Consider the following 56,746-nt stretch of genomic DNA (forward strand, 5'->3'; position numbering starts at 1 on the left):
GAAAAAGTTTTTGATAAAGTTCCTGTCCAGCTTTATTAAGACTAATATTGTTATCTTTACGGGTAAACAATGTATAACCAATTTGCTCCTCCAGCGCGGCAATACTTTTGCCGAACGGCGACGCCGTCATATGTATTTTCTCTGCTGCCCGGGCAATATTATTAGTTTGCGCTAATAAAATAAAATTGCGCATCTTTTTTGAAATAAAAATATCCATACCCTCTCCCCAAACATCACTGTCCGCTTAACCGTTTCAGTTATTCAATCTTTGATGAAATCGCGTGCAAAGATAGGTGATTGCATCATGGTTTTACAGAAAATTACAGAAAAAGGAGGCGATATCAGGTGAAGACATTAGCCCGACAAAGGCGTCGGGCTAAAAGTATTATTGTGCGGTAGGTGTTTTTGCAGGTTGCTGATCAACAGGTTCTAACTGGAAGACCACATCAACCTGATCATCAAACTGAATAGCAGCCTGCTCGTAAGTTTCCTGAGTGGAAACCGGCGCGGCATCAGCTTTCATCATTCGAACCATCGGGCTGGGCTGATAGTTGGAAACATGGTAGCGCACGCTATATACCGGACCCAACTTGCGATTAAAGCCGTTCGCCAGCTCCTGTGCCTGATGAATCGCATTATCAATCGCCGCCTTACGCGCTTTATCTTTATAGGCATCAGGTTGCGCCACACCCAAGGAAACAGAACGAATTTCGTTAAGCCCGGCCTTCAGCGCGCCATCCAGCAAAGAATTCAGTTTGTCTAACTGACGAAGCGTTACTTCCACCGTTCTCACCGCCCGGTAGCCTTTCAGAATACTTTTACCATCCTGGTAATCGTAATCAGGCTGGGTGCGTAAATTTGCAGAGCTGATATCTTTTTTCGCGATCTGATTGAGTTCAAGGAAAGAGATATATTGCGCCACACGCTCATCCGCCTGCTTCTTGGCGGTCGCGGCATCCTTCGCTGCCACGTTGACTTCAATCGCAAGGGTGGCAATGTCTGGCACCGCATCCACGCTTGCTGTTCCTGAAGTGACAATATGCGGACCATCCGGTAGTTCATTGGCCTGTACTGCCATTCCGCTGAAACCCATCAATGCCGCCAGGGCGATAACTTTGAACTTCACGTTAGTCTCTCCGTGTTAATTGACTTGCCCAAAATTCAGGACCTCTGGAGGCAAGCTTAGCGTCTCTGTTTTAATTTTCCATCAGATAGCACCTAACTGAGCAAGGCTTGTGCATGGGCAATCCCCTCTTTCGCCAGTTGTAGAGCGATAAACCACATCACGCAGCCCACCACGAAATTGATAATGCGCTGCGCTTTGGCGGTACGCAAACGCGGTGCCAGCCAGGCGGCTAATAACGCCAGGCCAAAAAACCACAGGAAAGAGGCGCTAATCGTCCCGAATGCAAACCAACGTTTTGGGTCAGGATCAAGTTGACCGCCCAGGCTGCCCAGTACCACAAAGGTATCCAGATAGACATGCGGATTCAGCCAGGTCACCGCCAGCATGGTGGCGATAATTTTCCATCGCCCCTGTTTCATCACTTCGGCACTCGCCAGTTCAATATTACTGCCCATCGCAGTTTTAAAAGCGCCAAAGCCATACCACAACAAAAAGGCAACACCACCCCAAGTCACTAATGCCAATAACCACGGAGACTGCATCAGTAACGCGCTACCGCCAAAAATCCCGGCGCAAATCAGGACTAAATCGCTGATTGCACAAAGTAAGGCAATCATTATGTGGTACTGACGGCGAATGCCCTGATTCATCACAAAAGCATTTTGCGGACCGAGCGGCAGAATCATAGCCGCACCAAGCGCAAGACCTTGAAAATAATAAGAAAACACGTTAAAAATTCCGAGTTAATTACCTGATGCAGAGACTATAGCGCGGGATTGTTATTAGATAAAATTGATAATTCTAATAGCATATAAATAATTTTAATATTAATTTAAATAATTCTACTCGGTGACTGATTTTAGAATAACAATCTCAACATTCCTCATGGCGTAAACGACGTTATGGCTCGCTTCCCTGCTCGCGTTGTAAAGGACTAACACAATGCAATCATATGATCTCACTCTGCTCCCCTACCCTATCCGCGAAAATATGCCGCAACAACAAGGTTGGTGCTTTGGACTACCACCAGGCATAACACCCGAACAGTGGCCGCTGGATCCAAATAATGGTTTCCCATTGAATCATGGATTTACCCTACTATTGCCAGAGGACTATCGGATTTATGGACCAGAGGTTGTCGCGTTATCTTTCTTTGCAGTTGCGCCAGAACACAACGATGGCGGAACTCCGTGTACAGAAGAAATATTGGATGTGTTTGAAAATTTTGAATCCTGCACGCCCCCAGAAGATCCAAATCTTTATGTTTTTTGGCTGGCAGAAAAGCAACGACATCCACGGCTATTTCGGATGGCAGATATATTAGGTTGTTCTTATGCGGTAATTTTACTAACCCAGTACGAGTTCAACGGCCCATTTTGCGAGCCACCTGAACTTATACCTGACCACTATCGCGACCAGCAAGATACGCCAGAATGGATGACTATTGGCAGTGCATTTAGTTATTTTCAGGCTAACGTCAGACCAAAAGATACGCCTGAAAGCAATTTTATTTACCGTAAATTGGGCACCATTCCTGAGCAGTCGCTGGCGTTCAATCTGGCGATTTCATGCGAGCCGCGCGCTTTTGATCCTAATGCGGGAATTAGCCCCTCAGAAAGAAATGATACGGAATATCAGTCCATTCATTATTTTTCTAAAGATGCAGAGGGAAAGAGTAAATGTGAACCTCTCCAGTGGCATAGCGCACATCTGCCCGATCATCTCGGTGGTTCGATGGCGCTCGTGCAGCCTATACCAGACGGAATGTCGCCTTATTATATTGAGTTTGAAGAGTATTTCGGCGGGTATAATTTTGGCACAGGTAATGCCTGGCTGGACTTTAAAAATATGAAGTTTGATTTTAGTTGTTAAAGTTCACTGCTTTTAATATTAACGACGATCAACAAAATTACAGAAGGAACTGATATGACATTCAAACACTTTTTATTTTCTCTGATATCAGGGTTACTTCTGGTATCTTTCCCCAACATTGCTGCTGAAAAAATACTTCGCTATACCGATCATGAACCTTATGGTGGAATGCGTACACAACTCATTAAAGAGGTATTATTTGCAGAAATTGGAAAAGAGTCACAAGGACGTTTGAAAATTGAACCTCACTGGAACGGTGAAATCGCCATCAGCTATGACGCACTGGCGACGATAAGTGATGGCAGCAAAGCTGATATGGGTATAGTGGTGCCAGAATACACAGCGAAACAATTACCGCTTCATCAAATATTCAAGAGCTTTGCTATTGGCCCGGAGCATGGAGCCAGTCAGGTAGAATTCTTTCGTCGCGTATATGCAGAAATTCCCGAACTTAACGCTGAAATTGAGCGTAACAATGTCGTGAACTTACAATTTTTCCTTGGCTATCCGGTAGGCTTTTTTTCTACCAAACCCATTATGAAATTAACCGCTCTTCAGGGAACTTCCTGGCGAACAGCCAGTTTCTGGCATCGGGCTTATTTAGTTAATACAGGAGCAAAAACCGTAACCTTACCGTGGAATGAGCAAATTACGACAGCACTCCGCGACGGGAAACTCGATGGCTTAATGGTCAATCTCGATAGTGGGTATGACATCCATGCTGAACGTGCTGCGCCGAATGTGTTGCTCTCTCCTTCGCTCTGGCTCGGCCATGTTTATCTTTTGACGATGAATAAACACACCTGGGAAAGCCTCAGTACTCAAGATCGCGAGGCGATTCAGCGAGCTGCTATTACAACCCAGAAGGCGCTGGGCCAGGCATTAGATAACAATCTGATCAACATGGTAAAAACGCTTGAACAGGAAGGCACACATGTTCGCTATCTGACAAAAGCAGAACTGGAGGCCTGGCGGAAAGCGATTGGTTATCAGCAAGAACAAGCTCAGTGGGTAGCAAAGCAGAAAGCTGAAGGTATAGACAATGCCAGGGAAGTGATGCAAAAAGTTGCCAATCTTCTTGATAGAACAATCCATTGAATTGTTAGTGCGCCCATGAATCTTATGGGCGCTTTACATGATTAACGCGTTACCGCATCGCTCTCTTTATTCTCTTTCACCCGCTTGAAGTTCACATCCATTTGCGGATATGGGAAGCTGATACCAGCAGCATCAAACTCGCGTTTAATACGTTCCAGCACGTCCCAGTACACGTTTTGCAGATCACCGCTGTTGCTCCAGGCACGAACGATAAAATTAACCGAGGATGCGCCAAGTTCATGCAGACGCACGGTAATTTCACGATCTTTTAAAATACGATCTTCGGACTGAATAATATCAGTCAGGATCTGCTTAACCTGATCGATATCAGAATCATACGCCACGCCAATGATAAATTCGTTACGGCGCGCCGGCTCGCGAGAGAAGTTAATAATATTACCGGCAATAATTTTACCGTTCGGAATAACGATAATTTTACCGTCTGCGGTGCGCATAGTCGTAGAGAAAATCTGCACGCTCTGCACAGTACCGGCAACACCGCCGAGGTCAACATATTCACCGGCACGGAACGGGCGGAACATTACCAGCAACACGCCAGCGGCCAGGTTAGACAGCGAACCCTGCAACGCCAAACCTACAGCTAAACCTGCGGCACCCAGTACGGCGATAACCGATGCGGTTTGTACGCCCACGCGACCCAGCGCAGCAATTAGCGTAAAGGCAATAACTGCGTAACGGACTAATGCAGAAAGAAAATCAGCAACGGTGGCATCAATTTTACGGGAGATCATCAGGCGATTCACCGCATTGGAAATCATCCGCGCGACAATCAAACCAATGATGATAATCGCGAGAGCCGCCACGATGTTTACAGCATAACTCAGCAACAGCGCCTGATTATTCACCAACCAGGAACCTGCACCGTGTATGCTATCGACAACATTCAAATCTTCCATTCAATATTCCTTTTCAACTGACTCAAAATGGAGAAATACACTCCGCCGCCTTATGACGGGCAGTCTGACAAGGGTAAACAATAAAGTATAATTTTGCCAAATAGATCACAAATTTCTTAAGTACATCACCTTGCTTTTGGCGAAAAAAAGCCCCGCAGAGTGGGGCTCAGACATATGACAATGTGCGCTTTGTCATGCCGGATGCGGCGTGAACGCCTTACCCGGCCAACAAAAACCTGCAAATTCAATATATTGCAGGATACGTGTAGGCCTGATAAGCGTAGCGCATCAGGCAATTTTGCTTTTGGCGAAAAAAAGACCCGCAGAGCGGGCCTTGAGATAAGCAGAAAGGAATATCTTACAGAACGTCGATTGCGTTCAGTTCCTGGAATGCTTTTTCCAGACGAGCGATCATCGAAGTCTGACCAGCACGCAGCCATACGCGCGGATCGTAGTATTTCTTGTTCGGCTGATCTTCGCCTTTCGGGTTGCCCAATTGACCCTGCAGGTAAGCTTCGTTTTCTTTGTAGTAGTTCAGAACACCTTCCCAGGTTGCCCATTGGGTATCGGTATCGATGTTCATTTTCACTACGCCGTAGCTTACGGAGTCTTTGATTTCCTGAGCAGTAGAACCGGAACCGCCGTGGAATACGAAGTTCAGGCTGTTGTGCGGCAGGTTGTGTTTCTTAGAAACATATTCCTGAGAATCACGCAGGATAGTCGGGGTCAGAACCACGTTACCCGGCTTGTAAACGCCGTGTACGTTACCGAAGGAAGCCGCGATGGTGAAACGCGGGCTGATTTTGCTCAGCTCGGTGTATGCGTAATCAACGTCTTCCGGCTGGGTGTACAGTGCAGAAGCGTCCATGTGGCTGTTGTCCACACCGTCTTCTTCACCACCAGTGCAACCCAGTTCGATTTCCAGAGTCATACCGATTTTGGACATGCGCTCCAGGTATTTAGAGCAGATTTCGATGTTCTCTTGCAGAGATTCTTCAGACAGGTCGATCATGTGAGAAGAGAACAGCGGCTTACCGGTAGCTGCGAAGTGTTTTTCACCTGCGTCCAGCAGACCGTCGATCCACGGCAGCAGTTTCTTCGCGCAGTGGTCAGTGTGCAGGATTACAGGAACACCGTAGTGTTCAGCCATCTGGTGTACGTGATGCGCACCAGAGATAGCGCCCAGGATTGCAGCCCCCTGCGGAACATCAGATTTCACGCCTTTACCAGCGATAAAGGAAGCACCGCCGTTGGAGAACTGAACGATAACCGGCGCTTTAACTTTAGCAGCGGTTTCCAGTACGGCGTTGATGGAGTCAGTACCGACGCAGTTTACTGCTGGCAGTGCGAAGTTATTTTCTTTTGCTACCTGGAAAACTTTCTGTACGTCATCACCAGTGATTACGCCAGGTTTTACGAAATCAAAAATCTTAGACATGTTTCTTTGTCCTGTATCGTCGGGCTTGAGAAAAAGTGCGTGCTACATGAGCGCGCTGAAACAAGGGCAGGTTTCCCTGCCCTGTGATTTTTTACTTCTTAGCGCGCTCTTCGAGCATCGCTACTGCAGGCAGTACTTTACCTTCTACGAATTCAAGGAATGCGCCGCCACCAGTGGAGATGTAGGAGATTTTGTCAGCAATGCCGAACAGGTCGATTGCTGCCAGAGTGTCGCCGCCGCCAGCGATGGAGAACGCTTCGCTATCTGCGATAGCGTTAGCCACGATTTCAGTACCTTTGCGGAAGTTCGGGAATTCGAACACGCCAACCGGGCCGTTCCACAGAATAGTTTTCGCATTCTTCAGGATTTCAGCCAGTTCCTGTGCGGAAGCATCACCGATATCCAGGATCTGCTCGTCAGCTTTCACGTCGTTAACAGATTTCAGGGTAGCCGGAGCAGTTTCAGAGAACTCAGTTGCTACGCGAACATCAGACGGAACCGGGATGTTGCAGGTGGTCAGCAGACGTTTTGCTTCGTCAACCAGGTCTGCTTCGTACAGAGATTTACCTACATCGTGGCCTTGTGCCGCGATAAAGGTGTTTGCGATACCACCACCAACGATCAACTGGTCAGCGATTTTAGACAGGGAATCCAGAACGGTCAGTTTGGTAGAAACTTTAGAACCACCAACGATAGCCACCATCGGACGAGCAGGTTCTTTCAGTGCTTTACCCAGCGCGTCAAGTTCAGCCGCCAGCAGCGGGCCTGCGCACGCAACGTCAGCAAATTTACCGATACCATGAGTAGAAGCCTGCGCGCGGTGAGCAGTACCGAATGCGTCCATTACGAATACGTCACACAGTGCAGCATATTTTTTGGACAGGGTTTCGTCGTCTTTCTTCTCGCCTTTGTTGAAGCGAACGTTTTCCAGAACAACCAGTTCACCTTCAGCAACGTCAACGCCGTCGAGGTAATCTTTAACCAGACGAACCGGGTTAGACAGTTTGTCTTTCAGGTAGTTAACAACCGGCAGCAGAGAGAATTCTTCGTTGTACTCGCCTTCGGTAGGACGACCCAGGTGGGAAGTTACCATCACTTTCGCGCCTTGTTTCAGGGCCAGTTCAATGGTCGGCAGAGAAGCACGGATACGTGCGTCGCTGGTTACTTTCCCGTCTTTTACTGGTACGTTCAGATCCGCACGGATAAATACACGTTTCCCAGCAAGATCCAGATCGGTCATCTTAATTACAGACATGGTGAATCCTCTCGTTGATTCTAAAAGTTTTGCAGACGCTGCTTGCGTCTTACCTGAAAGCAACAGCGGCCATCGCTAACGTCGTGTCGATCATTCGGTTAGCAAAGCCCCATTCGTTATCGCACCAGACCAACGTTTTGATCAGGTGTGCGCCACTGACCCGGGTTTGGGTGCCATCGACAATGGCACTGTGCGGGTCGTGGTTAAAATCTACAGAGACCAACGGCAATTCCGTATAGTCAACTATACCATGAAATGCACCTTGTGCTGCCTTTTGCAACAACTGGTTGACTTCATTGGCTTTTACAGGTTTCTTCACCGTCACGCTCAGGTCGATTGCCGTCACATTAATGGTTGGCACACGTACCGCAATCGCTTCAAAGCGATCGTTAAACTGCGGGAAAAAACGCGTGATACCGGCGGCCAGTTTAGTATCGACCGGGATGATCGACTGACTGGCGGCCCGAGTGCGGCGCAGGTCGGGATGGTACGCATCAATAACCTGCTGATCGTGCATGGCGGAGTGAATTGTGGTCACAGTGCCGGACTCAATGCCGTACGCATCATCTAACAATTTGATGACGGGAATTATGCAATTCGTGGTACAGGAAGCGTTAGAAACAATGCGGTGTTCCGCGCGAAGTTGATCCTGATTGACGCCATAAACAATAGTTGCGTCGAGATCGTTGCTGCCAGGATGTGAAAAGAGCACTTTTTGGGCCCCGGCGGCAATATGCGCTTCGCCATGCTCGCGGGTGCCATACACGCCGGTGCAATCGAGCACCACATCGACGCCAAGTTCACGCCAGGGGAGCGATTGCAGTGAACGTTCATGCAATACGCGGATGGCGTCATCACCAACAAAAAGTTGATCGCGTTCCTGACGCACTTCCCATGCAAAACGGCCATGACTGGTGTCATATTTCAACAAATGCGCCATGCCCGCAGCATCCGCCAGTTCGTTGATTGCCACCACGGTGATTTCCGCCCGGCGTCCGGATTCATACACAGCACGAACCACATTACGCCCGATGCGACCGAAGCCATTTATCGCTACGCGTACGGTCATAGGTCTCCTGCAAGGCTTTCTCAAAGCAAATTTGCCAGACAGAGTAGTCCAGCAAATCGTTCGGGAAAACCTTACCTGTCGCAAATTGCGACTGATTGGTTAATTGTCGAACATTTAATCGACTGAAACGCTTCAGCTAGGATAAGCGAAACGCGGAATAAAAGGAATGATTGTCCAGTCAAAGAAGACAATTATCTGACTTACGTCACGTTTTTGGCCATGGTATGCCAGGAATTATTCCACTTTGCAGAATCACGAATAAGCGTAGCAAAATCTTTTCGCTGTGCCGTCATAAACCCTGATTTATATCAGAATATGACTGATGTCGCGTCGATATCATCCGCAATACGTCCGAGTTTCGGAGTACTTCAATGATGACATTGCCCCACCTTTATTCTTCAACTGCGCGCTTTTACGCGCTGCGCCTGCTTCCCGATCAGGAAGTTTTCTCTCAATTACGCGCCTTCGCGCGACAGCAACAACTTCACGCCGCGTGGATTGCGGGTTGTACCGGCAGTCTGACTGACGTCGCCTTACGCTATGCCGGGCAAGAAAACACCACTCATCTTCGCGGTAAGTTTGAAGTAATCGCACTGAACGGCACACTGGAACAGACAGGTGAACATCTTCATCTCTGCATTTCAGACCCACACGGCGCAATGCTCGGCGGTCATATGATGCCTGGCTGTACCGTGCGCACCACCCTTGAACTGGTGATCGGTAGCCTGGAAGAACTGGCATTCAGTCGCCAGCCTTGCGCGCTTTCTGGTTACGACGAGTTGCATATTTCCCCTGTTAAATAACACCCTTTAGAGAGGTTTTCTTATGGCGCGTCGCCACTTTTCCAGTCAGGCTTTGGTGCTGATCGTTATCTCTATCGCCATCAATATGATCGGCGGTCAACTGGCCAGCATAGTCAAATTGCCTATTTTTCTCGACTCCATCGGCACGCTTATTAGCGCGGTACTGCTTGGTCCAGTGATCGGTATGCTGACCGGCTTACTGACCAATTTACTCTGGGGGTTACTGACTGACCCGATCGCCGCCGCTTTTGCCCCCGTGGCGATGGTCATCGGTCTGGTCGCGGGTTGGCTGGCACGAGCGGGTTGGTTCCGTACTCTGCCGAAAGTCATTGTCAGCGGAGTGATTATTACTCTTGCGGTGACAATTGTTGCCGTGCCGCTGCGTACAGCCTTGTTTGGCGGAGTAACCGGTAGCGGAGCGGATTTGTTCGTCGCCTGGATACATTCAATGGGGCAAAACCTGGTGGAATCAGTGGCGATTACGGTGATAGGCGCTAACCTGGTCGATAAAATTCTCACGGCGGTGATTGTCTGGCTTTTACTGCGACAACTACCGATTCGCACCACACGCCATTTTCCAATGATGGCCGCCGTGCGCTAAATGCATCCGTTTACCTCATTAACATTGTGGGCGCTGGCTGCCTGCACCACGCTTATCCTGCCCGCGCAGACCATTTTGCCGATCTATAGCGCGGCGACCTTTTTCTGCCTTATCGCGCTAAAGGCCACGCGGCGGCGGGCAAAATATGTCACCTGGCTGATGTTTTCGCTGGGCGTCGGTCTGTGGCTGGTGCACGGTGGCTGGCTGACAGAATGGATAAGTGACGCGCCACGCTCTCCAGAACGGTGGGCACATGCCATTACGCTCTGGTTGCGTATTCTGGCTATTGTTTCAACTTCACAGTTGTGGATGCAATTCGTCCCCGTGCAAGGTTTTATCCGCGCTTTGTTTGCTTCTCGCCTGCCGCCGGGCGTCGCTTATCTGTTTGCCGGGCCGTTATTGGTCGTTGAGCAGTTAAAACGACAATTAGCGATTATTTATGAAGCACAACGCGCTCGCGGCGTGCCGCTGGATGAAGGCTGGTATCAACGTTTACGTGCGATGCCCGCGTTAATTATTCCGCTAACTCATAATGCGCTTAACGATCTGGCGATCCGCGGCGCGGCGCTGGATATGCGGGCATTTCGACTCCACAACCGGCGCACTACGCTGTGGGCACCACCTGACAGTAACCTGGAAAAAGTGGCGCGTTACACCATGATCTTGCTGATGCTGGCAGAATTCGGAGCGTGGATATGGTTACGTTAGAACAGTTTCGCTATTGCCCGACACACTCAACAATTCCTCCGTTCTGTTATGACTTTTACTATGACGAACCGGGGATGATCGCCATCTTTGGGGACAACGGCAGTGGCAAAAGCACGCTGGCGCAACTGATGGCGGGTTGGTATCCCGACTTCTTGCCGGGTGACATAGCTGGTACGGGAATGCTCCTCGATACGCCCATTGGGCAACGCTCACTCAACGAACAATCTGCGACCATTCAACTCGTCCAGCAATCCCCCTACTTGCAGCTTTCTGGCTGTACCTTCAACGTGGAAGAAGAAGTCGCGTTTGGGCCAGAAAATCTGTGTCTTGCTGAAGCAGAGATTATGGCGCGTATTGACGCCGCTCTGACTCTGACCGGGTGCCAGCCATTGCGTCATCGCCATCCGGCAACACTCTCCGGCGGGGAAACCCAACGCGTGGTCATCGCTTGTGCTATCGCGATGCAACCTAAGATTTTAATTCTCGACGAAGCCTTTAGCCGACTGACGTCGCAGGCCAGCGAAATGCTGTTGCAGCGCTTACAACACTGGGCGTTGAAACGTGATTCGCTGATTATTCTTTTTGAACGCCATCAAACACCTTTCCTGAACTACTGCCAGCAAGCGTGGCAACTGCAAAACGGAGCACTCCAGCCATTATGTTAACGTTAAATCAGGTAACTTATCGCTGGCCTGACGCAGCAACGGATTGTCTTTGCAACATTTCTCTACAACTCAAAAAAGGTGAATGGCTGGCGCTGACCGGCGACAATGGCGCGGGAAAATCGACCCTGTTGCGTATCATGGCGGGTCTTCTACCCCCTTCGTCCGGCACGGTAATGTTGCAACATCTGGCGCTACATACACTCAAGAACCGCCAACGCGCGACAAACATTGGTGTGCTGTTTCAGGAAGCGGAAAACCAGTTATTTCACAGTACCGTCGCGGAAGAGATCGCATTTGGTTTGAAACTGCAAAAATGCCCAACTGATGAAATTGCTCAACGCACCGACGCTGTCCTGCAATGCTGTCAGTTAACAGATGTTGCCAGCGCTCATCCGTTAGATCTGCATAGCGCCCAGCGACGGATGGTGGCCGTCGCCTGCCTGGAAGCTCTCGCCCCGCCGCTGTTATTACTTGACGAACCGAGCCGGGATTTTGATGCCCAATGGCTGGCAGTATTTGAAAGCTGGCTGGAAAAGTGCCGCCTTCGTGGCACGAGTGTGGTGGCAATCAGTCATGACGCCGCATTTACCCGGCGTCATTTTTCTCGCGTCATGCGACTGGAAGGTGGTGTAGTGAGGGAGGTCAATCTGCCAGACAGTATTCACCGTTAGGCGTCATCATTAAGGTCAAATTTGCAGGCCGACTCTGTTCCAGCACCCGACGAACATTCGGCCCGTCGGTACGTTCATAAAAAGCTTCAGCATCTGCCTGCGATAATCCCCCCGCCAACTTGCGCCCCACCAGTCGTTCCCGTAACGCAGATGCGGACGCGTTGATAAATATCGAGAAATCACAAAATTGCGCTAACGTGCGCCACTGCTCGTCATCCAGCAATAGCCAGTTTCCTTCGACGATGACCAGCGGCGCGGTAACGTGCAACGCATCTTCTACCGGATCATGTTTTTGTCGATCATACTGCGGCCACGTACAGTCGCCTTGCACGGCCTGACGCAGATTTTCCGCCAGTTTCGCCACGTCAAACGTTTGCGGCGCGCCTTTATAAGGGCGAAGCTGATGCTCATCCAGCCAGATGTTGTAATGGTGAAAACCATCCATCGGGAGCGTCTGAATAGCGGGTAATTCGGGATCTTGTTGTGCGAGATATTCCCAGAAGGTAGTTAAGGTAGATTTACCCGTCCCTGGTGGAGCACTCAGAAATACCACCGTACGCCGCTGCGGGTTTACCGCCTGTAAGGCCGCCAGCATACGCAGTAGCGGTTTATGTACATTTTCAATTTCATCATCAGAGTACTGCGCCTGTACCTTTAGTCCATTCACCGTCAGTTCGATTTTCACGGCGTTAATTCCTTTAAAGTTGTCGTTACTGCCAGCGTCAGCGCCGTTTTGACCATTCCGCTAAAACGCGCCTCTGACCAGACCGCGAAATCAGCGAACTTCATCGCTTTCAACGCATCATAGAGGGAAGTATTACGGGTTATGCTATTAACGTTGCTGATAAAATCCCAGGTAATGTCATCGACAAATCCGGGCGTTTCATTCTGCTCGTTCAGGTAATGCCAGAATTGAGAAAAGTGCGTAATATCGGCGTACAGCCATTTATCCATTTTCCCCAGCGCATAAATCAAACGCAGCGCAACATCAATATCGTCAAGCGGGCCGCTTTGGGCGAGCAACGGCTTCACTGCATATTCCACGATCTCTTCATCGTTATCGACAAACAGCGACGGCAGAAACTGGCGTATCCCCTGGAGCAAAATGGCATGCGCAGTTTTCATAAATGACAATAAATTGTCCTGTGCATCCAGTTGCTCAAGCACATCATCTTCTGTCAGCGTCGCCATTCGTCTTCCGATAGATCACCATCAATGCAGGGAGTCTATTATATTACACGTTTGGTCTGCGCCACCGATCAGTAATGTCTGCGTCCGCACCCCATTCGCCATCTGTTGTATACCGTTCACCAGCTCTCCGCCCGTCACACCCGTGGCGCTAAAGAGGATATTTTTATCTCTCACCAGTTCGTCGAGCGAGTACACACGGTTGACCTCAACCCCCATTTCCTTGCAACGCTGGCGCTCCTGTTGTGCAATCTGCCGATTTTCCGTGTAATCACCTTTGGCCTGACAAAAATCAATAAGCTCTGCCTGCATATCTCCACCTAACGCTTTGACTGCACAGGCAGAAATAACGCCTTCTGGCGCACCACCGATGGTGTACATCACGTCGTAAGGATTATCCTGCCAGCAAGTCAGCACACTGGCAGCAACATCGCCATCCGGCAGGGCGAATACTTTCACGCCCAGTTGCGTCGCTTCTTCAATCGCGGCATGAAGACGGGGTTTATCCAGCGTAACCATGCGTAATCGATCCAATGGTTTGCCCAATGCTTTTGCCACATTGCGCAAGTTATCCGTCAGGGGCAAAGACAGATTAATCACTCCTGCAGCCAGTCGGTTAACGACCAGTTTTTTCATATACATATCGGGCGCGTGTAACAGGCTATCTCGTGGGGCGAAGGCCATTACTGCCAGGGCATTACTCTGCCCCATCGCCACCATCCGGGTGCCTTCAATCGGATCAACCGCGATATCGACTTCTGGCCCATCACCTTTGCCAACCTCTTCGCCAATCCACAGCATCGGCGCATGGTCAATTTCCCCCTCACCGATAACCACTCTCCCACGAAAAGCGACGTCGTTTAATGCCTGACGCATCGCGGTAACCGCCAGGCCATCAATTTTATTTTTGTCGCCACATCCGGTTTGCGGCCAGGCAGCCAACGCGGCCTGTTCAGTAACGCGAAATAATGGCCACGCAAGGGACATCATTGCGCGGCCTCCCCGATATCAACGCCAAATTGTGCCAGCAGATATTTCTCGGCCTGTTCATTCCAGATGCCGTGCGTTTCCTCAACCCGTCGCGCCAACTCTTTAAACAGCGGATCTGTTTTCCCTTTTTCGGCAAAATCGGCAATGGCGGTCAGCGGCATGGTGACGCCGTTATAAATGAGTTTTTTACCGCCGGGAATATCCGGCAAATTGAGTACGGTTTCTGGCACCGCATCCAGGCCACCAATATGGGTCACCATAAACGACGGCTGCAACTGCCCCGTGGCGCTAAGGGCAATCGCCTCTTTCATATCATCCGTAGAACCACCGGACGTCCCAACGACGTGAGTGCTGTTGTAATGCACGTTGTAAAAGTTAAACGGCACTTTGAAGTTTTTATCCGTTGGCCCGGCAAAGAAGTTCAGACAACCATCTTCCGCCAGCAATTCATCAGCCATCTCAACGACCGAAGGCACCGCCGCATAGACAAAAACATCATCGAACCCGACATCTCCTGTCAGCGACCGCAGCATCTGTACCGGATCGCTCATCCCTTTGGTATTCACGTATACCAGCTCAATCCCTTTGCTGGCCGCCATCTCCACCGGCAGCAGCTTCTGTACTTGTGCCAGCCGTTTTTCATCGATGTCGACCACTACCACCCGTGATGGTTGAATGCCGCCGTTAATGGCGTAATCGATAGCGCCAATTCCCATCGGGCCAGCACACGCCAGTAGCGCAATATTGCCGCCAGATTTGACGCCCATTCGATGCTCATAAACATATTGCGTAGTGTGATAATTAGCATGATAAGCGCCAATAATGCAGCACATCGGCTCCGCCAGCGACGCCGCAGCAAAATAAGAGCCGTGATACGGTAATACGCAGCCTAAATTAATCGCGATTTCAGGAATAATCATATAGGTGGCATTACCACCAAAATATTCGTAGCTGTATCCCGCAGAATATCCGCTGGGTAACCCCATCGCAGGCTGTAAAACAAATCGCTGACCTTTTTTATATTTGTCGGTAAGATTTTTACCCACTTCAACAATGACTCCGGCACATTCATGCCCGGTGATCGCCGGGTGATTTTCTAAATCGTCCCGCACCCGTTTATGTTCGCTACCAAGCAACGCTGCTTTCCAGGTGGATAAACAAACACTATCAGAAATTACACTGACCAGCAGTTCATTATCAGTAATTTCGGGTAACTCAAATTCACGCAGACGGATATCCCGCTTGCCATAAATAGCAGCAACTTTGGTTTTCATTTTTACCTCTGCAATCAGTTTTTATGTTCGGCGGTTAATTGATTAAATAAAGTGTCGAGTTTTGGATCGCCAATGTAGTTATTAATCAATATCAGCGGTTTATCCGTCACACGTTTCACTCGTCCTTCCAGACTGGCGTGAGTGACGACGATATCAGCATCCGAAGGCACGTTTTCTATGGCGTAATGTTTTACTTCAATGGTCAGTCCGGCTTTTTCCAGACGTTTGCGGAAGGTGGTTGCCCCCATTGCGCTGGAGCCCATTCCCGCATCACAAACAAAGGCAATACGTTTCACACGACTTAATGAAAATGCACCTTCCTGCTTCATAGCTTTTACCGCATTGGCTGACTCGGTGAACTCATCTTCGCTCTCCGTTTCCACCGTTTTTTCCATCTTCAGTATCAGGGATGTGATGACAAAGGACACCAGAGTACCGACCGTAACACCGGCAATTGTCGCCAGGAACGAGCCTTTCGGCGTCAGTGCCAGATAAGCAAAAATAGAACCCGGGCTAGGACCTGCCACCAGGCCGCCATCCAGCAAATTGAACATCCAGGTGCCAGACATACCGCCTGCAATCATGGCGATAATGGTCAACGGCTTCATCAATACATACGGAAAATACAGCTCGTGGATGCCACCGAGGAAGTGAATAATCATCGCACCAGGCGCAGAGCGTTTGCTCATCCCTTTACCAAACAGAGTGAATGCCAGCAGCAAGCCTAAACCCGGCCCAGGATTGGACGCCACCATAAAGAAGATAGATTTACCGTTAACCGATGCCTGCTGCATTCCCAACGGGTAATAGACGCCCTGATCGATCGCATTATTAAGGAAAAGCACTTTTGCCGGTTCATTGATGACTGACAGCAGAGGTAGATAACCCGCATGTACCAGCGCCTCAATACACTCTTTGACGAAAGTATTGGCAATTAACACTGCCGGACCGATGACTTCAAAGCCCAACAGGCAGAGGATCATCCCGGCAATACCTAATGAGAAGTTATTGATAACCATCTCAAAACCAGCAGGTATGCGTTTTTCCAGTGCTTTATCGACATATTTTATGACCAGACCACCTAACGGCCCCATGATCATCGAACCGAGAAACATCGGAATATCCGCACCGACGATCACACCAATCGTCCCTATTCCCCCCATGACCGCACCGCGTTTACCGCCGACCAGATGACCACCGGTAGAACCAATCATCACGGGCAATAAATAGGTAATCATGGGGCCAACAATTTTGGCGAAGTGTTCGTTAGGCATCCAACCCGTAGGAATAAATAAAGCAGTAATAAAACCCCAGGCAATGAAAGCACCGATATTGGGGATGACCATTGCAGTCAAAAAGCCACCAAAAGCCTGGACCTTTGCACGAGCAGACTTGTTTTCCATAATATTATCCTGTAGAGGAGAGAGTAATTATCCGCGGCTGATAATGTCCGCTAATTGTTTTTTTGATGTTGCTGTTAATAGTTGTTCGAGTATTTCTTCTTCGCACAGTAATTCACTTAACGCCTGAATAGCACCAATGTGCGAATCAGCATCGGCAGCAGAAAGCCCGATGAGTAATTTGATCGGTTCATCACTTCCGGGGAAACAAACTGGCTGTTCGAGTAATGTCAGTGACATCCCGGTTTTAAGCGCCCCACATTCCGGTCGTGCATGGGGCATTGCTACGCCCGGCGCGAGAATATAATAAGGCCCGTTGCGGGTAGTTGAGTCTTTAATAGACTGAATGTAATTCTCGTTGATATAATTTTTTGCTAACAATGACGCCATCGAAAAATCGATAACATCCTGCCAGTCTTTTGCTGAAGATATAACTGAGATTGATGATTCCGGGAAATAATCAATAAGCCGCATAAATTATCCTTATTTTATTTTTAGGGTGCTGTCCGGCGGTAAAAATAAAATACTCGTGCGACTTAATGAAAGCAATTGTGCACGTGAAAACACAAACTCCACGAGCCAAAATAGCAAAGCATTAAATAACAATGACATAAAAATAATTTTACGCAAGTCAACTATATATTTGATATGTATGTCACATAATAGATATTTTATACGTTATTACATTCGTGATGCATATCACCATTTGTTTATTGAATGTTCGAAAACATACTTATTTCATTCGTTGGTTTTCCGCCATTCCCCCTTTATAGATTCTGAATTCTCGACTGTTGGCTGTTTTCTTCTCACCTCATGTGACATATTTCCACACTTCACTCAAGGAAGACTCACATGAAAGCACCTGTTTCAATAACCTCATTCCGCCCACAAAAATCGCTTGCCATCGCCATTGGCGTACTTGCCGTTATTGTGCTGCCATTTCTGTCGTATTACACCGTGAATGAAGGTGAACGTGGTATTTTGTTGCGCTATGGAAAAATAGTAAAAGTTGCCGATCCGGGGCTGGGTTTTAAGATCCCGTTTATGGAAAGCGTAGAGAAAATTTCCACGCGTAATCAGGCTGTTGTCTATCAGGGATTACAGGCATACAGCCGCGACCAGCAACCCGCACAAATGACTGTGTCAGTCAGTTTCCATATTAAGCCTTCGGAAGCAGGCGCGGTTTATACCACCTACAACACCATTGAAGCATTAAAAGATCGCCTGATTGTTCGCCAGTTGCCAACCCAACTGGAGAACGTTTTCGGTCAATATACGGCCATCAGCGCTGTACAGGATCGCACGAAACTGGTTCAGGATCTGCAAAATGCAATGCGCAAAGCCGTTGTTGGTCCGGTGGTGATTGACGGGGTCCAGATTGAAAATATTGATTTTTCGGACGCTTATGAAAAATCAATTGAAGATCGTATGAAAGCGGAAGTCGCCATTGCCACACGGAAACAAAATCTGGAAACAGAGAAAATCCAGGCACAAATTGCGGTAACTCAGGCGCAGGCAGAAGCAGACAGTAAACTGGCGGCAGCCAAAGCAGAAGCAGAGACGATTCGCGTAAGAGGCGCGGCAGAAGCAGAAACTATTCGTTTAAAAAGTGGGGCTGAAGCAGAAGCTATCCGCCTGCGCGGTGAAGCTCTGCGAGATAACCCAGGGCTTGTTGCCCTTACCACTGCCGAACGCTGGGACGGAAAACTGCCCGATACCATGATCCCTGGCAGTACCGTTCCGTTTATCTCAACCAAATAAAAAAGAGCCGCATTTGCGGCTCTTCACACACCATAGTGTTAATTACAGCAGTTCTTTTGCTTTCGCTACCACGTTTTCAACGGTGAAGCCGAACTCTTCGAACAGTTGCTCTGCCGGAGCAGATTCACCAAAGGTGGTCATACCGACGATAGCACCGTTCAGGCCAACATACTTGTACCAGTAGTCAGCAATACCTGCTTCCACTGCAACGCGTGCGGTGACGGCTTTCGGCAGTACGGATTCACGGTAAGCCGCGTCCTGTTTGTCGAACACGTCGGTAGACGGCATGGAAACTACGCGCGCTTTCACGCCTTCAGCAGTCAGTTTTTCGTATGCTGCAACCGCCAGCTCGACTTCAGAACCGGTGGCGATGAAGATCAGTTCCGGTTGACCGGCACAATCTTTCAGCACGTAACCACCGCGCGCGATGTTTGCCAGTTGCTCTTCCGTACGTTCCTGCTGCGCCAGGTTCTGACGGGAGAGGATCAGCGCGGTCGGGCCGTCCTGACGCTCAACGCCATATTTCCACGCAACGGCGGATTCAACCTGGTCACACGGACGCCATGTAGACATGTTCGGGGTCACGCGCAGAGAAGCAACCTGCTCAACCGGCTGGTGAGTCGGGCCGTCTTCGCCCAGACCGATGGAGTCGTGGGTATAAACCATCACCTGACGCTGTTTCATCAGTGCAGCCATACGTACAGCGTTACGTGCGTATTCCACGAACATCAGGAAGGTGGAGGTGTACGGCAGGAAGCCACCGTGCAGGGAGATACCGTTGGCAATCGCGGTCATACCAAATTCGCGAACACCATAATGGATGTAGTTACCAGCAGCATCTTCGTTGATTGCCTTAGAGCCAGACCACAGGGTCAGGTTAGACGGAGCCAGGTCAGCGGAGCCGCCAAGGAATTCCGGCAACAGCGGACCGAATGCTTCGATGGCATTCTGAGACGCTTTACGGCTGGCAATTTTAGCCGGATTAGCCTGCAGTTTAGCAATGAACTCTTTCGCTTTCGCGTCGAAGTCAGACGGCATTTCACCTTTCATACGACGGGTAAATTCAGCCGCTTCTTGCGGGTAAGCTTTCGCGTAAGCCGCAAACTTCTCGTTCCATGCAGACTCTTTCGCCTGACCGGCTTCTTTCGCATCCCACTGAGCATAGATTTCAGACGGGATTTCGAACGGCGCGTATTTCCAGCCTAGCTGCTCACGAGTCAGTGCAATTTCCGCATCGCCCAGCGGCGCGCCGTGGGAGTCATGCGTACCGGCTTTGTTCGGGGAACCGAAACCAATGATAGTTTTGCACATCAGCAGAGACGGTTTGTCAGTCACTGCTCGCGCTTCTTCTACTGCGCGTTTAATAGCGGCAGCGTCGTGACCGTCAATACCGCGGATTACGTGCCAGCCGTAAGCTTCGAAACGCATTGCAGTGTCATCGGTGAACCAGCCTTCAACATGGCCATCGATAGAGATACCGTTGTCATCGTAGAACGCAATCAGTTTACCCAGCTTCAGCGTACCCGCCAGAGAGCAAACCTCGTGGGAAATGCCTTCCATCATGCAGCCGTCGCCCATGAAGGCGTAGGTGTAGTGGTCGACAATGTCGTGACCTGGACGGTTAAACTGCGCCGCCAGCGTTTTTTCTGCAATCGCCATACCGACTGCGTTAGCAATACCCTGACCCAACGGACCGGTGGTGGTTTCTACACCTGCGGTGTAGCCCACTTCCGGGTGGCCCGGAGTTTTGGAGTGCAACTGACGGAAGTTCTTCAGCTCTTCCATTGGCAGATCATAACCAGTGAGGTGCAGCAGGCTGTAGATCAGCATGGAGCCGTGGCCGTTGGACAGCACGAAGCGGTCACGGTCAGCCCAGGACGGATTCTGCGGGTTGTGTTTCAGGAAATCACGCCACAGGACTTCGGCAATGTCAGCCATACCCATCGGGGCGCCCGGGTGACCGGATTTGGCTTTCTGTACTGCGTCCATGCTCAGCGCACGAATAGCATTGGCAAGCTCTTTACGTGAGGACATTTTGACTCCAGATCGGATGATGAAGGGCACGCCCTTAACGACTTGACGACAGCGCGTTTTGGGCTACGCCGGAAAATTTGCCAACAATTTACCGCAAGCCACGCGTCATGTACATGGAACATCCTTTTGCCGGTTCAGAAATCTCTGGATCATGCTCGCATGTTGCGCAATCTGCTCGCCCGTCCGCTGCGCTTTTCCTTATACTTAGACTGAGCGTCGATTCACCTGCAAACGGCGCATTTTTAGAATAATCCTGACTTTGTGCGGAAGAGAAAACATGAAAATTCGCGCCTTATTGATAGCAATGAGCGTGGCAACGGTATTGACCGGTTGCCAGAATATGGACTCCAGTGGGCTGCTCTCATCAGGAGCGGAAGCTTTTCAGGCTTACACTCTGAGTGATGCGCAGGTCAAAGCCCTGAGCGATCAGGCATGTCAGGAGATGGACAGTAAGGCGACGATTGCGCCAGCCAGTAGCGAATATGCTAAACGTCTGGCCACTATTGCCAACGCGCTGGGCAACAATATCAACGGTCAGCCGGTAAATTACAAAGTGTATATGGCAAAGGATGTGAACGCCTTTGCGATGGCCAACGGCTGCATCCGTGTTTATAGCGGACTGATGGATATGATGACTGATAACGAAGTCGAAGCGGTGATCGGTCACGAAATGGGACACGTGGCGTTAGGCCATGTGAAGAAAGGGATGCAGGTCGCGCTTGGAACAAACGCAGTGCGAGTAGCTGCGGCATCGGCGGGCGGGATTGTCGGTAGTTTATCTCAATCACAACTAGGCGATCTGGGCGAGAAATTAGTCAATTCGCAATTCTCCCAGCGTCAGGAAGCTGAGGCGGACGATTACTCCTATGACTTGCTGCGCCAACGCGGCATCAGTCCGGCAGGCCTTGCCACCAGCTTTGAAAAACTGGCGAAGCTGGAAGAAGGCCGTCAAAGCTCAATGTTTGACGACCATCCAGCATCCGCGGAGCGCGCCCAGCATATTCGCGACCGTATGAGCGCTGATGGGGTTAAGTAAGACCTGGTGGTGCCGAACGTAGGTCAGATAAGGCGTTTAGGCCGCATCTGACATATATGGCCAGAGCACATCGCCGGATGCGATGCTGGCGCATCTTATCCGGCCTACGGATGGCATCACATCCGGCGCTTACTCGCCCTTTTTCGCTGCCTGAATATACAGCATCTCCAGCGCCAGCGTTGCCGCTGCCAGAGCAGTGATTTCCGACTGATCGTATGCCGGAGCCACTTCCACTACGTCCATCCCAACGATGTTGAGATCTTTCAGGCCGCGTACCAGTTTAATGGCGCGATCGGAGGTCAGGCCGCCAATTACCGGCGTACCCGTTCCCGGCGCAAACGCAGGATCCAGGCAATCGATATCAAAAGTCAGGTAGACCGGCATATCACCAACAATCTGCTTCACCTGGGCGATAACGTCATCCACGCTGCGATCGTTCACCTGGCAGGCGTCCAGCACGGTAAAGCCGTTGTCTTTATCGAACTCAGTACGAATACCAATTTGCACGGAATGATTCGGGTCAATCAGACCTTCTTTCGGCGCGGTATAAAACATAGTGCCGTGGTCAAATTCACAACCGTTCGCGTAGGTATCGGTGTGGGCGTCAAAGTGTACCAGCGCCATTTTGCCAAAATGTTTAGCATGAGCACGCAGCAGCGGCAGCGTAACAAAGTGGTCACCACCGAAGGAGAGCATACGCTTACCGGCAGCCAGCAGCTTCTCAGCGTGCGCCTGCAGTTTCTCGCTCATTTCACGGGCATCACCGAAGGCATATACCAGATCACCACAGTCGACGACATTCAGACGTTCACGCATGTCGAAATTCCACGGGAAGCGGTTGTGTTCCCAGGCCAGATTAGTCGAAACCTGGCGAATAGCTGCCGGACCGTGACGCCCCCCCGCACGACCAGAAGTAGCCATATCGAACGGCACGCCGGTAATTACCCAGTCAGCATCGCTGTCATACGGCTGGAAGTTCATCGGCAGGCGTAAAAAACCAAAGGCGTTGGAAACCAGTGAGTTATCGTATTGATGACCTAAGGTGCTCATGGATGGACTCCTTTTACAAAGTCGATATAAAAAAACCCTTCCGCGTCGTTAGGCCCGACGAGGAAGGGTTGGATTTGCGAAACACAAGTTTGTGCTAATTATCACCCTAAATGGGTGAAGCATCAAGCGGGGTTGCTATTTACGACACGGTGGTGGCGCATAGCCATTGTTGTCTGCCGGAAAGGCTTGCCCAGAGCACGGCGGTAGCGCATTTTTCGCTGAGCCTTGTAATTCAAAAGCGGCAAAACCAATCACCCCTGTGTTACGTACATCGCCTTGCGCCGAATTGGCGGCGTAGGAATCAGCAACGTTGGCAAACTGAAAAGCAGCTTCGGTATGTTTATCTTTACGGAAACCTTTAATCGCTAACGAATCACCGGCATTCACAATATAGCCATTGTTATTCAGCGAACCTTGCTTGCCGTTCAGAACATCCAGCCCATCAACTGTGGCAACGATCTCATAGTTAGTGTTACGGCTATAGTTACGAACATATAATTGATAATTCATTCCCACTCTGGCATGAACAATATATCGAGGTTTATTATTCGATGAATCATATACCCGCGTAATAGGAAGCGAATTAAAATTAGCATCGCGAATAGCATATTCCAGTTCGTTAATCCGAATGCTATAAACGCGGTCGTATCCGGAAGGAATGTTAGTCGAATAACTAATAACGATCATCTCTGCCGGATCGCGCCAGGCGCGTTCAGCAGATACGCCTTGAACCGTTGAGTGCACATCCCCGCCCCAGGCAGTGCCGACATTGCCAGATGCACTACTATTATACTGCGCATTACTGGAACAACCTGCCAGCAGTACGAACAATCCCACCAGCGCAACGCGTACTTTCCATTTTTTCATAACCGATCCCTCTGCATTTAATTAATGCAGCGATTGTAGGGAGATTATATTAGAAGGAAAGTAACCAGATTATTTTTAAGAATATATAAATAAAAAGCGGGCCGAATTAATCAATTAAATCGGCCCGCCAGCAGAATAATCTTAATTATTCATCTTCAAGGTAGGTATAACCGTACAAACCTGCCTCGAACTCTTCAAGGAACTGTTGTTGCAGTTCGGCATCAAGATCGGTTTTCTTCACCTGGTCACGGAACTGGGTTAACAACGTTTTTGGATCGAGCTGCACATATTGCAGCATATCCGCAACGGTATCGCCCTCGTCAGACAGCTCCACTTCTACGCTGCCGTCAGGGAAGACGAACACGTCAACCGCTTCGGTATCACCAAACAGATTGTGCATGTTGCCGAGGATCTCCTGATAGGCACCGACCATAAAGAAACCGAGCATCGGCGGATTCTCCGGATCGTACTCCGGCATTGGCATTGTCGTAGCAATGCCGTCACCATCGATATAGTGGTCGATAGCTCCATCAGAGTCACAGGTGATATCCAGCAGCACAGCGCGGCGTTCCGGCACTTGATCCAGCCCTTCCAGCGGCAGAACCGGGAACAACTGGTCGATACCCCATGCATCCGGCATCGACTGGAATAGCGAGAAGTTGACGTACATTTTGTCCGCCATACGCTCCTGTAATTCGTCGATAATCGGGCGATGGGCGCGGTTTTGCGGATCCAGTTGCTTCTGCACTTCATGACACATGCTCAAATAGAGCTGTTCTGCCCATGCACGTTCTTGCAGATTGTAAGTACCAGAAGAATAACCAATATGGATATCGTGCAGATCCATCTGGCTATCATGCAGCCATTCACGCAGAGAGCGGCGAGTTCCCGGTTCGTGCATCTCCTTCCAGGTTTCCCACATGCTTTGCAGTGCGCGCGGCGCATCCTCTGCTGGTGCGGTTGGAACGGTGTATTCGTTACGTTCCACACCGATAATATTGGAAACCAGCACAGTGTGATGCGCAGTCACCGCACGACCCGATTCGGTGATCACCGTCGGATGTGGCAGACCATTCTCTTCACAGGCATCGCCAATTGCCCAGATAATGTTATTAGCGTATTCATTGAGGCCGTAGTTCACCGAACAATCGGATTGCGAACGGGTGCCTTCATAATCCACGCCCAGACCACCGCCAACGTCAAAGCACTGAATGTTGACGCCCAGCTTATGCAGCTCAACATAGAAGCGCGCAGATTCACGAACGCCTGTCGCGATATCGCGAATATTCGCCATCTGCGAACCGAGGTGGAAGTGCAGCAGTTGCAGGCTATCGAGACGTCCGGCTTCACGCAGTGTCTCAACCAGTTGCAGTACCTGGGTTGCCGCCAGACCGAACTTCGATTTTTCACCACCGGAAGACTGCCATTTACCAGACCCCTGCGAGGCCAGACGCGCACGTACGCCAAGACGAGGGATCACGTTCAGACGTTCCGCTTCATCCAGCACAATGGCGATTTCAGACATCTTCTCGATAACCAGATAAACCTTATGGCCCATCTTCTCGCCAATCAGCGCCAGGCGGATATATTCGCGGTCTTTATAGCCGTTACAGACGATGACGCTGCGGGTCATGCCAGCATGCGCCAGCACCGCCATCAACTCAGCTTTTGAACCTGCTTCCAGCCCCAGCGGTTCACCAGAATGAATCAAGGACTCAATCACGCGGCGGTGCTGGTTAACCTTGATCGGGTAAACGAGGAAGTAGTCACCGTTATAGCCATAGGATTCCCGCGCACGTTTAAACGCGGCGTTAATAGAACGCAAACGGTGCTGCAGGATCTGCGGAAAGCAGAACAGTGCAGGCAGGCGCTGGCCCTGCGCTTCGCGGGTCTTCACTAACTGCGCGAGATCAACGCGAGCTTCCGGGACGTCCGGGTCAGGGCACACGCTAATGTGACCCAGCTCGTTAACGTCATAGTAGTTATTGCCCCACCAGGCAATATTGTAAGTACGCAGCATCTTGCTGGCTTCCTGGGAGCTCATTGCAACCTCCTGCATGGAGCGTAGTACACCGTGTTCGCCCGCTGACGAAGGCAAACTCATAGACATGTCGTCAGACATAGCGAACCTCAAATTATTTTATTAAGTGTAAAACAGTTAACCACTATCGCAGCCTGAAACTGCGATAACAACCCATAAGCACACGGATTTTCCAGCAGCGTATGCTGACGCTCCGACTGCGCAACCGGTTTCTTTTTCATAACATTATTAAGCACATAACCGAACGTAAGTGTGACAGTCCGGCGAAACCACGAGAAAACTCTTGTATTTACAAGAGCGCCCTTGTTCAGTCATCAGTAACTGTTGCCAGCTCTTGAATCCTGAGAAGCGCCGAGATGGGTATAACATCGGCAGGTATGCAATGCAGAGATGCAGAGTGCGGGGAACGAATCTACACCAGAACGGTGCGACAGATTAAGCAGCAGACAACGATTCATTATTTCGTATCACCTCCACGGCCGCCTGCGAAGACGAACCAACAAGCTAAAACACTGATTTCAACCCGGCTGGAAGTGGCAACACGAAAGGAACGTCGTGTGCTTTTTATTTAAGCCGCGCGCCGCGTTTTATACCCCACAATGGCAGAAAATTGCAAAAGATAAATACACAGAATGCCAGCATTGTCAGGAAAAATTTCCAGCTACGTTTTTAACGGAATGAGATACGCTTCAAAAAAAAGTGGAAATCGGATGACGTCTTGACCTAAAATAGCCATCCAGATGTTAATCCATCCATACTGATTAACACTCAGACTGCCAGTGTTTTTAACCTGCAGAGTCGTGGAAGGAGCCACTACCACAGAAAATCCACACAACAGTTTGAGCTAACTAAATTCTCTTTAGGTGATATTAAATATGGCAAAACACCTTTTTACGTCCGAGTCCGTCTCTGAAGGGCATCCTGACAAAATTGCTGACCAAATCTCTGATGCCGTTTTAGATGCGATCCTCGAACAGGATCCGAAAGCACGTGTTGCTTGCGAAACCTACGTAAAAACCGGCATGGTTTTAGTTGGCGGTGAAATCACCACCAGCGCCTGGGTGGACATTGAAGAGATCACCCGTAACACCGTTCGCGAAATTGGCTATGTGCATTCCGACATGGGCTTTGACGCTAACTCTTGTGCGGTTCTGAGCGCTATCGGCAAACAGTCCCCTGACATTAACCAGGGCGTTGATCGTGCTGATCCGCTGGAACAAGGCGCTGGCGACCAGGGTCTGATGTTTGGCTATGCCACCAACGAAACCGATGTGCTGATGCCTGCGCCAATCACCTATGCACACCGTCTGGTACAACGTCAGGCTGAAGTGCGTAAAAACGGCACTCTGCCGTGGCTGCGCCCGGACGCAAAAAGCCAGGTTACTTTCCAGTATGACGACGGCAAAATCGTTGGCATCGATGCAGTAGTGCTTTCCACCCAGCACTCTGAAGATATCGATCAGAAATCCCTGCAAGAAGCGGTAATGGAAGAGATCATTAAGCCGATCCTGCCAGCAGAATGGCTGACTTCCGCAACCAAATTCTTCATCAACCCGACCGGACGTTTTGTTATCGGCGGCCCGATGGGTGACTGCGGTCTGACGGGGCGTAAAATTATCGTTGATACCTACGGCGGCATGGCTCGTCACGGTGGCGGCGCGTTTTCTGGTAAAGATCCATCCAAAGTGGACCGTTCCGCAGCTTACGCAGCACGCTATGTTGCGAAAAACATCGTGGCAGCGGGTCTGGCTGACCGTTGTGAAATTCAGGTTTCCTACGCGATCGGCGTGGCTGAACCGACTTCCATCATGGTAGAAACTTTCGGTACTGAGAAAGTCCCTACTGAACAACTGACCCTGCTGGTGCGCGAGTTCTTCGACCTGCGTCCATACGGTCTGATTAAGATGCTGGATCTGCTGCACCCAATCTATAAAGATACCGCTGCATATGGTCACTTTGGTCGCGAGCATTTCCCGTGGGAAAAAACCGACAAAGCGCAGCTACTGCGCGATGCCGCCGGTCTGAAATAATCTTTCATCCCCGCTTTCTAAGGCCAGCCTCGCACTGGCCTTTTTCTTTTCTAAAAAATGCCCAATGCGCTACGCTTACCAGGCCTACAACCATTGCTACATGTAGGCTGGCTAAAACGTTCACGCCGCATCCGGCAAAAGCCGCCCACACGATAGCAACATTCCGTTGCTGAACACGTTTATCCGTAGTTCATCACAACAACTGAAACCGATTACACCAACCATAGCAACCCAGTATTTATAATATTTTCATCATATTATTCAGTTTTCATGATTGTTACATTTCTTTTCAGCAAAGTCTTAATTGCAGATAACTTCGCTTAATCTATGATGTTATAACTCAATTGTTTTCATGTACTTAAATTATAACCACTATAAATGTTAGTGTAAGCGATTACACTGATGTGACATGCTTCACATCTTTTTGCGTCGTACTCACCTATCTTAATTCACAATAAAAAATAACATATTGGAGGGCATCATGCCTGACGCTAAAAAACAGGGGCGGTCAAACAAGGCAATGACGTTTTTCGTCTGCTTCCTTGCCGCTCTGGCGGGATTACTCTTTGGCCTGGATATCGGTGTAATTGCTGGCGCACTGCCGTTTATTGCAGATGAATTCCAGATTACCTCGCACACGCAAGAATGGGTCGTAAGCTCCATGATGTTTGGTGCGGCAGTCGGTGCGGTGGGTAGCGGCTGGCTCTCTTTTAAACTCGGACGTAAAAAGAGCCTGATGATCGGCGCTATTCTGTTTGTTGCTGGTTCGCTGTTCTCAGCCGCAGCGCCAAACGTTGAAGTACTGATTCTTTCTCGCGTTCTGCTGGGTCTGGCGGTGGGTGTTGCTTCCTATACCGCGCCACTATACCTCTCCGAAATTGCGCCAGAGAAAATTCGTGGCAGTATGATCTCGATGTATCAGTTGATGATTACCATCGGCATTCTCGGCGCTTATCTTTCTGATACCGCCTTCAGCTACACCGGCGCATGGCGCTGGATGCTGGGTGTGATTATCATCCCGGCAATTCTGCTACTGATTGGTGTTTTCTTCCTGCCAGACAGCCCACGTTGGTTTGCCGCCAAACGCCGTTTTGTTGATGCCGAACGCGTGCTGCTGCGCCTGCGCGACACCAGCGCGGAAGCGAAACGCGAACTGGATGAAATCCGTGAAAGTTTGCAGGTCAAACAGAGCGGTTGGGCACTGTTTAAAGAAAACAGCAACTTCCGTCGTGCGGTATTCCTTGGCGTGCTGTTACAGGTGATGCAGCAATTCACCGGGATGAACGTCATCATGTATTACGCGCCCAAAATCTTCGAACTGGCGGGTTATACCAATACTACTGAGCAAATGTGGGGGACAGTGATCGTTGGTCTGACCAACGTACTCGCCACCTTTATCGCTATTGGTCTGGTTGACCGCTGGGGACGGAAACCGACGCTGACGCTGGGCTTCATGGTAATGGCTGCTGGCATGGGCATACTGGGTACGATGATGCATATCGGTATCCACTCACCGTCGGCGCAGTATTTTGCCATTGCCATGCTGCTGATGTTTATTGTCGGTTTTGCCATGAGCGCAGGTCCGTTGATTTGGGTACTGTGTTCTGAAATTCAGCCGCTGAAAGGCCGCGATTTTGGCATCACCTGCTCCACCGCCACCAACTGGATTGCCAACATGATCGTCGGCGCAACGTTCCTGACTATGCTCAACACGCTGGGCAACGCCAACACCTTCTGGGTGTATGCGGCTCTGAACGTGTTGTTTATCCTGCTGACATTGTGGCTGGTACCGGAAACCAAACACGTTTCGCTGGAACACATTGAACGTAATCTGATGAAGGGTCGTAAACTGCGCGAAATCGGCGCTCACGATTAATCGTCTCTGGCTTCCTCCCGTCGCGGAGGAAGCCACCTCTTGCAGTCATCTTTTCTTCGCTTTATCCTCAGCCGCTATGAAAACGCCCCGTCTCCCTATCGCCATCCAACAGGCCGTTATGCGTCGTCTGCGGGAAAAACTCGCCCAGGCCAACCTGAAGCTGGAGCGTAATTACCCGGAGCCAAAAATCGCTTACACCCAGCGTGGTACATCCGCCGGTACTGCCTGGCTGGACAGCTATGAAATTCGTCTCAATCCGGTGCTGTTGATGGAAAACAGCGAAGCTTTTATAGAAGAAGTCGTACCGCACGAGCTGGCGCATTTACTGGTGTGGAAACACTTTGGTCGCGTGGCACCGCATGGCAAAGAGTGGAAATGGATGATGGAAAGTGTGCTGGGTGTTCCCGCCCGCCGCACGCATCAATTTGAGCTACAATCCGTACGCCGCAACACCTTCCCCTACCGCTGTAAATGCCAGGAGCATCAGCTTACCGTGCGCCGCCATAACCGTGTGGTGCGTGGAGAGGCCGTCTATCGCTGCGTTCATTGCGGCGAACAACTGGTTGCGAAATAACCACCTGAACTATCAGGAACTTTCCTGATCTGGCTGATTGCATAGTAAAACAACTTTCGCTACGTTGCTGGCTCGTTTTAACACGGAGTAAATGATGTACCGTTATTTGTCTGTTGCTGCGGTGATACTGAGCGCAGCATTTTCCGGCCAGGTATTGGCCGAAGGCATCAATAGTTTTTCCCAGGCGAAAAATGCGGCAGTAAAAGTCTATGCTGACGCACCGGGAACATTTTACTGCGGCTGTAAAATCAACTGGCAGGGTAAAAAAGGCGTTGTGGATCTGGAGTCATGCGGATATCAGGTACGCAAAAATGAAAATCGCGCCAGTCGTGTGGAGTGGGAACACGTGGTTCCCGCCTGGCAGTTCGGCCACCAGCGTCAATGCTGGCAAGACGGCGGACGTAAAAACTGCGCCAAAGATCCGGTTTATCGCAAAATGGAAAGCGATATGCATAACCTGCAGCCCTCGATAGGCGAAGTGAACGGCGATCGCGGCAACTTTATGTACAGTCAGTGGAATGGTGGCGAGGGTCAGTATGGACAGTGCGCCATGAAGGTGGATTTCAAAGAAAAAGTGGCGGAACCACCAGCTCATACGCGAGGCATCATTGCCAGAACTTATTTCTATATGCGTGACCAGTACAACCTGACACTCTCACGCCAGCAAACGCAACTGTTTAACGCCTGGAACAAGATGTATCCGGTCACCGATTGGGAGTGCGAGCGCGACGAACGCATTGCAAAGGTGCAAGGCAATCATAACCCGTATGTGCAACGCGCTTGCCAGGCGCAAAAGAGCTAACCTACACTAGCGGGATTCTTTTTGTTAAACCCCTACCCCACGCAGGCAACTGCGTGGGGAGACGACGCGGATTTTTAACCATGCGTATCCCCCGCATTTATCATCCTGAACCATTAATCAGCAACTCGCACATTGCTCTTTGCGAAGATGCCGCTAACCATATCGGCCGTGTACTGCGTATGGGGCCTGGTCAGGCGTTACAGTTATTTGACGGTAGCAACCAGGTCTTTGACGCAGAGATTACCAGCGCCAGCAAAAAAAGCGTGGAAGTTAACGTGCTGGAAGGTCAGCTCGACGATCGTGAATCGCCTCTGCATATTCATCTCGGTCAGGTAATGTCACGCGGTGAAAAAATGGAATTCACTATCCAGAAATCGATCGAACTTGGAGTAAGCCTCATTACGCCACTTTTTTCTGAACGCTGCGGCGTTAAACTGGATAGCGAACGTCTGAACAAGAAGCTCCAGCAGTGGCAGAAAATTGCGATTGCCGCCTGCGAGCAGTGTGGTCGTAACCGGGTGCCGGAGATCCGTCCGGCAATGGATCTGGAAGCCTGGTGTGCAGAGCAAGATGAAGGACTGAAACTGAATCTTCACCCGCGCGCCAGTAACAGCATTAACACGCTGCCGTTGCCGGTCGAACGCATCCGCCTGCTGATTGGCCCGGAAGGCGGATTATCAGCAGATGAAATTGCCATGACTGCCCGCTATCAATTTACTGATATCCTGCTGGGACCTCGCGTTTTGCGTACAGAGACAACTGCGCTCACCGCCATAACTGCGCTACAAGTACGTTTTGGTGATCTGGGCTAACGGAGAAAAATAATGATCAAGCTCGGCATCGTGATGGACCCCATCGCAAGCATCAACATCAAGAAAGATTCCAGTTTCGCTATGTTGCTGGAAGCACAACGTCGTGGTTACGAACTTCACTATATGGAGATGGGCGATCTCTATTTGATCAATGGTGAGGCTCGCGCTCGTACCCGTACTTTGAGCGTCGAACAGAACTACGATAAATGGTACGAGTTCACGGGTGAGCAGGATCTGCAACTGGCCGATCTCGACGTGATCCTGATGCGTAAAGATCCGCCGTTTGATACCGAGTTTATCTACGCCACTTATATTCTGGAACGTGCTGAAGAGAAAGGAACGTTGATCGTTAACAAGCCACAGAGCCTGCGCGACTGTAACGAAAAACTGTTTACCGCCTGGTTCTCTGACTTAACACCAGAAACGCTGGTCACGCGTAATAAAGTACAGTTGAAAGCGTTCTGGGAAAAGCACACCGACATTATCCTTAAACCGCTGGACGGCATGGGTGGCGCGTCGATTTTCCGCGTGAAAGAAGGCGATCCGAACCTCGGCGTGATTGCCGAAACCCTGACTGAGCACGGTACTCGCTACTGTATGGCGCAAAATTACCTGCCTGCCATTAAAGATGGCGACAAACGCGTTCTGGTGGTGGATGGCGAGCCCGTACCGTACTGCCTGGCGCGTATTCCGCAGGGTGGCGAAACCCGTGGCAATCTGGCTGCCGGTGGTCGCGGCGAACCTCGTCCGCTAACTGAAAGTGACTGGAAAATCGCCCGCCAGGTAGGGCCGACGCTGAAAGAAAAAGGGCTAATTTTTGTTGGCCTGGATATTATCGGAGACCGCCTGACTGAAATTAACGTCACCAGCCCAACCTGTATTCGTGAGATTGAAGCAGAGTTTCCGGTCTCGATCACCGGAATGCTAATGGATGCCATCGAAGCACGTTTACAGCAACGATAACCCAGCTTAACGAGAGGGATCTCGTTGAGACTATGAGTGACAGCGCCCGTCTTTCCACGCATACTGGGCGCTGTTGCTTTTTTGAACCAGGAAACAGAACCTCTGACAATGAATTTACAGCATCACTTTCTTATTGCCATGCCTGCTCTCCAGGATCCGATTTTCCGTCGTTCGGTGGTCTACATTTGCGAACATAATCCAGAGGGTGCAATGGGGATTATCATTAACAAGCCTCTGGAAAATCTTAAAATTGAAGGGATTCTGGAAAAATTAAAGATCACGCCGGAGCCGCGTGATGAGTCAATCCGTCTGGACAAGCCTGTTATGCTCGGTGGCCCACTGGCTGAAGATCGTGGGTTTATTTTGCATACTCCACCATCAAATTTTACTTCCAGTATTCGCATTTCAGACAACACGGTGATGACCACTTCCCGTGATGTGCTGGAAACGCTCGGCACCGATAAACAACCCTCTGACGTGATGGTTGCGTTGGGTTACTCCTCCTGGGATAAAGGCCAACTGGAACAAGAAATTCTCGACAACGCCTGGCTAACCGCTCCGGCAGATCTGAATATTCTGTTCAAAACACCGATAGCCGACCGCTGGCGCGATGCGGCAAGGCTGATTGGTGTTGATATTCTTACCATGCCTGATGTGGCGGGACACGCCTGATGAGCGGGACTTTACTTGCCTTCGACTTCGGCACCAAAAGCATTGGCGTAGCGGTTGGTCAACGCATTACTGGCACCGCTCGCCCTTTGCCTGCGATTAAAGCGCAGGACGGTACGCCGGACTGGAATATTATCGAGCGTTTGTTGAAAGAGTGGCAGCCAGACGAAATCATCGTCGGTTTGCCGCTGAACATGGACGGCACCGAACAACCGCTAACCGCCCGGGCGCGTAAATTCGCCAACCGTATTCATGGTCGTTTCGGTGTTGAAGTAAAGCTACATGACGAACGTCTTAGCACCGTGGAAGCGCGTTCCGGCCTGTTTGAACAGGGCGGTTATCGGGCGCTCAACAAAGGCAAAGTCGACTCTGCCTCTGCGGTTATCATTCTCGAAAGTTATTTTGAGCAGGGATATTAAGGCGATTTGCAAGCCTGGCAAATTGTAGATAGCGTCATCGCCCGTCTTGCCGGATGCGGCGTAAACGCCTTATCCGGCCTACATTTGGCAGCGATTGTAGGTCTGATAAGACGCGTCAGCGTCGCATCAGGCATATTTACGATGCTAATCAGCCGCTTTAGCCTCACAAGCGCCCTTCTTTCACCCGCTGCTGATAACTCTGCTGAAAAGTTAACATCCCCACCTGCTGCCCGGTTTGAATAACATGTGGCAACTGGTGGGTTTTCCCTTCGCGTATCAAATTCCCCACCGCTGGCGTGTTAATCAACAATTCAAACAGCGCCACGCGCCCTTCCTGCTTATCCACTTCCAGCTTTTGTGACAACACCGCCCGCAAACTACCGGCCAGTTGATTACGCACGGGATCTTTTTCCTGTGCCGGAAATGAATCTACCAGCCGCTCGACCGCCTGCGCTGCACCGCGCGTATGTAAGGTTGCCAGCACCAGATGCCCGGTTTCTGCCGCCGTCAGCGCCAGACGGATTGTCTCGCTATCACGCAGCTCTCCGAGCAATATCACATCGGGATCTTCCCGCAATGCCGCACGTAATCCCGATGCAAACGTCATACAGTGCAAACCAATCTCTCGCTGCTGGATCAAGCATCGCTGGCTGGCATAGAGATATTCAACAGGATCTTCCAGCGTCAGAATATGCGCATCGGCATGTTGATTGAGATAACCAACCATCGCCGCCAGTGTGGTCGATTTGCCGCTCCCCGTCGCTCCCGTCACCAGAATCAGGCCATTCTCGCTATTGAGTAATTCCGGCAATACCGGCGGCGCGCCAAGTTGTTCGAGCTGCGGGCAATGCGCAGGTAACAACCGTAACGCCAGAGAAATGCCTTGCCGCTGCGCAAACGCACTGCCTCGTAGCCGCTGGTTTTCAGCCAGCGATACCGCAAAATCAAGCTGGCCATTCTCAAGCAATATCGCCCGTTGATCGTCATCCAGCCACTCCCGCAACAACTCTTCGACGTCTGGCGCGTCAAACGGCGCGACCTCCATTCTCCCTCGAATGCGCCATCGTGCTGGCCAGGCGCTGCACAGGTGTAGATCCGAGACGTTATGCTTTACACTAAGGGTCACAATTTCTTCCATATTCATACTAAGATCCTCGGAAAATGAACGATATTGCGCATAACCTGGCACAGGTTCGGGACAAAATCTCAACGGCTGCAACGCGTTGCGGCCGTTCTCCAGAAGAAATTACGCTGCTTGCAGTCAGTAAAACAAAACCTGCGAGCGCCATCGCAGAAGCCATCGACGCCGGGCAGCGTCAATTTGGTGAAAACTATGTTCAGGAAGGGGTAGATAAAATTCGCCACTTTCAGGAACTGGGCGTAACAGGATTAGAGTGGCATTTTATTGGCCCGTTGCAGTCTAATAAAAGCCGCCTGGTGGCAGAGCATTTCGACTGGTGTCATACCATCGACCGTTTGCGTATCGCCACCCGTCTTAACGATCAGCGTCCGGCAGAACTTCTCCCTCTTAACGTACTGATTCAAATCAACATTAGCGATGAAAACAGTAAGTCAGGCATTCAACTGGCAGAGCTGGACGAGCTGGCAGCAGCGGTCGCAGAACTACCGCGTTTACGCCTGCGCGGGCTAATGGCGATCCCCGCGCCAGAGTCAGAATATGTAAGGCAGTTTGAAGTTGCACGCCAAATGGCTGTAGCATTTGCCGGACTGAAAACGAGCTACCCGCATGTCGACACCCTCTCTCTGGGGATGTCAGATGATATGGAAGCCGCCATTGCGGCAGGTAGCACGATGGTTCGCATCGGCACTGCTATCTTTGGTGCACGTGATTACTCTAAAAAATAAGGAATTAAAGGAACGCCATGAATACGTTGACTTTCCTGCTTTCAACGGTCATTGAGCTGTATACCATGGTGCTGTTATTACGCATCTGGATGCAGTGGGCTCATTGTGATTTTTATAACCCCTTCTCACAGTTTGTGGTGAAGGTGACGCAGCCGATTATCGGGCCACTGCGCCGCGTTATTCCGGCAATGGGGCCGATTGACAGCGCCTCACTGCTGGTGGCGTACATTTTGAGTTTCATCAAAGCCATCGTCCTGTTCAAAGTCGTAACCTTCCTGCCGATCATCTGGATTGCCGGTTTGCTGATTCTGCTGAAAACTATCGGCCTGCTGATCTTCTGGGTACTGCTGGTGATGGCGATAATGAGCTGGGTAAGTCAGGGTCGCAGCCCAATTGAATATGTGCTGATCCAGCTTGCCGATCCGCTACTGCGTCCGATTCGCCGCCTGCTACCGGCAATGGGAGGGATTGATTTCTCACCAATGATCCTCGTACTGCTGCTGTATGTCATCAATATGGGTGTCGCAGAAGTATTACAGGCAACCGGAAACATGCTGCTGCCGGGGCTGTGGATGGCGTTATGAGTGCCGTAACAGTAAACGATGACGGTCTGGTATTACGGCTTTATATCCAGCCGAAAGCCAGCCGTGATTCTATTGTCGGTTTACATGGCGACGAAGTAAAAGTCGCCATTACCGCACCGCCGGTCGACGGCCAGGCCAACAACCATCTGGTGAAGTTTCTCGGTAAGCAGTTCCGGGTCGCGAAAAGCCAGGTGGTGATTGAAAAAGGCGAACTTGGCCGCCACAAACAAATTAAAATCATTAATCCGCAACAAATCCCGCCAGAAATCGCGGCGTTAATTAATTAGGTATCCTATGCAAAAAGTTGTCCTCGCAACCGGCAATGCCGGTAAAGTGCGTGAGCTGGCGTCGCTGCTTAGCGACTTCGGTCTTGATATCGTGGCCCAAACGGAACTTGGCGTCGATTCCGCCGAAGAGACCGGCCTGACCTTTATCGAAAACGCGATCCTGAAAGCGCGCCACGCTGCAAAAGCGACCGGTTTACCGGCGATTGCCGACGATTCCGGTCTGGCGGTTGATGCGCTTGGCGGAGCGCCGGGTATTTACTCCGCTCGTTATTCCGGTGAAGACGCAACCGATCAAAAGAATCTGCAAAAACTGCTGGAAACCCTGAAAGACGTACCGGACGACCAACGTCAGGCACGTTTCCACTGCGTGCTGGTGTATCTGCGTCATGCGGAAGATCCGACTCCGCTGGTGTGCCACGGTTGCTGGCCTGGCGTGATTACCCGTGAACCTGCTGGTACTGGTGGCTTTGGTTATGATCCGATTTTCTTCGTGCCTTCTGAAGGCAAAACCGCTGCCGAACTGACTCGCGAAGAGAAGAGTGCCATTTCCCACCGTGGTCAGGCGTTGAAACTGCTGCTGGACGCGCTACGTAATGGTTAAGTTACCGCCGCTCAGTCTCTACATTCACATCCCGTGGTGTGTGCAGAAATGCCCGTACTGCGATTTCAACTCTCACGCGTTGAAAGGAGAAGTGCCGCACGACGATTATGTTCAGCATCTGCTTAACGATCTGGACAATGATGTGGCTTATGCTCAGGGGCGTGAAGTGCAGACAATATTTATTGGCGGTGGTACGCCGAGCCTGCTTTCTGGCCCGGCGATGCAAACGCTGCTGGACGGCGTGCGTGCGCGTTTGCCGCTGGCAGCGGATGCAGAAATTACTATGGAAGCGAATCCTGGTACGGTAGAAGCCGATCGCTTTGTTGATTATCAGCGTGCCGGTGTGAACCGCATCTCTATTGGTGTGCAGAGTTTTAGCGAAGAAAAGCTGAAACGACTTGGACGCATTCATGGCCCGCAAGAAGCGAAACGGGCAGCGAATCTGGCAAGCGGGCTGGGGCTGCGTAGTTTTAATCTTGATTTGATGCACGGGTTGCCTGATCAATCACTGGAAGAGGCGCTTGGCGATCTGCGCCAGGCCATTGAACTGAATCCGCCGCATCTTTCCTGGTATCAGTTGACCATCGAACCCAATACGTTGTTTGGTTCGCGGCCACCGGTGCTACCGGACGACGACGCACTGTGGGATATTTTCGAACAGGGGCATCAGTTATTAACCGCAGCGGGTTATCAGCAATATGAAACCTCCGCTTACGCCAAACCGGGTTATCAATGCCAACACAATCTCAACTACTGGCGATTTGGTGACTACCTCGGCATCGGCTGCGGCGCGCATGGCAAAGTGACCTTCCCGGACGGGCGCATTCTGCGTACCACCAAAACGCGTCACCCGCGTGGTTTTATGCAGGGGCGTTATCTGGAAAGCCAGCGTGATGTAGAAGCCGCTGATAAGCCGTTCGAGTTCTTTATGAATCGCTTCCGTTTGCTGGAGGCCGCGCCACGCGTGGAGTTTAGCCAGTATACCGGCCTTTGCGAAGAAGTGATTCGCTCTCAGTTAGACGAGGCTATCGCTCAGGGTTATCTCACCGAATGTGCGGATTACTGGCAGATAACGGAACATGGGAAGTTGTTTTTAAATTCACTGCTGGAACTGTTTCTGGCCGAGTAAACTTGTTCTGCCGGATGCGGCGTAAACGCCACATCCGGCTACAAGCCATGCATCATCGCAAAAATTACTTAATCACCCCATTACGCCGCAGTTGTTCGGTATCTTTTTTCCAGCGTTCATTAGCCTGGTTGATATCGTCAATCTTCATCAAAATCGCGACTTTTTTACTGTTTATTTCCGAAACTTTCATCGTTAACGGATATTGCCCTTTTTCAAGCTTTATCCAGTCATCCTGCAATTTACGGCTGAGTTTTTGTGATTGCAGAAAAGTCTGTCGCCGCTGCTCGTTGATATCAAAATCCCGTTTCTGCTGAATCGGCACTTCATAACACTCTTCACTCTGTTTATGACATGCCGCAATCGCCGGTTGATAGACCTCTTTGTCATATTTAGCCGCGAACACCTCGCTATCATTCTGTTTATTAAACGCATCCCGTTGCTGGTGTATTTTTTTAAAAGCGTCTTCACGAGTCATTTGCTTGCCATCTGCCCCTTTTCCCCAATAAGCATTCGCCGCTTTCTGTGCCGCAACCATTTGCTTATCAAGCTCTTTCACTTCCTTTTCCAGCCCCGAAATCGAATTCATCTGCACATTCAGCGCTGACTCAAGCTGACTAAAGCGATAATTGAAATCTTCGCTATTCACAATCAGGTACTTATTATTCGTTTTGATATCATCAACAAACCGCCCACTATCGCTGGCTGCTGCCTGAAAAGAGTAAAAATTCACCGTCCAGCCAGACGCGGGCGTTCCTTTACTGGTTAACATCGCTGAGAATTTTACGGGTTTATCTTTCACCCAGGTCTGTTCCAGAAGTTGATAATCTGCCAACTGACCGATCCAGGTATAGAGATCATCGTTAGAAGAGACATCACCTTCCGCAGACCAGGTGGCCTGATTCCCCTTCGCATCAAGGTTTTTTAAATTGATGGTATCCAGTTTGAGAATGCCGTGATATTGCTTTTTGAATTGATCTTTTAAGACATTTTCAGTTGGCGGTTCACCATCGGCCCAGCCATAACCTGACATCAACACAAACAACGCCGTACCTACAATCCATTGTTTTTTCACAGTGAAAGTCTCGCGTGGAATAATTTATTCATGTGATTATCATCATGATAATTATGATTGACAATGGACGTGAGTCTGAAGTGAGAAAGCCCCGGCACGATACCGGGGCGAGGCGATTAGTACTGATTGAAAATCTGCTGGATCTGCTGTGGATCTTTAGTTTGCGTCAGCGCCAGTTGCAGCAGAACGCGCGCTTTTTGCGGGTTCAGCGTACCAGAGGCGACGAAACCGTATTTCGCATCATCCACTTCGGCATCCTGAGTGGTTGCGCCCGTCGGTACGCGAGAAGAACGCACTACCGCAGTGCCGTTTTTCGCCGCGGTTGCCAGGGTGTCGAATACGGTTTTATACAGGTTACCGTTACCCACACCGGCGCTAACGATGCCGTCATAGCCCGCATCTACCAGTGCTTTTGCCGGAAGATCGGATGCGTTAGCATAGTTATAAACGATACCAACTTTCGGCAGTTCATTCAGCTTAGAGACATCAAACGGCGTATCGCTGGTGTGCTTACGCGCCGGAGTACGCTGATAGTCGATTTTACCGTTGTGAATGTAACCCAGTGGACCGAAGTTAACAGACTTGAAGGTCGCTACATCGGTAGTGTTGGTTTTGGTCACGTCACGACCATCCAGCACGGTGTCGTTCATCACTACCAGCACGCCACGGTTAGCGGAGGCTTTATCTGCTGCGGTCACTACCGCGTTATACAGGTTGAATGGACCGTCTGCGCTCATGGAGGTGGACGGACGCATTGCGCCGACCATCACTACTGGCTTATCACATTTTACGGTCAGATCGAGGAAGTAAGCGGTTTCTTCCATCGTGTCTGTACCGTGAGTAATGACGAAGCCGTCAGTTTTATCGCAGTCGGTATTAATTTTTTTCGCCAGTGTCAGCCAGACATTATCATTCATGTCCTGGGAGCCGATGTTAACGACCTGCTCGCCTTTAACGTTCGCAATGTCCTTCAATTGCGGCACCGCATTGACCAGGTTTTCTACGCCAACTTTACCCGCTGTGTAGTTAGATTTGGTTGCGGAGTCACCACCACCGGCAATCGTCCCGCCGGTCGCTAAAATGGTGATATTCGGTAATGCTAATGCTGCACCACTAAAACCCATAACCAGTGCGGCAAGTGCCGTCTTTCTGAAAAACTCCATTTCATTCCTCCAGTTACGTGAACGCTACGTATTATCCCTTAGCTTTGTATAGGAAATTTGACGTTAAACAATTTACAACGTGAATGGATTTTGGAGATCTATAAAGTTAGAGGCAGGTAACAAAACGAAGAATTAAACGGCATAAAAAAGTATTATGCCGTCTTAAAATAGAGGATTATTTCAAATTCCCAACCAGGGCTTTGCGGCTATCTTCCAGGGTCACCACACGGCTACAGACATCTTTGCCAAACTGCTGGAAATCTTTTTCCTGCTTTTTCCACTCGGTTTGGATGGAGGATTGCAAACCGCCCAGGCTTCCCAGCACATTCTGTAACGGATTACCGCCGCTTTTCAGTACCGCTTTCGCGCCCATTTCATTAATGCTGTCCTGCAAAATTCCACCCATCGCCTGATTCACTAGTTGCTGGCCTTCGGCGCGAACCTGATCAATGGCTTTATAGTGGAACGTCAGGCCATCGCTGCGCGTTTCAATAATGCGATTCATCTGTTCTTTCAACTGCGCATCGAGCTTGGTCAGACGGCTGCGCATTTTACTGCTTTCACCCATCTCCTGAACGATAATTTTATCCAGTGCGACGCGGGCTTTCTCAACGCGGCTCTTAGTCCCTTCATCAATCCACGGCAACGTGCTGCGCAGTTCTGCCTGATAATCCTTCGCCTGCTCGCGCTGGGCGGCACTCAGAGAATATTGCTTGCCGTTGTACATCACATTGCCGTCTGGCGTGATCACCAGATTGCCGTTTTCGCCCTTCACCTGTACGGTTTGCGGGCTGACAATCACATCGTCACGCGGTGTGACGCTGCACTGGTAGTCGGCGTGAGCAGTCATTGCCGTTACTGAAAGTGCTGCCGCCAGCAGCATTTTGCGCATCATAATCTTCCCTCAAGAACAAATCAGGCCAGCATTTGCTGGCCCGGATTGATAACAAAGTGCGCATTGTCCATGCCGGATGCGGCGTAAATGCCTTATCCGGCCTACTCAATCGTGCAACCTCAATATATTGCATACCCATTGTAGGCCTGATAAGCGTAGCGCATCAGGCAGTTTTGCGTTTGTCATCGCCCGTATGCTTTCTTAGTCCCACCAAACGTCGAAAAGTTCGCTGGTGCGTACCTCATCCAGTTTGCGCTCTTCCAGCCACTTACGCACAATCGCCTGATGTTCTTCGGTACATTTGCCAATTTCCTGCATGCAGATCAGACCTTCCCAGGCCAGATAACCGCTGCCGTCAAAAGCCAGCTTGTTCGGTTCGACAACCTCGTTAATAAAGTCATCAACGGTTTTATCAATCTGTTCTTCCGATGTACCTTCCGGGAATCGCCATGCCACCGAAAATCCTAATTCCTGGAATTCGTCGATGTGCATTTTTTTACGCAGACGACGGCTACGGTTCTTTGCCATTATTTCACCCTCTCGAACATTAAGTCCCATACTCCGTGACCAAGACGATGACCACGTTGTTCAAATTTCGTCACCGGACGTGATTCCGGGCGCGGTACGTAATCGTTACTTTCTGACAGGTTTTTATAACCGTCAATGGAAGACATCACTTCGAGCATATGTTCCGCATAAGGTTCCCAGTCGGTCGCCATATGGAATACGCCCCCCAGTTGCAGTTTGCTTTTTACCAGTTCAGCAAACGGCACCTGAACGATACGGCGTTTATTATGACGTGCTTTGTGCCACGGGTCAGGGAAAAAGAGCTGAACCATGCTCAATGAATTGTCAGGAATCATTTTATGCAGCACTTCGACCGCGTCATGACACATCACGCGCAGATTGCTCAGCCCCTCTTCATGCGCGGAAGCCAGGCAAGCGCCAACGCCCGGCGAATGCACTTCAATGCCGAGGAAATCCTGCTCCGGACGCTCTTTCGCCATTGCCACCAGCGAAGCCCCCATGCCAAAACCAATCTCAAGCGTCACCGGCGCTTCACGGCCAAACAGCGTCGGGAAATCCAGCATATCTTCGCTGAACTCAACGCCCATCACCGGCCAGTAGTTTTCCAGCGCATGTTCCTGGCCTTTGGTCAGTCGCCCCTGGCGGCGTACAAAACTACGGATACGGCGCAGAGGACGGCCGTTTTCATCAAATTCCGGTGAGATGACGTCGTTTTTCATAAAGATTTAGTCGCTTGTGAAAGTGTTCTGAAAACGGGCATTATCCAAAGTTAGTTGCCGGATGCAAGCATGATAAGGCCGTGGCTGCGGAAAGTTCCGGTTTACACCCTGTCGTCGCTGTGCTGCAATCTTGCCCCCAACAACTGTGAATTTGGTGACCATGCAAGCGTCGCAATTTTCAGCCCAGGTTCTGGACTGGTACGATAAATACGGGCGGAAAACCCTGCCCTGGCAAATTGACAAGACGCCCTACAAAGTATGGCTCTCAGAAGTGATGTTGCAACAAACTCAGGTTGCGACTGTTATCCCCTATTTTGAACGCTTTATGGCGCGCTTCCCGACGGTGACCGATCTCGCCAATGCGCCGCTGGATGAAGTTCTCCACTTATGGACCGGGCTTGGCTATTACGCCCGCGCGCGCAATCTACATAAAGCGGCACAGCAAGTTGCCACCTTACACGGCGGAAAATTCCCGGAAACCTTTGAGGAAATCGCCGCACTACCGGGCGTCGGGCGTTCCACCGCGGGCGCGATCCTCTCACTTTCTCTGGGTAAGCACTTTCCGATTCTCGACGGTAACGTCAAACGCGTGCTGGCGCGCTGCTATGCTGTAAGCGGCTGGCCAGGGAAAAAAGAGGTCGAGAATAAACTGTGGAGTTTGAGCGAACAGGTGACGCCCGCCGTCGGTGTGGAGCGGTTTAATCAGGCGATGATGGATTTAGGCGCGATGATCTGCACGCGCTCGAAGCCAAAGTGTTCGCTCTGCCCGCTACAAAACGGCTGCATTGCCGCGGCCAATGATAGCTGGTCACTTTATCCAGGCAAAAAACCGAAACAGACGCTGCCGGAGCGCACCGGCTACTTTCTGCTGTTACAGCACGAAAATGAAGTATTTCTGGCGCAGCGTCCGCCAAGTGGATTGTGGGGCGGTTTATACTGCTTCCCGCAGTTTGCTGATGAAGAAAGTATGCGGCAATGGCTGGCGCAACGGCAGATCAACGCCGGTCACCTGACGCAACTCACCGCGTTTCGTCATACCTTCAGCCATTTCCATTTAGATATTGTGCCTATGTGGCTTCCCGTGTCGTCATTCACCGGTTGCATGGATGAAGGCAATGCGCTCTGGTATAACTTAGCGCAACCGCCGTCAGTTGGCCTGGCGGCTCCCGTGGAGCGTTTGTTACAGCAGTTACGCACTGGCGCGCCGGTTTAGCGCGTGAGTCGATAAGAGGATAATTTATGAGCAGAACGATTTTTTGTACTTTCCTGCAGCGTGAAGCAGAAGGTCAGGATTTTCAGCTATACCCCGGCGAACTGGGAAAACGCATCTACAACGAGATTTCCAAAGAAGCCTGGGCGCAGTGGCAGCACAAGCAAACCATGTTGATCAACGAAAAGAAACTTAACATGATGAATGCTGAGCACCGCAAGCTGCTGGAGCAGGAGATGGTCAATTTCCTGTTCGAAGGTAAAGAGGTACATATCGAAGGCTATACGCCGGAAGATAAAAAATAAAAAGACATTGCCGGAGCACGCCTCCGGCAACTTGCATAAAAACAAACACAACACGCACCCGGAATGATGAAAAAATATCTCGCGCTGGCTTTGATTGCGCCGTTGCTCATCTCCTGTTCGACGACCAAAAAAGGCGATACCTATAATGAAGCCTGGGTCAAAGATACCAACGGTTTTGATATTCTGATGGGGCAATTTGCCCACAATATTGAAAACATCTGGGGATTCAAAGAGGTGGTGATCGCCGGTCCTAAGGACTACGTGAAATACACCGATCAATATCAAACCCGCAGCCACATCAACTTTGATGATGGTACGATCACTATCGAAACCATCGCCGGGACGGAACCTGTCGCACACCTGCGCCGGGCAATTATCAAAACGTTACTGATGGGTGACGATCCGGGGTCGGTCGATCTCTATTCCGATGTTGATGATATTACGATATCAAAAGAACTTTTCCTTTATGGTCAGGTAGTAGACAACACCGGGCAGCCAATTCGTTGGGAAGGTCGCGCGAGCAATTTCGCGGATTATCTGCTGAAAAACCGCCTCAAAAGCCGCAGCAACGGGCTGCGTATTATCTACAGCGTAACCATTAATATGGTGCCGAACCACCTTGATAAACGTGCGCATAAATATCTCGGTATGGTTCGCCAGGCGTCACGAAAATATGGTGTCGATGAGTCATTAATTCTGGCGATTATGCAAACCGAATCCTCATTTAACCCGTATGCGGTCAGCCGTTCCGATGCGCTGGGATTAATGCAGGTAGTACAGCACACCGCCGGGAAAGACGTGTTCCGCTCACAGGGGAAATCCGGCATACCAGGCCGCAGTTTCTTGTTCGATCCTGCCAGCAACATTGATACCGGCACCGCATATCTGGCGATGCTGAATAATGTTTATCTCGGCGGCATTGATAACCCAACGTCGCGCCGTTATGCCGTCATCACCGCCTATAACGGCGGCGCAGGCAGCGTGTTACGTGTTTTCTCGAATGATAAAATTCAGGCAGCTAATATTATTAACACCATGACGCCAGGTGATGTTTATCAGACTTTGACGACCCGCCATCCTTCTGCGGAATCTCGCCGCTATCTCTATAAAGTGAACATGGCGCAGAAATCTTACCGCCGTCGATAATTTCACCTTTGCCTCTAACATTACTTCGAGGCAAAGTGTTACACGCTTCACAATTTCGCCTTGCAAATTGAGATTATTTGCAATTATTTGCTACGGATAACAAAAAAACAGTCAGCGAAGTTGATAGAATCGCATCATCTTGCACGGTCAAATGTGCTTTTTAAAACACTCATCCGCATCACGATGTGAGGAAATTAACATGAATCTTAAGCTGCAGCTGAAAATCCTCTCTTTTCTGCAGTTCTGCCTGTGGGGAAGTTGGCTAACGACCCTCGGCTCATATATGTTCGTTACCCTGAAGTTCGACGGTGCTTCTATTGGCGCAGTTTATAGTTCACTGGGTATCGCCGCGGTCTTTATGCCTGCTTTGCTGGGGATTGTGGCCGACAAATGGTTAAGTGCGAAATGGGTATATGCCATTTGTCACACCATCGGCGCAATTACTCTCTTCATGGCGGCGCAAGTTACCACGCCGGAGGCGATGTTCCTCGTTATCCTGATTAACTCGTTTGCCTATATGCCAACACTTGGGTTAATCAACACCATCTCTTACTATCGCCTGCAAAACGCGGGGCTGGATATCGTTACTGATTTCCCGCCAATCCGTATCTGGGGCACCATCGGTTTTATTATGGCGATGTGGGTGGTGAGCCTGTCAGGCTTCGAACTAAGCCACATGCAACTGTATATTGGCGCAGCCCTTTCCGCCGTTCTGGTGCTGTTTACCTTTACGCTGCCGTATATTCCGGTTGCTAAACAGCAAGCGAATCAGAGCTGGACGACTTTGCTGGGGCTTGATGCATTCGCGCTGTTTAAAAACAAGCGTATGGCGATTTTCTTCATCTTCTCGATGCTGCTGGGCGCGGAACTGCAGATTACCAACATGTTCGGTAATACCTTCCTGCACAGCTTCGACAAAGATCCGATGTTCGCCAGCAGCTTTATCGTGCAACATGCGTCAATCATCATGTCGATTTCGCAAATCTCTGAAACGCTGTTCATTCTGACTATCCCGTTCTTCTTAAGCCGCTACGGTATTAAGAACGTAATGATGATCAGTATTGTGGCGTGGATACTGCGTTTTGCGCTGTTTGCCTACGGCGACCCGACTCCGTTCGGTACTGTACTGCTGGTGCTGTCAATGATTGTCTACGGCTGCGCATTCGACTTCTTCAACATCTCTGGTTCGGTGTTTGTGGAAAAAGAAGTTAGCCCGGCAATTCGCGCCAGTGCGCAGGGGATGTTCCTGATGATGACCAACGGCTTCGGCTGTATCCTCGGCGGTATTGTGAGCGGTAAAGTGGTTGAGATGTATACCCAAAACGGCATTACCGACTGGCAGACCGTATGGCTGATTTTCGCAGGTTACTCCGTGGTTCTGGCCTTCGCGTTCATGGCGATGTTCAAATACAAACACGTTCGTGTCCCGGCGGGCACACAGACGGTTAACCACTAATTACGCCAAGAAAAATGGGCTACCATCTGGTAGCCCGTTTTTTTGTTCTCACTTCAACACATAACCGTATAAACGTTTCATGCCGTCGGCATCGGTTTCGCTATAGACACCTTGTAGCTCCGGCGAAAACCCCGGCAACAAATTCACGCCTTCTTCCAGTGCGAGAAAATAACGCTGTACCGCGCCTCCCCATACCTCCCCCGGCACCACGCAAAGCACGCCAGGTGGATACGGCAGCGCGCCTTCCGCCGCAATCCGCCCTTCGGCATCACGAATACGCACTAACTCCACTTCACCACGAATATAGGCGCTATGCGCATCCTGGGGATTCATCACTACAGGCGGGAAACTCTGTTGGCGGAACATCGCTTTTTGCAGGTCTTTGACGTCGAAACTGACATACAGATCGTGCATCTCCTGACACAACTGGCGCAGGGTATAGTCGCGATAGCGCACCGGATATTTGTTATAAACGCTCGGCAACACCTCAGCCAGTGGCGAGTCATCCTCAATATGCTGTTCAAACTGTGCCAACATTGCGACCAGTTGTGCCAGCTTCTCGTGGCTCTCCGCCGGGGTTAATAAGAACAGAATAGAGTTGAGATCGCACTTTTCCGGCACAATGCCATTCTCACGCAGATAGTGCGCCAGAATCGTCGCAGGAATACCAAAGTCGCTATATTCACCGGTTTCGGCATCGATACCGGGCGTGGTCAGTAGCAGCTTGCACGGATCAACAAAATACTGATCTGCGGCATATCCCTCAAAGCCGTGCCAATTCGCCCCCGGTTCAAAACTGAAGAAGCGACGGTCGCTGGCCAATACTGACGTCGGATAATCCTGCCACAATTTGCCACCAACAACGGGCGGGATAAACGGGCGAAACAGCTTACAGCGTGCAAGAAGCGCCTTGCGCGCTTCAATGCCCAACTCAACACACTCCGCCCACAGTCGACGACCGCTCTCCCCTTCATGGATTTTGGCGTTAACGTCCAGCGCAGCAAACAGCGGATAGAACGGACTGGTGGAGGCGTGGAGCATAAAGGCATTATTCAACCGCTTATGCGGGCAAAAGCGCGCCTGCCCGCGAATATGGTTATCTTTTTTGTGGATCTGCGAAGTCTGCGAGAATCCCGCCTGCTGTTTGTGCACCGACTGGGTAACAAAGATCCCCGGATCGTTTTCGTTAAGTTCTAACAGTAACGGCGAGCTATCTGCCATCATCGGAATAAACTGCTCGTAACCGACCCACGCGGAATCAAACAGAATGTAATCGCACAAATGCCCAATGGTCTCGATCACCTGGCGAGCGTTATAGATAGTACCGTCATAAGTTCCTAACTGAATAATTGCCAGGCGAAACGGGCGCGGTAGTTCGGCTTTTTCTGGTGCCACTTCACGAATTTGCTGGCGCAAATAGTCTTCATTAAAACAATGCGCATCAATACCGCCGATAAAACCGAACGGGTTACGCGCGGCTTCCAGATACACCGGCGTCGCCCCAGCCTGAATCAATGCACCGTGATGATTCGACTTATGATTGTTACGATCGAACAGTACCAGATCGCCACGCGTTAACAGCGCATTGGTAACCACTTTGTTTGCTGCCGAAGTGCCGTTAAGCACAAAATAGGTTTTATCAGCATGAAACACTTTGGCCGCAAACTTCTGCGCATCCTTCGCTGAGCCTTCATGAATAAGCAGATCGCCCAGTTTCACATCGGCGTTGCACATATCGGCACGAAAAACGTTCTCACCGAAGAAATTGTAAAAATGACGCCCCGCAGGATGCTTTTTAAAGAACGCGCCATGTTGATGACCCGGGCAAGCAAAAGTGCTGTTGCCCATCTCAACATATTGCGTCAGCGTGTCATAAAACGGCGGCAACACGTTCTCTTCGTACTGGCAGGCTGCAGATTCCAGCTCCAGCCACTGCTGCTCGTTGCCATTGATTACCGCCGCGACGCCCGCAGGCAATTCAACAATCTGTTCGGAATACAAAAACACCGGTAGATGAAAACCAGTGCGTTTAAGTAACGCAAGAATGCCACTGCGGCTATCCGCAGCGGTAATGACGACTGCCGCGACGTCCGTAAAATCAGTATCTTCCAGCGCCACCACGCGACGATGGGTAGAAATTCGGGAAACCAGTTCACTACTGGCGGCAATACTCATTGATTTCATAAATGTAAAACCCGTTTCGGGGAGGTAAAAATACCGGGCAAGGTGTAAAAACCTGCCGCATGAGATGTGGGTCAAACTGGTCACCAGCTCCGACCGCCAGACATCAGTAAAAGCAGAATGGCTCTGATTTTACTGTTGTCCTACAGTGAGCGTGCGTTAACTTCACCGCATGAGCAGTAATATGGAAAGGGAAGCGTTTCGCGCAAAACGGCGATAAACAAGAGAATGTAAGGAGGTGGCGTGCATCGGGCAAACTCCGTACAACAAGGAGAAAATTCGCGCAATCATGGCACCTTTCACCAGAGCGTGCAAGCCAGGACTTTGCGGTCAGACAAGCAATCGGCGGGACAAAAAGTTCATAATAAAAACATCAAACAACACAATTAACAGGAACTCTTGTGGTCATCGGCCCTTTTATCAACGCTAGTGCAGTATTACTGGGTGGCGTCCTCGGCGCACTGCTTAGTCAACGCTTACCGGAACGGATCCGTGTCTCTATGACATCCATTTTTGGTCTGGCATCGTTGGGAATTGGTATTTTACTGGTGGTGAAATGCGCCAACCTTCCGGCGATGGTTTTAGCGACGCTACTCGGTGCATTAATTGGTGAAATTTGTTTGTTGGAAAAAGGTGTTAATACCGCAGTCGCTAAAGCGCAAAATTTGTTTCGTCACTCGCGTAAAAAGCCAGCGCATGAATCTTTTATTCAGAATTTTGTCGCGATTATTGTCCTGTTTTGTGCCAGCGGCACCGGGATCTTCGGCGCGATGAATGAAGGGATGACCGGCGATCCGAGCATTTTAATCGCCAAGTCATTTCTGGATTTCTTTACCGCGATGATCTTCGCCTGTTCACTTGGCATTGCGGTATCGGTGATTAGTATTCCATTGCTGATCATCCAGTTAACGCTGGCTTGGGCTGCTGCGCTGATATTACCGCTGACAACACCATCGATGATGGCGGACTTCAGCGCCGTAGGTGGTTTGCTGCTGCTAGCAACCGGCTTACGCATCTGCGGCATTAAACTATTTCCGGTGGTCAACATGCTTCCAGCACTACTTCTGGCAATGCCTCTTTCCGCCGCCTGGAGCGCCTGGTTTGTCTGATGATGCGTGTAGTAACGGCAAAGTGATGATAGATTGTGCAGTCTGCTATAAATTGAAGAAATTTAATTGACGAGACGAGGCGAATCAGGTTTAATGCGCCCCGTTGCCCGGATAGCTCAGTCGGTAGAGCAGGGGATTGAAAATCCCCGTGTCCTTGGTTCGATTCCGAGTCCGGGCACCACTATTCATAAGGCCTCGCTGAAAAGCGGGGCTTTTTCTTTTTCTGGCTACGGTAAATTTCTGGCCGTTGCTACATGTTATTTGCGTGCTGTATTTCTCGTCATTTTCACAGATGTCCGTTACTTTTAGACACCTCAACACCCTCTGATGTGCCTTTTCCTTACCTCACAGCTACGGTCTTTCTACGCTCCTCTACGGCTCCCTTCTCTCGAATTATTCATAATGAAGTAGAAAATACGGGGGAAACAAAGGAATTGTCATTTCGCCTTAATACACTGGTCTAAAAAGGATTCTGTTGCGGGGAAAAATGCGGATTGATCTCCTCCCTGAAAACAGTACCAGTCTAAACAGGAGACTCCGGGAAGGCCAGGCTATACGATCCCGGACTAGTTGAGGAATATAGAAAATCAATTAAACCAGTATTGAAAAACTCACCAATATTTATTGTGTGTTATATTTTTTATTCCACTAGCTTTTTGTGTCTTTTTTTCTAACCTTTTTCCCCGAATGAAATTAATTTTTGACTTTTGAATTACAATCAAACCTCAAGCGTTAAAATGATGTTTAAGGTTGTGTGTAGCTATTATTTTATTTCGCATTAACCACTAAATATATCTATGGGTTCAGACATCGGACATGCCGGACAACAATATGTAATTGATGATTTGATTCATAAAACTATCATCTTATTGACTCCAAATAATACCAATTAAGCATGAACCAAATCCCCCAACGTCACCAGCAACATCATCGGATCCATCGGTGACGGCTCAAACCCCACCCGCAGATAGAAATCCCGCGCCTCATCAGACAGCGCATGAACCAGCATCCCGCGAATACCGATAGTTTCAGCCACCTGAATCACCCGCAGCCCGGCGTCACGTACCAGCGCCCGACCAACACCCTGCCCATGTATAGACTGATCCACCGCCAGACGCCCCAATACCACAACCGGGATCGGATCGGGCATATTACGGCGAAAGCGGCCGGGGGCAGTGTTTGTCATCACTGCACTGGATGCCAGCGAGTAATACGCCAGTACCTTAGAATCACTGCCGCAACATACAAAAGTACGGGATGCGCCAGTGACCTGATTTTTCATCGCCCGTTGTTTCAGCCAGTTATCCATAGAATCCACGCCACAGCAAAATGGGGTAAGAATATGCCCGGCGTGAAGCGGCTCAGGAGCGGAGATCATTTTTCCTGCTCCCACGGCGCAGGGGTCTGCATAGTTTTACGCAGCGCGGAGTTTGGCGCTGGAGCCTGATCAAGGCGGGTAAGAAACGTCTGATAAGCCTCCGGATCGGCCATAATGATACGCTGCTCGATCAGCGCCTCTTCCGCCGCGGCGCGGGCAGCCTCCAGCACAAAGTCAGTGCGGTTTTTTCCTCTGGCTTTCGCAGCCCGATCGATAAGATCGCGCTCGGCGGGCCTGATGCGCAGATTCAGGGTTTCGCGTTTCATCGCCATACTGTTTGCGGCTGGCATGGTGTTGTCCTCTTATGTTTCTGTGGATATTAAGTATACAACACGTGTAACGCAGATGTCATTACGATAAATTTAGAGGGAATCGTACCGGAGGATCGAACCAAGCGTTTTTCTACGTATTTTGATCTACTATCATGATTCAAAAGAGAAAGTAAGGGTCAACCTCCGGGTCTTGACAATAGATAGCAGAAGAATTTTTGATGGAAATCAAATTGGTAGGTAACTGAAAGTTCCCGAGTCCGGGCACCACTATTCATAAGGCCTCGCTGAAAAGCGGGGCTTTTTCTTTTTCTAACTACGGTAAATTTCTGGCCGTTGCTACACGTAATTTGCGTGCTGTATTTCTCGCCATTTTCGACGATGTTTGTTGCTTTATACACACCAATACATGCAGGCGCTCACAGTGATATTCTGTTAATTATCACTCCCTGACGTTCCCCCTGATTGTGCGGCAATCGGCTCGCCACCAGCGGCATTCTCATTTTTTACAGACATCAACATTTTCCTTATTAATCCATTAAATCGTCGTGACCGTTACGGCTGTTTAGGTGCCAAAGCTGAAAGTTCTGCTTTGAGTTCTGCACTTAATGCCGGGTCCAGCAAAATGTTTTCCAGTTCTTTACGGAACGTCTGGTTATCCAGAAGGTTCGCTTTTAAATCACGAAGTAAATTACGCATGGAAAGCATGGCTTTTAGCTGAGGTATTTGTCGGGATACCTGTTCCGGGGAGAAATCTTTTATGCTCTGAAATGTCAACCTGATGCTGTCTTCGCTACCGTCATCAGCAAGTGTGTTATTAACGATAAGATTTACTTTTGGGGAATAGTCTGAAAGGACTGCATCAAAATTATTTTTGTTAAGATTAACTTTTTTACGATCAGATAATGGCGCGGATTCCTGACCATTACTAAAATCACCCGCAACCAGTAACTTCAGGGGTAATTCTGTTTTTTTACTCGCCCCCCCCTGTATGCAGTTCTAATTTCAGATTAATACGAGCCTTTGGTATCTCCCGCTGGAAACTGTCACTCATAATCCCCTCACGCAATTCAGTTAAAGTCAAATTAATCATAATACTTCTTTAACCAGATACTAAGGCAATGGCGAAATCAAAAAAACAATACATATCAATATATTGAGAATAAAAAACAATGGGAATGTTGCCAAACAATAAAAATAAGCACAGCGATATCAAGCAATTAAAAACGTCTTTATAAATATTCCTAATTGTATTTTTATTATGTGCTTTTATTTTTTCCTTACCCACACAACCTGTTAACAGACAGGCGGTACATCGTGCGAAACGTTGACTTACCTGGCTTCATACTACTGGCAAAGTTATTCTGATAGCCCCGCTTACCTTGCCTTACTGATTCATAAGCATTCACCGCCATCCTTATCCAACACTCAGACCATCCCAGTTTCTACAGGCCTCACCATTGGCGGAAGAGATTTTATTTTAGGTAAGCGCAAATTTGCATTACAGCATATTCAGGCCTACACCCGAATAGCCTGATTAACCATAAAATATTGACGCAGCGCAGCATATTGACTATTCCTTGAACTTATATTCATACATTGTAATAGCACAGTAAATGTAGGATCTTATGCATAACGGAGTATTTATGACTTTTAAGCGTTTGGTTGTTATTACCGCTATATCCTGTATGTATACCGGATTTGCATTTGCAACGAATGTCTCGTTGAATCCTGCCCAGGTAGAACATCTGAATAACGTCATTCATCGTGAGGTAAAAGGGAAGAATGACCGTAATTTTGCCTATACAAACTGGACTGAAGCTCAACGCGTAGCCGAATTTATTTGCCGACCGTTGGCACTAAAAGAACTACAGAAGCAGTACACCGACGTAGATAAGGTTATTCTCGATCAGGGAAAACATAATATGCAGCGCCTGATCTCACCTGCGCTCCTGACGGGCAATGGTCAGTACCGTCGGGGGATTAACTGGACGACTTTTCACTACGCATGTGAACTGTCAGTGAAAACCGGAGAGGCTATAGGGTTCAGATTGTTGAACAACAAAACCCTGACCATGGCTCCGGGACCCGTTATTCGTCCCGGGAGGCTAAGCCAGTGAAAAATATTCTTACCGCATTTCTCATCATCACTCTCCCGGCGTTCTCTGCCACGGCGGCCAGTTTTGATTGTCGGCAGTCCCACAGTGCGGATGAAAAAGCAATTTGTTCATCACATAGCCTGAATGATTTGGACGTGGAGTTGAGTGTTAAATATCAATTCCTTCATGGACTTTACGCGATGGGAGCCGCCGGGGAACTGCATGACTCACAGGTACTGTGGCTGGCTGAACGACGCCGGTGTGGTAGCGATACAACCTGCCTGAGAAAAGCATACAAACAGCGATTAAAAACTTTAAACCATCTTTATGACGCGATTAATAAACCACTCTGAATCTGAAGTGGGCTGTTGGTTGCCGGAGGTGCCTTCCTGCGAGGCATCTCCTTACCCGCGAGTATGGCCAAAAGGGCCTGATGCTTGTCTCTCCATCAGCCCTTTCACTGAGCAAAATGTACGCTACAAAAATGAAGGATGGCCGGACGGAAGTGCTCTCTGGCATATGTGCAACCGATTCATCACGTGATAATCCCAATAATTATTTTTTATTTGGTAATAGTTTCCTTGAAAATATATGTACCAATAAATGCAATCTGGTCTGTTTTAATTCCACTGCCACCTGCAGAAATAATCAACCAGAAAACAATCTTGATATTTAATAGTCACTAATAAAACTTTATCACTCCCTTCTGCTTTATATGGAAATTGTCAATTGGTTAACTATACATAGCTTAAATAGTTGAATGCGGAATATCACCACCATTACCGAGGTGTTTTATTTATAAATAACAGTGTCATGCGTCTCTTTTTTTACAATGAAACAATCAACCTCTGAATTGTTTTTTGATTCAATAGTTAAGCGCGAAACATTTTAATCATTGATAAAAATCCTAAACTCCTTGTTCATAATGTAGGGCTGTGTTAAATAGGTGGGCAAAATTTGGTTCCCCCTTCTCGCCTGTAATATTGCAGTATCTTCGCACTTCCATGAGACATTGCGACTTAATAAGAGGGTGATAAGTCCTGGATAAGAGCATGGACTAACCATATTTTTATATTTATTAAATAATTTGTCATAACCCATTGATTTAATATTAATAATTTATTATGGGTTCGGGTTTGTTGTGACTGTGGCACTATTTCCGTGCAAAGGAGCTGATATGTCTGAAAGACATTTACCTGATGACCAGAGCAGTACTATCGATCCATATTTAATTACCTCTGTTCGCCAGACTCTGGCAGAACAAGGCGCAGCATTACAAAACTTGTCTAAGCAACTGGATCCCGTACAGTACCAACGAGTCCTTAATTTGATAATGAACTGTAAAGGACACGTTATTCTTTCGGGAATGGGTAAATCAGGGCATGTTGGTCGTAAAATGTCAGCGACACTGGCCTCTACTGGTACGCCGAGTTTCTTTATTCATCCGGCAGAGGCTTTCCATGGCGATCTCGGTATGATTACGCCTTATGATCTCCTGATCCTTATTTCCGCCAGCGGTGAAACTGATGAAATTCTGAAGCTAGTCCCTTCACTGAAGAATTTCGGCAACCGAATTATCGCCATTACCAATAATGGAAATTCCACGCTGGCGAAAAATGCTGATGCCGTGCTGGAACTTCACATGGAGAATGAAACCTGCCCGAATAACCTTGCACCAACAACGTCCACCACGCTGACCATGGCGATCGGAGACGCGCTGGCTATTGCCATGATCCACCAGCGTAAATTTATGCCGAATGACTTCGCGCGTTATCACCCGGGCGGTTCATTAGGTCGTCGCCTGCTGACCCGTGTTGCTGATGTTATGCAGCATGATGTTCCTGCGGTGCACCTGGATGCGTCGTTTAAAACCGTGATTCAACGTATCACCAGCGGTTGCCAGGGTATGGTGATGGTAGAAGACGCAGAAGGCGAGCTGGCGGGTATTATCACCGACGGTGACCTGCGTCGCTTTATGGAAAAAGAGGATTCTCTGACATCCGCCACGGCTGCGCAGATGATGACGCGTGAACCACTGACTCTACCGGAAGAAACCATGATCATCGAAGCGGAAGAAAAGATGCAAAAGCATCGAGTCTCAACGTTATTGGTGACCAACAAGGCGAACAAAGTCACTGGTCTTGTACGAATTTTCGACTAATGAAGCAACGGGAGGCGAGAGGCCAGCTCCCTCGCCTCCACTGAAACTCTGATAATCGTTACATGTTGATAAAATTGAAGTCTGCCGTATCCTGGATGCGTGCTCGTCTGTCTGCCATCTCACTGACAGATATCCAAAAACACCTGGCGAAAATCATCATTCTGGCACCGATGGCTGTGCTACTGATCTATCTGGCTATCTTCAGCCAGCCTCGTTATATGAGCGAGTCGAAAGTCGCCATTAAACGCTCGGATGATTTAAATAGCGGCAGCCTGAATTTTGGTCTGCTTCTGGGTGCCTCTAACCCCAGTTCCGCGGAAGATGCGTTGTATCTGAAAGAGTATATCAACTCGCCGGATATGCTGGCGGCGCTGGATAAGCAACTGAATTTTCGTGAAGCATTTAGCCACAGCGGGCTCGATTTTCTTAATCATCTTAGCAAGGATGAAACCGCAGAAGGCTTCCTGAAGTACTACAAGGACCGTATCAACGTTTCGTATGACGATAAAACCGGATTGCTGAATATTCAGACACAGGGCTTTAGCCCGGAGTTTGCGCTTAAATTTAACCAGACCGTGT

Annotated in this window: 60 protein-coding genes, 1 tRNA gene and 2 pseudogenes (2 of these 63 running past the window's edge); 32 read left to right on the forward strand and 31 right to left on the reverse strand. The window is 49.6% G+C overall.

Features of this window, described 5'->3' with window-relative positions; all coding sequences use genetic code 11:
• The 3 genes from srsR to argO all read right to left on the reverse strand — a co-directional run.
• On the reverse strand, positions 1-217 hold the 5' portion of the coding sequence (srsR, locus tag A1WG_RS16785) for a LysR family transcriptional regulator SrsR (protein ID WP_000350787.1). It extends 680 nt beyond the left edge of the window; only the first 217 of its 897 coding nucleotides appear in the window; its start codon is at positions 215-217; its stop codon lies off the left edge, out of view.
• A 168-nt stretch (positions 218-385) separates the two neighbouring features.
• Positions 386-1,126: an oxidative stress defense protein gene (locus A1WG_RS16780; protein ID WP_000669823.1), complete on the reverse strand. Its 741-nt coding sequence runs from the start codon at positions 1,124-1,126 to the stop codon at positions 386-388.
• 92 nt (positions 1,127-1,218) lie between these two features.
• Positions 1,219-1,854 (reverse strand): arginine exporter ArgO, encoded by a 636-nt coding sequence (gene argO / locus A1WG_RS16775; protein WP_001517041.1) that lies wholly within the window; start codon positions 1,852-1,854, stop codon positions 1,219-1,221.
• A gap of 214 nt (positions 1,855-2,068) precedes the next feature.
• On the opposite strand from argO, the gene A1WG_RS16770 reads away from it, so the two are divergent.
• Positions 2,069-2,998: a hypothetical protein gene (locus A1WG_RS16770; RefSeq protein ID WP_001517042.1), complete on the forward strand. Its 930-nt coding sequence runs from the start codon at positions 2,069-2,071 to the stop codon at positions 2,996-2,998.
• Between the two features lie 54 nt (positions 2,999-3,052).
• The gene (gene dctP, locus A1WG_RS16765; RefSeq protein ID WP_000142897.1) at positions 3,053-4,096 is read left to right on the forward strand and encodes a TRAP transporter substrate-binding protein DctP; all 1,044 of its coding nucleotides are present in this window, start codon (positions 3,053-3,055) and stop codon (positions 4,094-4,096) included.
• Positions 4,097-4,137: 41 nt separating this feature from the next.
• On the opposite strand, the gene mscS is transcribed toward dctP, so the two are convergent.
• The 4 genes from mscS to epd all read right to left on the reverse strand — a co-directional run bounded on the left by mscS (position 4,138) and on the right by epd (position 8,775).
• The gene (gene mscS / locus A1WG_RS16760) at positions 4,138-5,013 is read right to left on the reverse strand and encodes a small-conductance mechanosensitive channel MscS (RefSeq protein WP_000389807.1); all 876 of its coding nucleotides are present in this window, start codon (positions 5,011-5,013) and stop codon (positions 4,138-4,140) included.
• Positions 5,014-5,371: 358 nt separating this feature from the next.
• Positions 5,372-6,451, reverse strand: coding sequence for a class II fructose-bisphosphate aldolase (gene fbaA / locus A1WG_RS16755; protein ID WP_000034375.1), 1,080 nt, complete (start codon positions 6,449-6,451; stop codon positions 5,372-5,374).
• A gap of 91 nt (positions 6,452-6,542) precedes the next feature.
• Positions 6,543-7,706 (reverse strand): phosphoglycerate kinase, encoded by a 1,164-nt coding sequence (gene pgk / locus A1WG_RS16750; protein ID WP_000111269.1) that lies wholly within the window; start codon positions 7,704-7,706, stop codon positions 6,543-6,545.
• Between the two features lie 49 nt (positions 7,707-7,755).
• Positions 7,756-8,775, reverse strand: a complete 1,020-nt coding sequence (epd, locus tag A1WG_RS16745) for an erythrose-4-phosphate dehydrogenase (RefSeq protein ID WP_000218495.1) — start codon at positions 8,773-8,775, stop codon at positions 7,756-7,758.
• Between the two features lie 371 nt (positions 8,776-9,146).
• Between epd and A1WG_RS16740 the strand changes: the two genes are divergently transcribed.
• Genes A1WG_RS16740 through A1WG_RS16720 form a run of 5 tightly spaced genes read left to right on the forward strand, consistent with a single transcriptional unit; the run spans position 9,147 to position 12,223 of the window.
• Positions 9,147-9,578: a PPC domain-containing DNA-binding protein gene (locus A1WG_RS16740; protein WP_001517043.1), complete on the forward strand. Its 432-nt coding sequence runs from the start codon at positions 9,147-9,149 to the stop codon at positions 9,576-9,578.
• Positions 9,579-9,600: 22 nt separating this feature from the next.
• Positions 9,601-10,179 carry an ECF transporter S component gene (locus A1WG_RS16735; RefSeq protein ID WP_000113901.1) on the forward strand — a complete coding sequence of 193 codons (579 nt, stop codon included), beginning with the start codon at positions 9,601-9,603 and terminating at the stop codon, positions 10,177-10,179.
• The gene (locus A1WG_RS16730; protein WP_000553213.1) at positions 10,180-10,887 is read left to right on the forward strand and encodes an energy-coupling factor transporter transmembrane component T; all 708 of its coding nucleotides are present in this window, start codon (positions 10,180-10,182) and stop codon (positions 10,885-10,887) included.
• A complete protein-coding gene (locus A1WG_RS16725) occupies positions 10,875-11,552 on the forward strand; it encodes an ABC transporter ATP-binding protein (RefSeq protein ID WP_001517044.1) in 678 nt (225 codons plus the stop codon). The genes A1WG_RS16730 and A1WG_RS16725 overlap by 13 nt, the downstream gene beginning before the upstream one ends.
• Positions 11,546-12,223, forward strand: a complete 678-nt coding sequence (locus tag A1WG_RS16720) for an ABC transporter ATP-binding protein (RefSeq protein WP_001517045.1) — start codon at positions 11,546-11,548, stop codon at positions 12,221-12,223. Before A1WG_RS16725 ends, A1WG_RS16720 begins: the two co-directional genes overlap by 7 nt.
• Here A1WG_RS16720 and A1WG_RS16715 read toward each other — a convergent pair.
• From A1WG_RS16715 to cmtB, 6 genes are read right to left on the reverse strand one after another with little or no spacing between them, the layout of a single operon-like run.
• Positions 12,195-12,908 carry a nucleoside/nucleotide kinase family protein gene (locus A1WG_RS16715; protein ID WP_001517046.1) on the reverse strand — a complete coding sequence of 238 codons (714 nt, stop codon included), beginning with the start codon at positions 12,906-12,908 and terminating at the stop codon, positions 12,195-12,197. The two genes, A1WG_RS16720 and A1WG_RS16715, sit on opposite strands and share 29 nt — an antisense overlap.
• Positions 12,905-13,414, reverse strand: a complete 510-nt coding sequence (fumE, locus tag A1WG_RS16710) for a fumarase E (protein ID WP_001517047.1) — start codon at positions 13,412-13,414, stop codon at positions 12,905-12,907. Before fumE ends, A1WG_RS16715 begins: the two co-directional genes overlap by 4 nt.
• 21 nt (positions 13,415-13,435) lie before the next feature.
• The gene (glpX, locus tag A1WG_RS16705; protein WP_001517048.1) at positions 13,436-14,401 is read right to left on the reverse strand and encodes a class II fructose-bisphosphatase; all 966 of its coding nucleotides are present in this window, start codon (positions 14,399-14,401) and stop codon (positions 13,436-13,438) included.
• Entirely contained in the window at positions 14,398-15,675 is a 1,278-nt protein-coding gene (locus A1WG_RS16700; protein WP_001517049.1) for a zinc-binding dehydrogenase, read from the reverse strand. The genes glpX and A1WG_RS16700 overlap by 4 nt, the downstream gene beginning before the upstream one ends.
• Positions 15,676-15,689: 14 nt before the next feature.
• On the reverse strand, positions 15,690-17,078 hold the full coding sequence (cmtA, locus tag A1WG_RS16695) for a PTS mannitol transporter subunit IICB (RefSeq protein WP_000428837.1): 1,389 nt from the start codon (positions 17,076-17,078) through the stop codon (positions 15,690-15,692).
• 27 nt (positions 17,079-17,105) lie between these two features.
• Positions 17,106-17,549, reverse strand: a complete 444-nt coding sequence (gene cmtB / locus A1WG_RS16690; protein ID WP_001236708.1) for a PTS mannitol transporter subunit IIA — start codon at positions 17,547-17,549, stop codon at positions 17,106-17,108.
• 378 nt (positions 17,550-17,927) lie between these two features.
• Here cmtB and A1WG_RS16685 point away from each other — a divergent pair, with 378 nt between their 5' ends.
• Positions 17,928-18,836, forward strand: coding sequence for a prohibitin family protein (locus tag A1WG_RS16685; protein WP_001517050.1), 909 nt, complete (start codon positions 17,928-17,930; stop codon positions 18,834-18,836).
• A 42-nt stretch (positions 18,837-18,878) separates the two neighbouring features.
• Here A1WG_RS16685 and tkt read toward each other — a convergent pair whose 3' ends face one another.
• A complete protein-coding gene (gene tkt / locus A1WG_RS16680; RefSeq protein WP_001517051.1) occupies positions 18,879-20,870 on the reverse strand; it encodes a transketolase in 1,992 nt (663 codons plus the stop codon).
• 277 nt (positions 20,871-21,147) lie between these two features.
• Here tkt and loiP point away from each other — a divergent pair, with 277 nt between their 5' ends.
• On the forward strand, positions 21,148-21,906 hold the full coding sequence (loiP, locus tag A1WG_RS16675; RefSeq protein ID WP_000701822.1) for a metalloprotease LoiP: 759 nt from the start codon (positions 21,148-21,150) through the stop codon (positions 21,904-21,906).
• Positions 21,907-22,035: 129 nt separating this feature from the next.
• Here the strand turns inward: loiP and speB are convergent, their stop codons facing one another.
• From speB to A1WG_RS25255, 6 genes and pseudogenes are all read right to left on the reverse strand, one after another.
• Positions 22,036-22,956 carry an agmatinase gene (gene speB / locus A1WG_RS16670; RefSeq protein ID WP_000105566.1) on the reverse strand — a complete coding sequence of 307 codons (921 nt, stop codon included), beginning with the start codon at positions 22,954-22,956 and terminating at the stop codon, positions 22,036-22,038.
• A gap of 135 nt (positions 22,957-23,091) precedes the next feature.
• Positions 23,092-23,823, reverse strand: a complete 732-nt coding sequence (locus A1WG_RS16665) for a hypothetical protein (protein WP_000758927.1) — start codon at positions 23,821-23,823, stop codon at positions 23,092-23,094.
• Between the two features lie 145 nt (positions 23,824-23,968).
• Positions 23,969-25,945: a biosynthetic arginine decarboxylase gene (gene speA, locus A1WG_RS16660; RefSeq protein WP_001517052.1), complete on the reverse strand. Its 1,977-nt coding sequence runs from the start codon at positions 25,943-25,945 to the stop codon at positions 23,969-23,971.
• Between the two features lie 8 nt (positions 25,946-25,953).
• Positions 25,954-26,085, reverse strand: coding sequence for an acid stress response protein YqgB (yqgB, locus tag A1WG_RS0121490; protein WP_001338822.1), 132 nt, complete (start codon positions 26,083-26,085; stop codon positions 25,954-25,956).
• Between the two features lie 93 nt (positions 26,086-26,178).
• Positions 26,179-26,322, reverse strand: coding sequence for a protein YqgG (gene yqgG / locus A1WG_RS25250; protein WP_269446598.1), 144 nt, complete (start codon positions 26,320-26,322; stop codon positions 26,179-26,181).
• A gap of 110 nt (positions 26,323-26,432) precedes the next feature.
• Positions 26,433-26,684: pseudogene (locus A1WG_RS25255) on the reverse strand (hypothetical protein).
• A gap of 55 nt (positions 26,685-26,739) precedes the next feature.
• On the opposite strand from A1WG_RS25255, the gene metK reads away from it, so the two are divergent.
• The 8 genes from metK to ruvX all read left to right on the forward strand — a co-directional run bounded on the left by metK (position 26,740) and on the right by ruvX (position 34,009).
• A complete protein-coding gene (gene metK / locus A1WG_RS16655; protein WP_001062125.1) occupies positions 26,740-27,894 on the forward strand; it encodes a methionine adenosyltransferase in 1,155 nt (384 codons plus the stop codon).
• A 481-nt stretch (positions 27,895-28,375) separates the two neighbouring features.
• Positions 28,376-29,770 carry a galactose/proton symporter gene (galP, locus tag A1WG_RS16650; RefSeq protein WP_001517053.1) on the forward strand — a complete coding sequence of 465 codons (1,395 nt, stop codon included), beginning with the start codon at positions 28,376-28,378 and terminating at the stop codon, positions 29,768-29,770.
• A gap of 76 nt (positions 29,771-29,846) precedes the next feature.
• Positions 29,847-30,344, forward strand: a complete 498-nt coding sequence (locus A1WG_RS16645; protein ID WP_000856773.1) for a SprT family zinc-dependent metalloprotease — start codon at positions 29,847-29,849, stop codon at positions 30,342-30,344.
• Between the two features lie 94 nt (positions 30,345-30,438).
• Positions 30,439-31,146, forward strand: coding sequence for a deoxyribonuclease I (gene endA / locus A1WG_RS16640; RefSeq protein ID WP_000286521.1), 708 nt, complete (start codon positions 30,439-30,441; stop codon positions 31,144-31,146).
• Between the two features lie 80 nt (positions 31,147-31,226).
• The gene (gene rsmE, locus A1WG_RS16635) at positions 31,227-31,958 is read left to right on the forward strand and encodes a 16S rRNA (uracil(1498)-N(3))-methyltransferase (RefSeq protein ID WP_001517055.1); all 732 of its coding nucleotides are present in this window, start codon (positions 31,227-31,229) and stop codon (positions 31,956-31,958) included.
• A gap of 12 nt (positions 31,959-31,970) precedes the next feature.
• Entirely contained in the window at positions 31,971-32,921 is a 951-nt protein-coding gene (gshB, locus tag A1WG_RS16630; RefSeq protein WP_001517056.1) for a glutathione synthase, read from the forward strand.
• A gap of 108 nt (positions 32,922-33,029) precedes the next feature.
• Positions 33,030-33,593 (forward strand): YqgE/AlgH family protein, encoded by a 564-nt coding sequence (locus tag A1WG_RS16625; protein ID WP_010378695.1) that lies wholly within the window; start codon positions 33,030-33,032, stop codon positions 33,591-33,593.
• On the forward strand, positions 33,593-34,009 hold the full coding sequence (gene ruvX, locus A1WG_RS16620; RefSeq protein WP_000017106.1) for a Holliday junction resolvase RuvX: 417 nt from the start codon (positions 33,593-33,595) through the stop codon (positions 34,007-34,009). Before A1WG_RS16625 ends, ruvX begins: the two co-directional genes overlap by 1 nt.
• Before the next feature lie 163 nt (positions 34,010-34,172).
• On the opposite strand, the gene A1WG_RS16615 is transcribed toward ruvX, so the two are convergent.
• Positions 34,173-35,153, reverse strand: a complete 981-nt coding sequence (locus A1WG_RS16615) for a PilT/PilU family type 4a pilus ATPase (RefSeq protein ID WP_001517057.1) — start codon at positions 35,151-35,153, stop codon at positions 34,173-34,175.
• Between the two features lie 17 nt (positions 35,154-35,170).
• Here A1WG_RS16615 and yggS point away from each other — a divergent pair, with 17 nt between their 5' ends.
• The 5 genes from yggS to hemW are packed head-to-tail and all read left to right on the forward strand — an operon-like array spanning position 35,171 to position 38,476.
• On the forward strand, positions 35,171-35,875 hold the full coding sequence (gene yggS / locus A1WG_RS16610; RefSeq protein WP_001517058.1) for a pyridoxal phosphate homeostasis protein: 705 nt from the start codon (positions 35,171-35,173) through the stop codon (positions 35,873-35,875).
• Positions 35,876-35,892: 17 nt separating this feature from the next.
• The gene (gene yggT / locus A1WG_RS16605; RefSeq protein WP_001094831.1) at positions 35,893-36,459 is read left to right on the forward strand and encodes an osmotic shock tolerance protein YggT; all 567 of its coding nucleotides are present in this window, start codon (positions 35,893-35,895) and stop codon (positions 36,457-36,459) included.
• Entirely contained in the window at positions 36,456-36,746 is a 291-nt protein-coding gene (yggU, locus tag A1WG_RS16600) for a DUF167 family protein YggU (RefSeq protein ID WP_001277217.1), read from the forward strand. The genes yggT and yggU overlap by 4 nt, the downstream gene beginning before the upstream one ends.
• Positions 36,747-36,753: 7 nt before the next feature.
• Positions 36,754-37,347, forward strand: coding sequence for an XTP/dITP diphosphatase (locus A1WG_RS16595; protein ID WP_001174757.1), 594 nt, complete (start codon positions 36,754-36,756; stop codon positions 37,345-37,347).
• Entirely contained in the window at positions 37,340-38,476 is a 1,137-nt protein-coding gene (gene hemW, locus A1WG_RS16590) for a radical SAM family heme chaperone HemW (protein WP_000239972.1), read from the forward strand. Before A1WG_RS16595 ends, hemW begins: the two co-directional genes overlap by 8 nt.
• Before the next feature lie 64 nt (positions 38,477-38,540).
• On the opposite strand, the gene A1WG_RS16585 is transcribed toward hemW, so the two are convergent.
• From A1WG_RS16585 to trmB, 5 genes are all read right to left on the reverse strand, one after another.
• A complete protein-coding gene (locus tag A1WG_RS16585) occupies positions 38,541-39,548 on the reverse strand; it encodes a DUF1202 family protein (RefSeq protein ID WP_001517059.1) in 1,008 nt (335 codons plus the stop codon).
• A gap of 116 nt (positions 39,549-39,664) precedes the next feature.
• Positions 39,665-40,711, reverse strand: coding sequence for an L-asparaginase 2 (ansB, locus tag A1WG_RS16580; protein ID WP_000394192.1), 1,047 nt, complete (start codon positions 40,709-40,711; stop codon positions 39,665-39,667).
• 175 nt (positions 40,712-40,886) lie between these two features.
• Positions 40,887-41,606, reverse strand: coding sequence for a YggN family protein (locus tag A1WG_RS16575; protein WP_000984801.1), 720 nt, complete (start codon positions 41,604-41,606; stop codon positions 40,887-40,889).
• Between the two features lie 201 nt (positions 41,607-41,807).
• Positions 41,808-42,134, reverse strand: coding sequence for a YggL family protein (locus tag A1WG_RS16570; protein WP_001107572.1), 327 nt, complete (start codon positions 42,132-42,134; stop codon positions 41,808-41,810).
• Positions 42,134-42,853, reverse strand: a complete 720-nt coding sequence (trmB, locus tag A1WG_RS16565; protein WP_000786922.1) for a tRNA (guanosine(46)-N7)-methyltransferase TrmB — start codon at positions 42,851-42,853, stop codon at positions 42,134-42,136. Before trmB ends, A1WG_RS16570 begins: the two co-directional genes overlap by 1 nt.
• A gap of 160 nt (positions 42,854-43,013) precedes the next feature.
• On the opposite strand from trmB, the gene mutY reads away from it, so the two are divergent.
• The 4 genes from mutY (at position 43,014) to nupG (ending at position 46,970) form a co-directional block, all read left to right on the forward strand.
• The gene (mutY, locus tag A1WG_RS16560; RefSeq protein WP_001517060.1) at positions 43,014-44,066 is read left to right on the forward strand and encodes an A/G-specific adenine glycosylase; all 1,053 of its coding nucleotides are present in this window, start codon (positions 43,014-43,016) and stop codon (positions 44,064-44,066) included.
• A 26-nt stretch (positions 44,067-44,092) separates the two neighbouring features.
• A complete protein-coding gene (locus A1WG_RS16555; protein ID WP_000091700.1) occupies positions 44,093-44,368 on the forward strand; it encodes an oxidative damage protection protein in 276 nt (91 codons plus the stop codon).
• Between the two features lie 66 nt (positions 44,369-44,434).
• Positions 44,435-45,514: a membrane-bound lytic murein transglycosylase MltC gene (mltC, locus tag A1WG_RS16550; RefSeq protein ID WP_016242542.1), complete on the forward strand. Its 1,080-nt coding sequence runs from the start codon at positions 44,435-44,437 to the stop codon at positions 45,512-45,514.
• A 199-nt stretch (positions 45,515-45,713) separates the two neighbouring features.
• Entirely contained in the window at positions 45,714-46,970 is a 1,257-nt protein-coding gene (gene nupG, locus A1WG_RS16545) for a nucleoside permease NupG (RefSeq protein WP_001517062.1), read from the forward strand.
• Between the two features lie 48 nt (positions 46,971-47,018).
• Here nupG and speC read toward each other — a convergent pair whose 3' ends face one another.
• Together speC and A1WG_RS24950 are read right to left on the reverse strand one after the other, a co-directional pair.
• Positions 47,019-49,154, reverse strand: a complete 2,136-nt coding sequence (speC, locus tag A1WG_RS16540) for an ornithine decarboxylase (protein ID WP_001517063.1) — start codon at positions 49,152-49,154, stop codon at positions 47,019-47,021.
• A gap of 162 nt (positions 49,155-49,316) precedes the next feature.
• Positions 49,317-49,400: a hypothetical protein gene (locus A1WG_RS24950; protein WP_212976457.1), complete on the reverse strand. Its 84-nt coding sequence runs from the start codon at positions 49,398-49,400 to the stop codon at positions 49,317-49,319.
• Between the two features lie 152 nt (positions 49,401-49,552).
• Between A1WG_RS24950 and A1WG_RS16535 the strand changes: the two genes are divergently transcribed.
• Together A1WG_RS16535 and A1WG_RS16530 are read left to right on the forward strand one after the other, a co-directional pair.
• Complete coding sequence (locus A1WG_RS16535; protein ID WP_000234506.1) at positions 49,553-50,260, forward strand: DUF554 domain-containing protein; 708 nt, start codon at positions 49,553-49,555, stop codon at positions 50,258-50,260.
• A 105-nt stretch (positions 50,261-50,365) separates the two neighbouring features.
• A tRNA-Phe gene (locus A1WG_RS16530) sits at positions 50,366-50,441 on the forward strand.
• A 708-nt stretch (positions 50,442-51,149) separates the two neighbouring features.
• Here A1WG_RS16530 and A1WG_RS16525 read toward each other — a convergent pair.
• From A1WG_RS16525 to tssB, 3 genes and pseudogenes are all read right to left on the reverse strand, one after another.
• Positions 51,150-51,638 carry a GNAT family N-acetyltransferase gene (locus tag A1WG_RS16525; protein ID WP_001517064.1) on the reverse strand — a complete coding sequence of 163 codons (489 nt, stop codon included), beginning with the start codon at positions 51,636-51,638 and terminating at the stop codon, positions 51,150-51,152.
• On the reverse strand, positions 51,635-51,928 hold the full coding sequence (locus tag A1WG_RS16520; protein WP_001110459.1) for a type II toxin-antitoxin system TacA family antitoxin: 294 nt from the start codon (positions 51,926-51,928) through the stop codon (positions 51,635-51,637). Before A1WG_RS16520 ends, A1WG_RS16525 begins: the two co-directional genes overlap by 4 nt.
• 534 nt (positions 51,929-52,462) lie before the next feature.
• Positions 52,463-52,961: pseudogene (tssB, locus tag A1WG_RS0121510) on the reverse strand (type VI secretion system contractile sheath small subunit).
• Between the two features lie 592 nt (positions 52,962-53,553).
• On the opposite strand from tssB, the gene A1WG_RS16515 reads away from it, so the two are divergent.
• From A1WG_RS16515 to A1WG_RS16500, 4 genes are all read left to right on the forward strand, one after another.
• On the forward strand, positions 53,554-54,027 hold the full coding sequence (locus A1WG_RS16515; RefSeq protein ID WP_001517065.1) for a hypothetical protein: 474 nt from the start codon (positions 53,554-53,556) through the stop codon (positions 54,025-54,027).
• Complete coding sequence (locus tag A1WG_RS16510) at positions 54,024-54,359, forward strand: lysozyme inhibitor LprI family protein (protein WP_000789899.1); 336 nt, start codon at positions 54,024-54,026, stop codon at positions 54,357-54,359. Before A1WG_RS16515 ends, A1WG_RS16510 begins: the two co-directional genes overlap by 4 nt.
• An 824-nt stretch (positions 54,360-55,183) precedes the next feature.
• Positions 55,184-56,167, forward strand: a complete 984-nt coding sequence (locus tag A1WG_RS16505; RefSeq protein ID WP_001325875.1) for a KpsF/GutQ family sugar-phosphate isomerase — start codon at positions 55,184-55,186, stop codon at positions 56,165-56,167.
• A 62-nt stretch (positions 56,168-56,229) separates the two neighbouring features.
• Positions 56,230-56,746 carry the start of a capsule polysaccharide transporter gene (locus tag A1WG_RS16500; protein ID WP_000905744.1) on the forward strand. Its footprint extends 632 nt past the window's final position, so the window shows 517 of its 1,149 coding nt (coding positions 1-517); it begins with the start codon at positions 56,230-56,232; the stop codon falls past the right edge of the window.

Source organism: Escherichia sp. KTE96 (genome assembly GCF_000408525.1).
In the GTDB taxonomy this organism is placed as follows: Bacteria; Pseudomonadota; Gammaproteobacteria; order Enterobacterales; family Enterobacteriaceae; genus Escherichia; species Escherichia marmotae.

Bases quoted from the DNA above. Each gene is read 5' to 3' on its own strand.
- A1WG_RS16770 (WP_001517042.1), top strand. From the start codon at position 2,069: ATGCAATCATATGATCTCACTCTGCTCCCCTACCCTATCCGCGAAAAT.
- dctP (WP_000142897.1), top strand. From the start codon at position 3,053: ATGACATTCAAACACTTTTTATTTTCTCTGATATCAGGGTTACTTCTG.
- mscS (WP_000389807.1), bottom strand. From the start codon at position 5,013: ATGGAAGATTTGAATGTTGTCGATAGCATACACGGTGCAGGTTCCTGG.
- fbaA (WP_000034375.1), bottom strand. From the start codon at position 6,451: ATGTCTAAGATTTTTGATTTCGTAAAACCTGGCGTAATCACTGGTGAT.
- pgk (WP_000111269.1), bottom strand. From the start codon at position 7,706: ATGTCTGTAATTAAGATGACCGATCTGGATCTTGCTGGGAAACGTGTA.
- epd (WP_000218495.1), bottom strand. From the start codon at position 8,775: ATGACCGTACGCGTAGCGATAAATGGCTTCGGTCGCATCGGGCGTAAT.
- A1WG_RS16740 (WP_001517043.1), top strand. From the start codon at position 9,147: ATGATGACATTGCCCCACCTTTATTCTTCAACTGCGCGCTTTTACGCG.
- A1WG_RS16735 (WP_000113901.1), top strand. From the start codon at position 9,601: ATGGCGCGTCGCCACTTTTCCAGTCAGGCTTTGGTGCTGATCGTTATC.
- A1WG_RS16730 (WP_000553213.1), top strand. From the start codon at position 10,180: ATGCATCCGTTTACCTCATTAACATTGTGGGCGCTGGCTGCCTGCACC.
- A1WG_RS16725 (WP_001517044.1), top strand. From the start codon at position 10,875: ATGGTTACGTTAGAACAGTTTCGCTATTGCCCGACACACTCAACAATT.
- A1WG_RS16720 (WP_001517045.1), top strand. From the start codon at position 11,546: ATGTTAACGTTAAATCAGGTAACTTATCGCTGGCCTGACGCAGCAACG.
- fumE (WP_001517047.1), bottom strand. From the start codon at position 13,414: ATGGCGACGCTGACAGAAGATGATGTGCTTGAGCAACTGGATGCACAG.
- glpX (WP_001517048.1), bottom strand. From the start codon at position 14,401: ATGATGTCCCTTGCGTGGCCATTATTTCGCGTTACTGAACAGGCCGCG.
- A1WG_RS16700 (WP_001517049.1), bottom strand. From the start codon at position 15,675: ATGAAAACCAAAGTTGCTGCTATTTATGGCAAGCGGGATATCCGTCTG.
- cmtA (WP_000428837.1), bottom strand. From the start codon at position 17,078: ATGGAAAACAAGTCTGCTCGTGCAAAGGTCCAGGCTTTTGGTGGCTTT.
- cmtB (WP_001236708.1), bottom strand. From the start codon at position 17,549: ATGCGGCTTATTGATTATTTCCCGGAATCATCAATCTCAGTTATATCT.
- A1WG_RS16685 (WP_001517050.1), top strand. From the start codon at position 17,928: ATGAAAGCACCTGTTTCAATAACCTCATTCCGCCCACAAAAATCGCTT.
- tkt (WP_001517051.1), bottom strand. From the start codon at position 20,870: ATGTCCTCACGTAAAGAGCTTGCCAATGCTATTCGTGCGCTGAGCATG.
- loiP (WP_000701822.1), top strand. From the start codon at position 21,148: ATGAAAATTCGCGCCTTATTGATAGCAATGAGCGTGGCAACGGTATTG.
- speB (WP_000105566.1), bottom strand. From the start codon at position 22,956: ATGAGCACCTTAGGTCATCAATACGATAACTCACTGGTTTCCAACGCC.
- A1WG_RS16665 (WP_000758927.1), bottom strand. From the start codon at position 23,823: ATGAAAAAATGGAAAGTACGCGTTGCGCTGGTGGGATTGTTCGTACTG.
- speA (WP_001517052.1), bottom strand. From the start codon at position 25,945: ATGTCTGACGACATGTCTATGAGTTTGCCTTCGTCAGCGGGCGAACAC.
- yqgB (WP_001338822.1), bottom strand. From the start codon at position 26,085: ATGAAAAAGAAACCGGTTGCGCAGTCGGAGCGTCAGCATACGCTGCTG.
- yqgG (WP_269446598.1), bottom strand. From the start codon at position 26,322: ATGAATCGTTGTCTGCTGCTTAATCTGTCGCACCGTTCTGGTGTAGAT.
- metK (WP_001062125.1), top strand. From the start codon at position 26,740: ATGGCAAAACACCTTTTTACGTCCGAGTCCGTCTCTGAAGGGCATCCT.
- galP (WP_001517053.1), top strand. From the start codon at position 28,376: ATGCCTGACGCTAAAAAACAGGGGCGGTCAAACAAGGCAATGACGTTT.
- A1WG_RS16645 (WP_000856773.1), top strand. From the start codon at position 29,847: ATGAAAACGCCCCGTCTCCCTATCGCCATCCAACAGGCCGTTATGCGT.
- endA (WP_000286521.1), top strand. From the start codon at position 30,439: ATGTACCGTTATTTGTCTGTTGCTGCGGTGATACTGAGCGCAGCATTT.
- rsmE (WP_001517055.1), top strand. From the start codon at position 31,227: ATGCGTATCCCCCGCATTTATCATCCTGAACCATTAATCAGCAACTCG.
- gshB (WP_001517056.1), top strand. From the start codon at position 31,971: ATGATCAAGCTCGGCATCGTGATGGACCCCATCGCAAGCATCAACATC.
- A1WG_RS16625 (WP_010378695.1), top strand. From the start codon at position 33,030: ATGAATTTACAGCATCACTTTCTTATTGCCATGCCTGCTCTCCAGGAT.
- ruvX (WP_000017106.1), top strand. From the start codon at position 33,593: ATGAGCGGGACTTTACTTGCCTTCGACTTCGGCACCAAAAGCATTGGC.
- A1WG_RS16615 (WP_001517057.1), bottom strand. From the start codon at position 35,153: ATGAATATGGAAGAAATTGTGACCCTTAGTGTAAAGCATAACGTCTCG.
- yggS (WP_001517058.1), top strand. From the start codon at position 35,171: ATGAACGATATTGCGCATAACCTGGCACAGGTTCGGGACAAAATCTCA.
- yggT (WP_001094831.1), top strand. From the start codon at position 35,893: ATGAATACGTTGACTTTCCTGCTTTCAACGGTCATTGAGCTGTATACC.
- yggU (WP_001277217.1), top strand. From the start codon at position 36,456: ATGAGTGCCGTAACAGTAAACGATGACGGTCTGGTATTACGGCTTTAT.
- A1WG_RS16595 (WP_001174757.1), top strand. From the start codon at position 36,754: ATGCAAAAAGTTGTCCTCGCAACCGGCAATGCCGGTAAAGTGCGTGAG.
- hemW (WP_000239972.1), top strand. From the start codon at position 37,340: ATGGTTAAGTTACCGCCGCTCAGTCTCTACATTCACATCCCGTGGTGT.
- ansB (WP_000394192.1), bottom strand. From the start codon at position 40,711: ATGGAGTTTTTCAGAAAGACGGCACTTGCCGCACTGGTTATGGGTTTT.
- A1WG_RS16575 (WP_000984801.1), bottom strand. From the start codon at position 41,606: ATGATGCGCAAAATGCTGCTGGCGGCAGCACTTTCAGTAACGGCAATG.
- A1WG_RS16570 (WP_001107572.1), bottom strand. From the start codon at position 42,134: ATGGCAAAGAACCGTAGCCGTCGTCTGCGTAAAAAAATGCACATCGAC.
- trmB (WP_000786922.1), bottom strand. From the start codon at position 42,853: ATGAAAAACGACGTCATCTCACCGGAATTTGATGAAAACGGCCGTCCT.
- mutY (WP_001517060.1), top strand. From the start codon at position 43,014: ATGCAAGCGTCGCAATTTTCAGCCCAGGTTCTGGACTGGTACGATAAA.
- A1WG_RS16555 (WP_000091700.1), top strand. From the start codon at position 44,093: ATGAGCAGAACGATTTTTTGTACTTTCCTGCAGCGTGAAGCAGAAGGT.
- mltC (WP_016242542.1), top strand. From the start codon at position 44,435: ATGAAAAAATATCTCGCGCTGGCTTTGATTGCGCCGTTGCTCATCTCC.
- nupG (WP_001517062.1), top strand. From the start codon at position 45,714: ATGAATCTTAAGCTGCAGCTGAAAATCCTCTCTTTTCTGCAGTTCTGC.
- speC (WP_001517063.1), bottom strand. From the start codon at position 49,154: ATGAAATCAATGAGTATTGCCGCCAGTAGTGAACTGGTTTCCCGAATT.
- A1WG_RS24950 (WP_212976457.1), bottom strand. From the start codon at position 49,400: ATGCACGCCACCTCCTTACATTCTCTTGTTTATCGCCGTTTTGCGCGA.
- A1WG_RS16525 (WP_001517064.1), bottom strand. From the start codon at position 51,638: ATGATCTCCGCTCCTGAGCCGCTTCACGCCGGGCATATTCTTACCCCA.
- A1WG_RS16520 (WP_001110459.1), bottom strand. From the start codon at position 51,928: ATGCCAGCCGCAAACAGTATGGCGATGAAACGCGAAACCCTGAATCTG.
- A1WG_RS16515 (WP_001517065.1), top strand. From the start codon at position 53,554: ATGACTTTTAAGCGTTTGGTTGTTATTACCGCTATATCCTGTATGTAT.
- A1WG_RS16505 (WP_001325875.1), top strand. From the start codon at position 55,184: ATGTCTGAAAGACATTTACCTGATGACCAGAGCAGTACTATCGATCCA.